The organism is Bradyrhizobium manausense (assembly GCF_001440035.1).
GTDB classification, from domain to species: domain Bacteria; phylum Pseudomonadota; class Alphaproteobacteria; order Rhizobiales; family Xanthobacteraceae; genus Bradyrhizobium; species Bradyrhizobium manausense.
Genome location: NZ_LJYG01000085.1, coordinates 197029 through 237435 on the forward strand (window position 1 = coordinate 197029; position 40407 = coordinate 237435).

General features: G+C 62.3%; 38 protein-coding genes. 22 read left to right on the top strand and 16 right to left on the bottom strand.

Features of this window, described 5'->3' with window-relative positions; genetic code table 11:
- Window positions 1-27: 27 nt before the first annotated feature.
- On the bottom strand, window positions 28-1266 hold the full coding sequence (locus tag AOQ71_RS19890) for a FecR family protein (RefSeq protein ID WP_057749674.1): 1239 nt from the start codon (window positions 1264-1266) through the stop codon (window positions 28-30).
- Between the two features lie 130 nt (window positions 1267-1396).
- On the opposite strand from AOQ71_RS19890, the gene AOQ71_RS19895 reads away from it, so the two are divergent.
- The 3 genes from AOQ71_RS19895 to AOQ71_RS19905 all read left to right on the top strand — a co-directional run bounded on the left by AOQ71_RS19895 (window position 1397) and on the right by AOQ71_RS19905 (window position 4771).
- Window positions 1397-3193, top strand: a complete 1797-nt coding sequence (locus AOQ71_RS19895) for a ShlB/FhaC/HecB family hemolysin secretion/activation protein (RefSeq protein WP_057749676.1) — start codon at window positions 1397-1399, stop codon at window positions 3191-3193.
- A 143-nt stretch (window positions 3194-3336) separates the two neighbouring features.
- Window positions 3337-4167, top strand: coding sequence for an alpha/beta fold hydrolase (locus AOQ71_RS19900; RefSeq protein ID WP_057749679.1), 831 nt, complete (start codon window positions 3337-3339; stop codon window positions 4165-4167).
- 283 nt (window positions 4168-4450) lie between these two features.
- Window positions 4451-4771 (top strand): c-type cytochrome, encoded by a 321-nt coding sequence (locus AOQ71_RS19905; RefSeq protein WP_057749683.1) that lies wholly within the window; start codon window positions 4451-4453, stop codon window positions 4769-4771.
- Window positions 4772-4965: 194 nt separating this feature from the next.
- Here the strand turns inward: AOQ71_RS19905 and AOQ71_RS19910 are convergent, their stop codons facing one another.
- The 3 genes from AOQ71_RS19910 to AOQ71_RS19920 form a co-directional block, all read right to left on the bottom strand.
- Window positions 4966-5307 (bottom strand): phasin, encoded by a 342-nt coding sequence (locus AOQ71_RS19910; RefSeq protein ID WP_057749686.1) that lies wholly within the window; start codon window positions 5305-5307, stop codon window positions 4966-4968.
- A gap of 147 nt (window positions 5308-5454) precedes the next feature.
- Window positions 5455-5640, bottom strand: coding sequence for a hypothetical protein (locus AOQ71_RS19915; RefSeq protein WP_057749689.1), 186 nt, complete (start codon window positions 5638-5640; stop codon window positions 5455-5457).
- Window positions 5641-6007: 367 nt separating this feature from the next.
- A complete protein-coding gene (locus AOQ71_RS19920) occupies window positions 6008-6472 on the bottom strand; it encodes a hypothetical protein (protein ID WP_057749692.1) in 465 nt (154 codons plus the stop codon).
- 192 nt (window positions 6473-6664) lie between these two features.
- On the opposite strand from AOQ71_RS19920, the gene AOQ71_RS19925 reads away from it, so the two are divergent.
- Window positions 6665-7021, top strand: coding sequence for a hypothetical protein (locus AOQ71_RS19925; protein WP_057749695.1), 357 nt, complete (start codon window positions 6665-6667; stop codon window positions 7019-7021).
- Between the two features lie 43 nt (window positions 7022-7064).
- On the opposite strand, the gene AOQ71_RS19930 is transcribed toward AOQ71_RS19925, so the two are convergent.
- Together AOQ71_RS19930 and AOQ71_RS19935 are read right to left on the bottom strand one after the other, a co-directional pair.
- Entirely contained in the window at window positions 7065-7628 is a 564-nt protein-coding gene (locus tag AOQ71_RS19930) for a hypothetical protein (protein WP_057749698.1), read from the bottom strand.
- A gap of 49 nt (window positions 7629-7677) precedes the next feature.
- Entirely contained in the window at window positions 7678-8211 is a 534-nt protein-coding gene (locus tag AOQ71_RS19935; RefSeq protein ID WP_057749700.1) for a GcrA family cell cycle regulator, read from the bottom strand.
- A 162-nt stretch (window positions 8212-8373) separates the two neighbouring features.
- Between AOQ71_RS19935 and AOQ71_RS19940 the strand changes: the two genes are divergently transcribed.
- Complete coding sequence (locus tag AOQ71_RS19940) at window positions 8374-8982, top strand: S24 family peptidase (protein WP_057749704.1); 609 nt, start codon at window positions 8374-8376, stop codon at window positions 8980-8982.
- Window positions 8983-9082: 100 nt separating this feature from the next.
- Window positions 9083-9358 carry a hypothetical protein gene (locus AOQ71_RS19945; RefSeq protein WP_057749808.1) on the top strand — a complete coding sequence of 92 codons (276 nt, stop codon included), beginning with the start codon at window positions 9083-9085 and terminating at the stop codon, window positions 9356-9358.
- A 39-nt stretch (window positions 9359-9397) separates the two neighbouring features.
- Here the strand turns inward: AOQ71_RS19945 and AOQ71_RS19950 are convergent, their stop codons facing one another.
- On the bottom strand, window positions 9398-10372 hold the full coding sequence (locus AOQ71_RS19950) for a quinone oxidoreductase family protein (protein WP_057749707.1): 975 nt from the start codon (window positions 10370-10372) through the stop codon (window positions 9398-9400).
- Window positions 10373-10600: 228 nt separating this feature from the next.
- On the opposite strand from AOQ71_RS19950, the gene AOQ71_RS19955 reads away from it, so the two are divergent.
- The 3 genes from AOQ71_RS19955 to AOQ71_RS19965 all read left to right on the top strand — a co-directional run bounded on the left by AOQ71_RS19955 (window position 10601) and on the right by AOQ71_RS19965 (window position 13279).
- Entirely contained in the window at window positions 10601-10801 is a 201-nt protein-coding gene (locus tag AOQ71_RS19955) for a hypothetical protein (RefSeq protein WP_057749711.1), read from the top strand.
- A 145-nt stretch (window positions 10802-10946) separates the two neighbouring features.
- A complete protein-coding gene (locus tag AOQ71_RS19960; RefSeq protein ID WP_057749714.1) occupies window positions 10947-11894 on the top strand; it encodes an AAA family ATPase in 948 nt (315 codons plus the stop codon).
- 5 nt (window positions 11895-11899) lie between these two features.
- A complete protein-coding gene (locus AOQ71_RS19965; RefSeq protein WP_057749811.1) occupies window positions 11900-13279 on the top strand; it encodes a vWA domain-containing protein in 1380 nt (459 codons plus the stop codon).
- Between the two features lie 47 nt (window positions 13280-13326).
- On the opposite strand, the gene AOQ71_RS43505 is transcribed toward AOQ71_RS19965, so the two are convergent.
- Complete coding sequence (locus tag AOQ71_RS43505) at window positions 13327-13509, bottom strand: hypothetical protein (protein WP_083514340.1); 183 nt, start codon at window positions 13507-13509, stop codon at window positions 13327-13329.
- Between the two features lie 351 nt (window positions 13510-13860).
- Between AOQ71_RS43505 and AOQ71_RS19975 the strand changes: the two genes are divergently transcribed.
- The gene (locus AOQ71_RS19975) at window positions 13861-14082 is read left to right on the top strand and encodes a hypothetical protein (protein WP_057749720.1); all 222 of its coding nucleotides are present in this window, start codon (window positions 13861-13863) and stop codon (window positions 14080-14082) included.
- Between the two features lie 8 nt (window positions 14083-14090).
- On the opposite strand, the gene AOQ71_RS19980 is transcribed toward AOQ71_RS19975, so the two are convergent.
- From AOQ71_RS19980 to AOQ71_RS19990, 3 genes are read right to left on the bottom strand one after another with little or no spacing between them, the layout of a single operon-like run.
- Window positions 14091-15482 carry an NCS2 family permease gene (locus AOQ71_RS19980; protein WP_057749722.1) on the bottom strand — a complete coding sequence of 464 codons (1392 nt, stop codon included), beginning with the start codon at window positions 15480-15482 and terminating at the stop codon, window positions 14091-14093.
- A gap of 10 nt (window positions 15483-15492) precedes the next feature.
- Complete coding sequence (locus AOQ71_RS19985) at window positions 15493-17358, bottom strand: adenine deaminase (RefSeq protein ID WP_057749814.1); 1866 nt, start codon at window positions 17356-17358, stop codon at window positions 15493-15495.
- A gap of 13 nt (window positions 17359-17371) precedes the next feature.
- A complete protein-coding gene (locus AOQ71_RS19990; RefSeq protein WP_057749724.1) occupies window positions 17372-18034 on the bottom strand; it encodes a TetR/AcrR family transcriptional regulator in 663 nt (220 codons plus the stop codon).
- Window positions 18035-18259: 225 nt separating this feature from the next.
- On the opposite strand from AOQ71_RS19990, the gene AOQ71_RS19995 reads away from it, so the two are divergent.
- Together AOQ71_RS19995 and AOQ71_RS20000 are read left to right on the top strand one after the other, a co-directional pair.
- The gene (locus AOQ71_RS19995; RefSeq protein WP_057749727.1) at window positions 18260-19273 is read left to right on the top strand and encodes a formamidase; all 1014 of its coding nucleotides are present in this window, start codon (window positions 18260-18262) and stop codon (window positions 19271-19273) included.
- Window positions 19274-19359: 86 nt separating this feature from the next.
- Entirely contained in the window at window positions 19360-20679 is a 1320-nt protein-coding gene (locus tag AOQ71_RS20000) for a dicarboxylate/amino acid:cation symporter (RefSeq protein ID WP_057749730.1), read from the top strand.
- Window positions 20680-20688: 9 nt separating this feature from the next.
- On the opposite strand, the gene AOQ71_RS20005 is transcribed toward AOQ71_RS20000, so the two are convergent.
- Window positions 20689-22062, bottom strand: a complete 1374-nt coding sequence (locus AOQ71_RS20005; RefSeq protein ID WP_057749733.1) for a hypothetical protein — start codon at window positions 22060-22062, stop codon at window positions 20689-20691.
- An 82-nt stretch (window positions 22063-22144) separates the two neighbouring features.
- Entirely contained in the window at window positions 22145-23404 is a 1260-nt protein-coding gene (locus AOQ71_RS20010; RefSeq protein ID WP_057749817.1) for an allantoate amidohydrolase, read from the bottom strand.
- Window positions 23405-23807: 403 nt separating this feature from the next.
- Between AOQ71_RS20010 and AOQ71_RS20015 the strand changes: the two genes are divergently transcribed.
- From AOQ71_RS20015 to AOQ71_RS20045, 7 genes are all read left to right on the top strand, one after another.
- Window positions 23808-24920 (top strand): BMP family ABC transporter substrate-binding protein, encoded by a 1113-nt coding sequence (locus AOQ71_RS20015; RefSeq protein ID WP_057749736.1) that lies wholly within the window; start codon window positions 23808-23810, stop codon window positions 24918-24920.
- Window positions 24917-26029 (top strand): ABC transporter permease, encoded by a 1113-nt coding sequence (locus AOQ71_RS20020; RefSeq protein WP_057749739.1) that lies wholly within the window; start codon window positions 24917-24919, stop codon window positions 26027-26029. Before AOQ71_RS20015 ends, AOQ71_RS20020 begins: the two co-directional genes overlap by 4 nt.
- A complete protein-coding gene (locus tag AOQ71_RS20025; RefSeq protein WP_057749742.1) occupies window positions 26029-26955 on the top strand; it encodes an ABC transporter permease in 927 nt (308 codons plus the stop codon). Before AOQ71_RS20020 ends, AOQ71_RS20025 begins: the two co-directional genes overlap by 1 nt.
- An 11-nt stretch (window positions 26956-26966) precedes the next feature.
- The gene (gene biuH / locus AOQ71_RS20030; RefSeq protein WP_057749745.1) at window positions 26967-27650 is read left to right on the top strand and encodes a biuret amidohydrolase; all 684 of its coding nucleotides are present in this window, start codon (window positions 26967-26969) and stop codon (window positions 27648-27650) included.
- Complete coding sequence (locus AOQ71_RS20035; RefSeq protein ID WP_057749748.1) at window positions 27647-29179, top strand: ABC transporter ATP-binding protein; 1533 nt, start codon at window positions 27647-27649, stop codon at window positions 29177-29179. Before biuH ends, AOQ71_RS20035 begins: the two co-directional genes overlap by 4 nt.
- A 13-nt stretch (window positions 29180-29192) precedes the next feature.
- The gene (locus tag AOQ71_RS20040; protein ID WP_057749751.1) at window positions 29193-29678 is read left to right on the top strand and encodes a nucleoside deaminase; all 486 of its coding nucleotides are present in this window, start codon (window positions 29193-29195) and stop codon (window positions 29676-29678) included.
- A gap of 226 nt (window positions 29679-29904) precedes the next feature.
- Window positions 29905-31140 carry a tyrosine-type recombinase/integrase gene (locus tag AOQ71_RS20045; RefSeq protein ID WP_057749755.1) on the top strand — a complete coding sequence of 412 codons (1236 nt, stop codon included), beginning with the start codon at window positions 29905-29907 and terminating at the stop codon, window positions 31138-31140.
- A 155-nt stretch (window positions 31141-31295) separates the two neighbouring features.
- On the opposite strand, the gene AOQ71_RS20050 is transcribed toward AOQ71_RS20045, so the two are convergent.
- Both AOQ71_RS20050 and AOQ71_RS43510 read right to left on the bottom strand, forming a co-directional pair.
- Complete coding sequence (locus tag AOQ71_RS20050) at window positions 31296-32528, bottom strand: hypothetical protein (RefSeq protein ID WP_057749758.1); 1233 nt, start codon at window positions 32526-32528, stop codon at window positions 31296-31298.
- A 661-nt stretch (window positions 32529-33189) separates the two neighbouring features.
- Window positions 33190-33651 carry a phage terminase small subunit P27 family gene (locus AOQ71_RS43510; RefSeq protein WP_083514343.1) on the bottom strand — a complete coding sequence of 154 codons (462 nt, stop codon included), beginning with the start codon at window positions 33649-33651 and terminating at the stop codon, window positions 33190-33192.
- A gap of 411 nt (window positions 33652-34062) precedes the next feature.
- On the opposite strand from AOQ71_RS43510, the gene AOQ71_RS20060 reads away from it, so the two are divergent.
- On the top strand, window positions 34063-37161 hold the full coding sequence (locus AOQ71_RS20060; RefSeq protein ID WP_162268384.1) for an ATP-binding protein: 3099 nt from the start codon (window positions 34063-34065) through the stop codon (window positions 37159-37161).
- 27 nt (window positions 37162-37188) lie between these two features.
- Window positions 37189-38583: a hypothetical protein gene (locus AOQ71_RS20065; protein WP_057749767.1), complete on the top strand. Its 1395-nt coding sequence runs from the start codon at window positions 37189-37191 to the stop codon at window positions 38581-38583.
- A gap of 230 nt (window positions 38584-38813) precedes the next feature.
- Here the strand turns inward: AOQ71_RS20065 and AOQ71_RS20070 are convergent, their stop codons facing one another.
- Window positions 38814-39269, bottom strand: a complete 456-nt coding sequence (locus tag AOQ71_RS20070) for a hypothetical protein (RefSeq protein WP_057749770.1) — start codon at window positions 39267-39269, stop codon at window positions 38814-38816.
- A gap of 31 nt (window positions 39270-39300) precedes the next feature.
- Here AOQ71_RS20070 and AOQ71_RS49965 point away from each other — a divergent pair, with 31 nt between their 5' ends.
- A complete protein-coding gene (locus AOQ71_RS49965; RefSeq protein ID WP_083514345.1) occupies window positions 39301-40260 on the top strand; it encodes a transposase in 960 nt (319 codons plus the stop codon).
- The last annotated feature ends 147 nt before the right edge of the window (window positions 40261-40407 follow it).

The following is a 40407-nucleotide window of genomic DNA, read 5'->3' on the forward strand; positions in this document are numbered from 1 at the left end:
CGCCCCCATCGCCCCTAGGAAATCGCCTTAGTGATGGTGACCATTCCCGTTGCCGTTGCCATTGCTGCCGTTACCACCACCGTTTCCGTTGCCGTTACCGTTGTTGCCCTTACCGTTGCCGGTGGCAGCATTGTTGTTGGCAGCACTGTTATCGTCGCCTTTGCCGGATTTGTTCTTGCCGTTGGACGATCCACTGTTGCCGGGCGCGTCGCTGGTCGACCCGGCACTGGTCGCAACATTGGTTGTCGCGCTTGACGACGTAGACGAGCCGCCGGCCGCGGATCCACTGCCGCTGACGGTGATCGCCGAGACGCTCGAGCTGTTGGAGGTCGTGGTCGTCGTGCTCGACTTGCCATCGCTCCACACCGTGTCCGTGCTGGCGTTCGCATTGCGCACCCGTCCCGGTGCGACGGCACTATGGGCGAGCCCGTGCGTGACCTTGTGGAAGTTCAGCTTGACCTCGCCGAGCGAGCTCGAGATCCGCACGACGCCAGGCTTGGGCGCGTGAGTTCCGCTTGCCTGATGCGAATGCATCGGCGCGCCTGCGACCTTGATCCCCTTCTCGATCTTGCCAAGCGCATGGATGGCATGGCCATTAGCCGCATCGCGGGGCGCCGACAGACCCGACTTCGGCACGGGGACCCGATCGATCGTCGAAGCACGCGGCTTGCCGTGCTCGATCGGATTGAGTGTGCCGGAGCCACTCAGGCTGAGCCCGGACTTGCCATGCGCGAAGGCGGTGGCCACCTGGCCGGGCATCACCTGGGCGATCTGGCCGGTCTTGAAATCAGACACTTCAACCTGCCCGCGGAGCACGCCGACCTTGGTGCTGCCTGCGCCCACCGTGACGCTGAAATGCGTTCCCTTGACCACGGCGGCGAGGTAGGGCGTCTCGACCTCGAAATGCTTGACGTTGCGCTTCTCGACCTCGAGCAGGATCGAGCCCGCCTGCTGGATGATGGTGGTCGAAAGACCCTCCTTCTTCTCGGCCGGCACGCCGACCACCGAGTTGGGAGAGATCAGGATCGTCTCCTCACCGCGAACGAGCAGGACGCGCCCGTTCCGGCCGGTGCGGATGGTATCCCCCGGCTTCAGTGTCTCTTCCTGGTTCAGCGAGACCTGCTGCGCGCCACTGGTCGCGAGCCAGACCTCGCCCGATGACTTGCTGACCGACCAGACGCCGTCATCCGCGGCGGATGCGACGGATGTGGCTCCCAGGACCAGCGCTACCATCACGGCGCACCGCATTCCAATTCGGACAAGCATAATGACCCTCAGCCGGAGTTACTGCCGAGCCTTCTGCGTATCCGAGATCACTCAAGATTAGCTTAGCGGTAATCCGGGAGTCCGGCGGCCGCATTAACGGATCATTGACCATAAAAAACTAAGAAAAATCATGCAGCTACTGAATCCTTACCGGAACCAGGCGACGTCTCCGTCAAACTACGCAGGACGATCCGCGCATAGCGCCGTGGGACGGTACCTCGCTGCCGCCTTGGTCCTCCTATGGTCGACATTTGCGGGAATCCCCCAATCACTCGCGCAGCAGGCGAACCAGCCGGGATTTAATCCGCTTCAGCCGGAGAAATACTTTGAAAACCAAACAAAGCAGGAATCCCTCGGCCGTCCGCCGGTGAAGCTGCCCTCGGTGGGCGGGCCCAATAGCGGCGGGGATACCAAGTCGCAGTTCGTGCTGCGCGACATCGACGTGACCGGCGCCCGGGCCATCCCCCATGATCGCATCGCCGCAGTCTACCAGACCTATCTTGGCAAGCGGATCTCGCAAGCTGACCTCGCGACGATCGCCGGCGCGATCAGCGATCTCTACCGGGTCCAAGGCTTCCATCTGAGCCGGGCGATCGTGCCGGCGCAGGACATTGCCGACGGCCGCGTCCGGATCCAAGTCATCGAAGGCTCGATCGTCGAGGCCGAGCTGAAAGGAGACGGTGCCGAGCAGTTCGGCGTGAGGCCAATGCTCGGGCCGATTCTAGCCGAACAACCGTCGCGCCTGGCAACGCTCGAACGCCAGCTCTACCTCGTCAACGGCCGGCCAGGCGTTCGCATCGCCGACACCTCGCTGGAGGAAATCGGCGGCACGACCGGCCGCTTCCGCCTCACCGTTTATCTGAAGACGTGGCATGTCTTCACCTCGTTCGGCCTGGACAATTTTGGCTCGTCGTCGGTCGGTCCGTGGCAGACCTACGCGACGGGCGCGTTCAACTCCTACCTCGCGCCCGGTGACACTCTCGCCGTCAACCTGTCGACCATTGCCAACGACCCGCGCGAACTCGGCTTCTCTCGGCTGTCCTATGACGCCCCGGTCGGCGTCGACGGCGTTCGGCTCGGTGGATCGGTGCTGTACAGCGCAGTCAGGCCTGGGGATGCGCGGCGCCTCGCCAGCGACATCACCACGACCGAGGCGTTCGAGTTGCATGCCAGCATTATCCCGCTCCAATCCCAATCGTCCACGCTGACCCTGACTGCGGCGACGACCTTCAGCAATGTGTCCGAGCACGATCTGTACGGTCCCTGGTACAGCGACCACATCAGAACCGCGAGCCTCACTGCCGACTACCGGCTGCAAGATGGCTTCGGCGGCACAAACTACGCGACGATGACGTTTCGCCAGGGCCTCGATGTCTTCGGCGCATCGCATGTCGACGACGATCTGTTGTCGCGCGATGGTGCCACCTCGAACTTCTCGGTGCTGAACTTCTGGTTTACACGCTACCAGACGCTCAACGACGCATGGTCGCTCAAGCTGTCTGCGGCGAGCCAGACCGCGTCACGCCCCCTGTTCACTTCGCAGCAATTCTATCTCGGCGGTGCAGCCTTCGGCCGCGGCTATGGCGCGGCCGAGATCAGCGGCGATAACGGTCTTGCCGGCTCGCTCGAAGTGCGTTTCGACCAGAAGCTCAATTTTCGCTACTTTAGCGGCTACCAGCTCTACGCTTTTGGCGACGCCGGCGCTGTCTGGAACGACGGCTACCGGCTGAGCGACGGCCTGTCGCTGACATCGGCCGGTGCAGGCGTACGGTTCTTCCTGGCGCAGGATCTCCAGGCGGATTTCGGCGTGGCGGTGCCTTTGAGCTACCGCGCGCCGGACAATGAACGGCGCAGCCCGCGCTTCCTGTTCACCCTGTCGAGTGCGTTCCGGCTCTGCCCCGAACGCGGCAGAAATGGCTGCCTTTAGCCGCGTGGCCCTTGGCTTGAGGCGGCCCTTTTGCGGTCGTCCTCACAGACTTGCCTAAATTTAATCCCGCAATCTGGTCACGATCGCTCGATCCGGCGGTTTTCAATAGCCATGTTCAGTCAAAAGTGATTGAGACGGAACTCATGAAAAGGGTGTTTGCAATTCTGGCTTTTCTCTGTGTCCTCGCGGCGGGCCAGTACGTTATCGTCAGCAAATTCGCGATCCGGCATGAGATGCTGTCCTTGTTTGACGCCGCGCGTCAGCGGCCGATCTCGGTCGAGATCGCGGTGCGGCGCGACTACGAGACCAAGGCCAATCTCGGTCTTTGGAAGCTTCCGGTCGCCATCATCAGCAACGGCAACACGGTCAAGGCCACCGAATATTCGTTCCTTGCCAACGTCCTTGCGGCGCGTGGCTATCTGGTCGCCAGCATCCAGCAGGATCTGCCGAGCGATCCGCCCCTGATGACCCATGTCGGCCAGAAATATGTCGGCCGGCGCGAGGTCTATATCCGCTGCGAGGCCAACATCCTCTTCGTGCTGAACACATTGAAGGGGCGACAGGAGAATGCCGACTACGACCACATCACGCTCGTCGGTCATTCCAACGGCGGCGACGTCTCCATGTATGTCGCACAGCAGCATCCTGAACTGGTGTCGAAGGTGATTACGCTCGACAATCTCAGGGTGCCGTTCGTCCTCAACGACCGCATGAAGATTCTGTCGTTCCGCTCCAAGGATCCGCATTTCCTGACCGACCCCGGCGTGCTGCCGACGCCGGAAGAGGCCAAGGCGCGGGGGATCGACATTATCCATACCGGGGCGCAACACACCGAGATGAGCGATCGTGGACCCGACTCGGTCAAGGAGAAGATCCAGACGACACTTGACCGCTTCCTGCGAGACAGTGCCAGCAGCGCGCTCGCGCCTGCCGATACCACCGCCCCGATGATCATGAACCCCGGCGACTATTAGTCGGGACGCTTTGCGGCAGATCAACGCAGCTCCATGCCGGCCGGGATAAATGGCCGTACAGCATCGGAGAGGCACGTGTTACACCATACCGAAAGGCTTGATGCGACCAGGCTCGACATGGAGAGCCTACCCCCGGCGAGGGCGCCCGCGCCCATGCGCCATTTCTATCGCTTGGCCCGCAGGCTGTTCCGCTCGATCATCGCACGTATCGACCTCTCACAATTTCCGGGATCATGCTGCGGCTGAGTAGACGGTCCGCAGGCGAATGTAGGCAGGTGACGAGATGCGCGCAGCAGCAAGACGAATTTGGCTCCTGCTAGCGACAGCCGCAAGTTTGGCTATATCGCCTGTTCTGGCCGCCGACGCCAATCACGGCGCCGATCTTGCCCAACGCTGGTGCGCAAGCTGCCACCTCGTGACGAACAGCCAGGCTCAGGCCAGCGTCGACGTGCCCTCCTTCGCATCGGTTGCGCGCAAGCCGGATTTCAGCCCGGAGAGGCTCGCGTTCTTCCTGCTTGACCCCCATCCGAAGATGCCGAACTTTCCCTTGAGCCGGACCGAAGCCGCCGACATCGCGGCCTATATCGGATCGCTGCGCCAGTAGCTGGCTCGCTCCAAACGCTCAAAAATGCAAATCCCTGCCGGAGGAGCCGACAGGGATCAGCAGACAGGACGATGGACGGCGGATGAGCTTCATCCGGTGGCCCATCGTGGACCTGCATGGGAATTGAAATGCGCATCAATCCGATGAGCAAGATCACTTTGTGAGCAGACTTTCCAAGATCAGGATTTGCCAGATCAGGATTTGCCCTTGCCCGGCTGCATGAAGTTGCCGGTCATCTGGCGCATGTGATCGCCGGCGTTAGTGAACTGGCTGCGCAGGAACTCGGACTGGATCCGCATCGCCTCCTGAAGATCGGTCGCGTGAACCAGCTTGCGAGCATGCTCGAATGCCGCCTTCATATTCTGCTCGGTGAAGGCGAGCGCCTGCTTGGAGACATCAGCGCCCGCGCCGGGAACCGACGACATTGATTTGGTGGCGGCATCGAAAAACATGCCGAATGCCTTCTCGGCCTGGTCAATCGTCTTCTCCGCCAGGTCGCGCAGTTCAGCCGGAACTTCGAGCTTCGGTTCGATCATGGTCGTACTCCTCCCTCTTTTTCCTGTCTGATTATCACATTTGCCGCGCCGCCTTCCAGCGGCCATGCTTCAGCAGGGGCCGTCACCTGGCGGTCCATCGCCGGCCGGGAGGACGGACAGAGCGTATTGCCGGCGCCCGGCCAAAGCTCAGGACAAGGGATGGTCGGGGAGCGTTTCGTCGGTGACAAGATCCTCGATGAGCTTGATGACCTCAAAGCGCTGGCGGGGGGCAAGCTTGAGAAAGGCGCGCAGCAGGCGGAGGCTCTCGACCGTGCCGGTCGCGGGTGCACCGAGCTTGAGATGCAGTTCAGCCGCGAAATTGAGGTTCTTCATCTCGCACCTATCACAGGATCGGTCCTTCGGTTCGCGCGTCGTAAGCCGGATCGAGGACCTGATGTCGTCACTGAACGCCACGGCGACGACAAACTCTAGGTCGGAGTACCCGGCAGGCTGGCGCGCTGAGCAGATCTCAACAAGGTTGCAATTATGTCAAGGAACAACCCGTCGGGCAAGCCAAACCGTGAGACTTAGCGATGCTTCGTCGACAGCGTGCCACGGCAATTCCGGATAACAGGAATACTCACCGCAGTCACCTACCTGCGTCAAGAAGCAGCATCATCACCACAAGGCTCCGACCGCTGTCAATTCGACCAACGTTTCGCATCGTTTCTGACATGCGCGGAAACTGGCAAAACCCGGACTAGCGCTTCTTCAGCGTATACACGTAATCGTTGAGCCCGATTTCGGCGGTTGTATCGTCGACGAAATGAAGGTCGATCTCGCAGCCGGTCTCCAGTGTCCTGATATGGGTCCCCATGAAGCCGAGCGAAACGGCAAGCGCCTTGGGATCGACCGTCTTGTCCGCGCTGTACATCTCGTCGAATGCGCCCTGGAAGAGCATGTCTGGACCATAATCCGTCACCTTGTAGTGCGGCTTGACGCAGGAAAATGGACGCGGACCGGAGATTTCCCCGGTCTTGAGAGCCACTGTCTTGCCCATCAGCCGCGCGCGCTCGGCATCGTCAGGCTTGCGATGCGGATCGGCCCAAGGCGCAAGCACGGCCGCCGTGAAGGCCCAGTTTCCGACAAAAAACGGATCGGCGGCCACGGCGGAGCCAGCCATGCCAAGCGATGCGAACAAACAGGCAATATGGGTGGGTTTCATGCGGCAAGCCCCCTTTACGTCTTGGACTCATCGCCCCGCATCAGGGTTCATCACGATCCGATATTTCTCGCTCCGTGAACCGTCGTTCAAGAACGTGCGACCAAGCGGTTGCGAAACGGCCACGCAGATCACGGGCGCCATGGCTGATGAACGATTTTGATTCGGGCGCACTCAGCACCAAAGGACGACGGCATGCTTTCTCGCTGCGATCTCATCAAGGGCGCCGCGGTTGCGCTTCTTATTCTCTCGACTCAGGGCGCGTGGGCGCAGGAGACCAAAATGAACCTGTTCAAGATCGTCACCGTCAAGGACGAGATCATCATCGGGCTGTCGCCTGACGAACTCCAGGCGCTTGGCGGCAGTGACGCAAGCGCGGTTGCGCACGCTCTGGCGCAGAAGGGCGACCTCACCGTCTGGCAGTACAACGTGCATCGCGGGCAGAACGGTGAAATGCAGCAAGCCCCCACGGCCAAAATCGGGCTTTTGGCCAACGCTTCGCTCCGCGTCGAGCCCTACACCACGCCCTACCAGATCATGCCGCATCCGTGACGCGAGATCGGGACGGCCGGCGGTAAAGCCGCCGGCCCATCCTTCAGCGGCGCCGCGCTGAGGCATCTGTCGCAAAACCGTAGACCAGGGCCAGCCGGTCGAGGCATTCGCGAAAACGCCGGGCGAAATAGTCGTTCCAGCGCTGGGTGCGGACAGCGCGCCGCTGCCCGATCTGATCCATGGTCAGGCCGAGCACGAGCACATCATGCACCAGCGCGGCGCCGTCGGTGCCAAGCTCGCGTTCGACCCGGTTCAGCCGTAGTACGGCCTGGCGCTGACGCTCGGTCAGGGGCTCGCGAGAGCGCGTGCCGTCGACAAATTCGCGGGTCGGATCCATGGCCTGCGGGCCCCGCTCTGCCCCCTCCCAGTCGTTCTGGTAAGCGCGACCACCTCGATATTGCGCCTCATCGATCTGGTGATGCGAGTGCAGTCGGCCGAGCGGATCATTGCGAATCGACCGCATCGCCACGATCTTCTCGTCGGAATCAAGCGCGAGCGGGTTGTCGACCTCTGCCTCCATCACCTCGGCATTGAACGGCAGGTCACGCGAGCGCCGGTCGTGAAGTTCGGTCAATCTGTAAGACTTGTTGCGTTTGGCACGAGCCACTTGGAAATTCCTTGCCAATTGACGTGAAAATGGAACGGTCGCGCGCGGGTCAGGCGGCGGAGACGAGCCTCAGCACGACGGCAGCAGCCGTACGGGCCGCGCCGGGACCGCGCGTCAGACGCGCATGCGGCGCGCAATAGCTCGAGCCGGGTTGACGTGCGTGACCGCAGAAGCTGATCTCCTCCCCCTCCTTGTCGCCGCTATAGGGGTAGCGGCAATCGCCTCGTTCGAGCTCGTGCAGCGTGATCAGGCGCGGCTCGATGCCGACGCAACGCAGTTTGACGGGTTGGGCAGGTTTCAAGGCCGATGGCGGCGGCAGGTTCAGGCCAGGTGGCACGGCACGAGGCGGTGTGCGCGGAGCGGGCTCACCCGGCAGGGAAGGCACGATCGACGGACTTATCATTCGTTCAGGCGTGGCGAGCCCAAGCCCGAGCCGCTTGGCGCGACCGATCACGGCGTTGCGGGTGTAAGCCGTTCCAAACCTTGCGTTAATCCGTCTTCCGATCTCCCCATATGACAGTCCCTTGAAGAAATAGTCGCAAAGCGCGTCGGAATGCTCCGACGACCAACGGCCCGGTTCCATGCTGCTGTCCTGTGATCCGCCCCGATCCCACGATCCGGAGGCGAAACACACCTTCCGTTATTCCGAAGGTGAAGTCAAGCCTTAATTTCTGATATTCATAATTGCATTAATTCCGAATTTCGGATTACAAGGGCTGAGGCGTGGGCAATCGAGGGAATCACCATGTTGGACGTTGCGATGATCGAGCGGGGCCTGGAAAAGACGGGCAAGAGCAAAGGCGGGCTGGCTGCGGCGATGGGCGTACGCCCGGGTGCCGTGTCGGAAATCCTCGGCGGCGAACGGCTGGTGAAAGCCTCTGAAATCATTCCGATCATGGAGTATCTTGAGCTGAACCTCGCGCCGATCATGGGTCGCGTCGGGGCCGGCGCCGTGATCGAGCCCGACGTCGAGCAGGTTCCGCCGGAAGGGCTCGGCGACATCGCGCTGCCCTTCCCGATCATGGAGGAGACCGTCGCGTTCGAGATCGTCGGCGATTCGATGCTGCCCAAATATGAAAGCGGCGACGTGATCGTGGTCTACAAGGACCAGCGTCACCCGCTGTCGAGCTTTTACGGCGAAGAGGCCGTGGTCCGGCTCAAGACCGGCGAGCGCTATCTAAAGACCATCGAGCGGGGCAAATCCCCATCCGTCGTCAACCTCACCAGCTTCAACGCCAAGCCGATCGTCGGCGTCAAGCTGGACTGGGTCGGCGAGATCTGCCTCTCGATGCCCAAAGGGCAGCTCGAGCGGTTGCGCGCCAAATCGGCCCGCCCGCGCAAGAAGGGTCGGTAAGCGAAGATTTCCGATTATCGGAAGTAGACCTTGACTGTCTTCTCATTTTCAGAAATACTCTGCCGTGCTCCCGGTCGTCGGGGCGCGGCAGGATCGCTTGATGCAGTATTTCGTGGTGATGATCGATTACGGGCGCCGCGGTCGCGAGGCGGTGGTCGATCCTGAAATCACCAGGCGCGAGGTCATCTCCCGCGTCAGCTCCGGCGAATATCAGAACATTTTATTCATCCACGAAGTCGCGTACAATTCCGTCGACGACGTGACCGAAGCCATTTTGGCCGAGGCCGCCCTCCCCGAAATCCTGCCTGAAGACGTTGACCTCCAGGCCAGCCGTCATGACCACGCTCGCGACCTGCGCAAGCACGAAAAAGCGTGATGCAGGCTGAAACAACCTGCGTCACGGCTCAACCCAAGCTCACACCGTCAGAACGGTCGATCCCGTGGTCTTGCGCGCGGCAAGGTCGGCATGCGCCTTGGCGGCATCCTTCAGCGCATAGGTCTGGTGCACCTCAATCTTGACCGCCCCAGACTTGACGACGTCGAACAGCTCGTTCGCCATGGCGACCAGGTTCTCGCGCTTGGCAGCGTAGGTGAACAATGTCGGCCGGGTAACGTAGAGCGAGCCCTTCTGCGCCAGCAGACCAAGATTGAGCGGCTCGACCGCGCCTGAGGACGCACCGAACAGCGCGGCGACGCCAAGCGGCGCGAGGCAGTCCAGCGACTTCAGGAACGTGTCCTTGCCGACGGAATCATAGACCACCGGCACCTTCTTGCCGCCGGTGATCTCGTCGACGCGCTTCACGAAATCCTCGCGCGTATAGATGATGACGTGGTCGCAGCCATGCGCCTTGGCGAGTTTCGCCTTCTCGTCGCTGCTGACGGTGCCGATCACGGTTGCGCCGAGATGCTTCGCCCATTGGCTCAGGATCAGACCAACGCCGCCGGCGGCGGCATGCAGCAGAATGGTATCGCCGGCCTTCACCCGGTAGGTCTGCCGGATCAGATATTGCGTGGTCAGCCCCTTCAGCATCATCGCCGCCGCGGTCTTGTCGTCGACGCCGTCTGGCAGCTTCAACAGCCGGTCGGCCGGGATCAGCCGCTCCTCGGAATAGGCGCCGAGCGGTGAGGCGCCGTAGGCCACGCGATCGCCCGGTTTCAGATCAGTAACGCCGGGGCCGACCTCCTCCACGACGCCAGCTGCCTCGCTGCCGAGCCCGCTCGGCAATTGCACCGGATACACACCCGAGCGGTTATAGATGTCGACGAAGTTGAGGCCCACGGCAGTGTGGCGGATGCGCGCCTCTCCCGGGCCAGGCTTGCCGACACTGACCTTCTCCCAAACCAGGACTTCCGGACCACCGGTCTTGTGAAAACGAATGGCGTGAGTCATGGGCGTTGCTCCCTTATCGTTGCGTTGATGGTCCGACAAAAAGCGGATCGGCCGGAGAAATAGCCATTTGGTCCGCCCGTTACAGTATAGAAGACGTAACAAGAATGTCACAGTGAACGACAAACCCTCGCCGTTCCGCCTCTGTTCGAGAAAGTTGATGAGGGTCTGGGAGCCACCGGCAGTAGCTTCTGCGCGGGGTTTGGTGGTCGCCTGCGAAGGAGAGCCGAGATGCCAGCTTATGTACAGCATCATCAGGACATCGAAATCGCGCCTGTGATTTGCCCGACATGCATGGGGTTCCTGCCGATGTATGTGCGCGAGGTCGAGCCGCACTGGAGCCTTGCCAAGATTGACTTCGTCTATGAATGCGCCGATTGCGGCGCCGAGGTCAGGCAGACCATCCGCAAGCCGGAGCTGCTGCGGCACTGATCGCACGATCAGCTGCCCCTAAGTATTTGCGCTGAACGGAAAAAGTGCCGCTCAGCGCGGGTCAGGCCGTCCCAAACGAGGCTTGTTCTTTGCCGGGAACGCAGGCAGAACAAGCTTCAAGCAAGACATTTGGGAGCGCCATTTCGTGGCTGATCAGAACGCTTCGACCTCGATCGAGGCAGTGGAGAGCGGCCTCGCCGCGCAAGGCTATATCGCGAGCCGGCAGATCGCGACCGCCGTCTACCTGTCGCAGCAGATCGAGAAGCCGATCCTGGTCGAAGGCCCCGCGGGCGTCGGCAAGACTGAGCTCGCCAAGGCAATCGCCGCCTGGCGCGGCAAGAAGATGATCCGCCTGCAATGCTACGAAGGCCTCGACGAGGCCAAGGCGCTCTACGAGTGGAAATACGCCAAGCAGCTGCTCTACACCCAGATCCTCAAGGACAAGCTCGGCGAGGTCCTCGGCGGCGCGCAAACGCTGCATGACGCGCTCGATCAGCTTCATGATTTCGGCGACGTGTTCTTCTCCAAGGAATTCGTCGAGCCGCGCCCCCTGCTCCAGGCGCTGGAACAGCCGGGCGGCTGCGTGCTGCTGATCGACGAGATCGACAAATCGGACGCCGAATTCGAATCGCTGCTGCTGGAGATCCTCTCCGACTTCCAGGTCACGATCCCCGAGCTCGGCACCGTCTCGGCGATCACACCGCCGACCGTGATCCTCACCTCCAACAGCGAGCGCGATCTCGGCGATGCCCTGAAGCGGCGCTGCCTGCATCTGCATATCGGCTTCCCCGAGCAGCGGCTGGAAGAGCGCATCGTCGAGAGCCGTGTGCCCGGCATCTCGCAGACGCTGCGCCGGCAAATGGTCGGCTTCATCCACGAGATCCGCTCGCTCGATCTGAAGAAACTGCCTTCGGTCAGCGAGACCATCGACTGGGCCCGGGTCCTGGTGCTGCTCCAGGCTTCCGAGCTCGACACCGAGATCGTCAAGGACACGCTCAACGTCCTGCTGAAATATGAGGCCGATATCGAGGCGGCATCGCCGCAAGTGACGACCTTCATCGCCAAGGCAGCCCGGTCCAACGTCTTCGGTTGACGCCGATGCGCGAGAACCTCCATCGTTTCTTTCGGGCGGCGCGGGGCGCCGGCGTCCACGTTTCGCCCGCCGAAAGCATCGATGCAATGCGTGCGGTCGCGCAGGTCGGCATCACCGACCGCACCATCCTGCGCGACGCCCTGCTGCTGACGCTGGCCAAATCTCAGGACGAGAAGCTCGCACTCGGCGACTGCTTTGATCTGTTCTTCAGCCAGCCCGAGCCGCCGCAGGATCAGCCCGAAGCCAACGACAATGACGAGGATTCGCAGGACGCGGATCAATCGCCCTCTGCAAATGCGGCCAGCAAAGCGGGCGATGGTCAGCCGCAGCAAGGATTGGGCCCGCTCGCCGAGATGCTGCTCTCGCAGGATCGCAACGCGATATCAGCTGCGATCGCCAGCGCCTCCGGCGCGGCCTCGCTCTCCGACATCCGCTACTCAACCCAGCGCGGCATCTTCTCAAGCCGCATCCTCGACGCCATGGGCCTTCAGCGCCTGCGCGACGATCTTGACGAGCTGACCGGGACCAATCCCGCGCTGGCTGAGCGCCTGCGCGCCGCGCTCGAGGCCTTGCGCGAGGCGGTGCGCGACACCGTCTCGCAGGGTCTTGCGCTCTATGCCCGCGAAGAGGCTGAAAACCTCCGCAACGAAATCCTGCGCAATGCGCCTCTTGCCCGCATCGAGCGGCGCCAGGTGGCGGAGATGCGTGCCCTCATCCGCCAGATCGCGCGCCGCCTGCGCGAGCGCTATTCGAAGCCGCGCAAGCGTCAGCGTCGCGGTCATCTCGACGTGCGCCGCACGCTCCGCCGCAACGCCGCCTGGGGTGGCGTGCCGTTCCTCACCGCATGGAAGCGCAAGCATCGCGACCGGCCGGAGATCGTAGCACTGTGTGACGTCTCCGGCTCCGTCGCACAGGTCTCCGATTTCTTCCTGCTCCTGATCCACTCACTGCACGAAGTTGTGGACGACGTCCGCTCCTTTGCATTCTCGTCACATCTGATCGAGGTCAGCGAGATCCTGGAGAAGAAGTCGCCGGAAGAGGCGATGGCCGAGATCATGTCCAAGGTCGGATTCGGCTCGTCCGACTACGGTTCGTCGCTGGTCGATTTCGAAAAAGACTTCATGAGCGCGCTGACGCCCCAGACCACCGTGATCGTGCTCGGCGATGCCCGCAGCAACAATCTCGACCCGCGCGCGGACATCCTGCGCCGCATCTCCGAACGCTCGAAACGGTTGGTCTGGCTCAACCCCGAAGGACGACTCGCCTGGGGCTTTGGCGATTCCGAGATGCCGCGTTATGCGACCTTTTGCAGCGTGGTGCGGCAATGCGCCACCGCGCAGCAGCTCGAGCGCGCAATCTCCGATATCGTTGCCACTTATCAGTAAGTCTCGTCAGTAAGTCTCGTAAGTAAGTCTTGGGCTCGCGGCGAACGTCAGTTTCGTGCAAGCTCTGCGTGAGCGACATTACACTCGCGAAAGTGAGAGGCAATTTCGTCGAGCGCACGCTGTTCCCATTCGTGAGCTTGCGCCAGCCAGAAAACCCGATGCTCAAAATCGAGCGCCGCGCGCTCCCGGCACAGGGATTCCTGACCGCGAATTTCGACCAGCCTGTTCATGCACTCGCACTCCCTCTGCGTGAAGCCATTCCCAGCGAATCAGCCTAACAGAGTCACGAACCCAGCGCCTCACCCTTTCTGGGCCTATCGCGACGCAGAATGAGACAGCAACGCTTCCCGTGCACTGCGCCCGTCGCAACGCAACATCAAATCAAGATCATCAATTAGTGATCGGCGATCGGGACGACCGTCGCATCCGGCCGATCTTAACTATTGTGGCGCAACAGACTGCGGCAATTCGTGAAGAAGAGTTCTAAACAGCTCACCGAATTCCCGACTCATTGTCGTCGCATCATCTTCATGCCGCGCCGCTAACAGGGGCGCGCGAACGTGACTATCGCTTGAGGCAACATGAGCAACGACGTCGACTTTGATCTTTCACCGGACCAGTGGGAGGCGCTGAGAGCGCTCCGTAACCCGGAGCCGAGCGGTCGCCTCGCGAAGGCTTATCTGCTCGAAGGTCTCGCCAAGCTTGGCCTCGTGGACGTCAATGACGGAGTGCCTGCGATGACGCCAGCCGGACGCAAGGTGCTGGTGCGCGGATCATGCCGATTGCTGGATCTGGCGGCGTAGCGCGCATATCAAAAAATCTGGGCTGTCACGATCGCGTAGGCGATGAACACAACGCCCAGTCCCCACACCATGGCCGGAATCTGTGACCGCCGGCCGACCGTTACTTCCAGTGCGATGTAGCTCAGAGTCCCCAAGGCCATTCCGTTGATGAGGTTGTTGGTCAGCACGGTGACAAGCAACGTCAGAACGATCGGAACCGCATTGCCGAGATCGGTCATGTCGATGCGGGCAAGGCCCTGCATCATCAGCACCCCAACCAGCACCAGCGCAGGTGCGGTTGCTTGCGATGGGATGATGACAAAGATCGGCCAGAAGAACAGCGCCAGGAAGAAGAACCCGGCGACGGTCAGCGACGTCAGGCCGGTGCGGCCGCCGGCCTGCACGCCGGTGATCGATTCGATGTAGGCCGTCACCACCGACGTGCCAAGCAGCGGGCCGACGATGGACGCCGTCGCATCGGTCGCAAAGGCCGCAGTGGCATTCGGGATCGAGCCGTCCGGCTTGCGCAAATTGGCAGCGCCGGTCACGCCGATCAGCGTGCCCAGCGTCGAAAAGAACTCGGCGCACAGGAAATAAAACAGCAGCGGCAGGGCCACGACGAAATGGCTGAAGAGATAGCCGACATCGAGCGCCATGAAGGTGCTGGTCGGCCAGCGCGGCCATGACATGATCGCTGATGGCATCGACGTCACCATCTTGCCGTTGGCGCCGGGAACGAAGAAGCCGATCACGGTGAGCAACACGATCGACAGGATCAGCGCCGCCGGAACCCGGCGGACCACCAGCACCGGCGTGAGCAGGAGGCCGAACAGCGTCAGCAGCACGGGCGGGCTGCGCAGCGATCCCATGGCGATATAGGTCGACGGATTCTGGACGACGAATCCGGCGCCTCGCAGCGCAATAAACACGATGAGAGTCCCGACAGCCGCCTGGATGCCGATCTTCAGCGCTTCCGGCACGTCCTTTGCGACCTTCTCGCGCAACTTCGACAGGCTGAGGATCAGGAACAGCACGCCGGTGAAAGCGACCATGGCGAGCGCGCCCTGCCAGGGCATGCCCATCTGCTTGACGATGACATAGGTGAAGATGACATTCGATCCCATCGCGGGCGCGACCGCGAGCGGCAGGTTGGCCCACAGTCCCATCATCACCGAACCGAAGATCGCGGCCAGCGCCGTGGCGCTGACGAGATCGGCGCGATCCATACCGGCGTTGGACATGATCGCGGGATTCACGGCGATGATATAAGCCATGGCCGCGAAGGTGGTCGCTCCGGCCATCGTCTCGCGCCCGACACTCGTGCCACGCTCGGTGAGGCGGAAGGCCCGATCGAGCAGCCCGGCAGCTGCCCCTGGCGCCGGCTCTGCAGAAGCAGCTTGCGGCTTCGTCATCTCGTCCATCCCAGTCCTCCTACCAGACCACCGGGTGCGCTTCGCCCGTCTGCACATTGATGAAACCGAGCGGCGCCTGCTCGCACGGCGCCACCAGGACCCAGCTCCATGGCGCACAAGTCAGCGTTGCAAACATGAGCCTTTCAGGAAATCCCGGATACCAGCGCGGCCGGAATGTTGGCTCGTACATCCAGTCGACCTTGCGGCCTTCCGCATAAAGCGCCTGCATCTCGGCATCGAGCGCCTGCGCCGAGCGGCAGCTCATCAGCCCGCCGACCTCGAAGAGTACGGTGGCGACGAGCTCGCCCTCGCGCACCAGCGCCCATCCGCCCTGAAGCGCGACCAGCGCGTTCGCTGCCTTTGCCATCGCCGCGTCGGACGAGCCGACCACCCAGATATTGTGCTTGTCGTGCGCCACCGAGCAGGCGAGCGCCGTTTCCGGCGTGCGCGGTCCGCAGCCGCGCCAAAACATCTTGGCGACACGACCGTCGCCGGAAAAGCGGTCGATGATGGCGAATTTGGTAATGGCTTCGCTCTCGTCGCGCTGCACGGCCCCGCCTCGCACCGGCAGGTCGAGCGTGTAGAACTCCGGATGCCAATGGAAGGGGCGGATCACCGCCGCCTTCATCGTGCTCCGGCCAGGCTCGGCCCGCAGCTCGAAATCCTCGGGCTTGATCGTGCGCTTGATGTTGACCGTCTTGGTCGCCCACTCCGGCCATTCGATCCTAGGCACCTCGCCGAGATAGCGCTTGCCTTCGGACACCTGCGCGCCGTCGGCCCACACTTCGGCGATCGTCAGCTTGGCAACATCCGACAGCAGCACGACGTCGCCGAAGCGCCCGGGCGCCAGACTGCCGACGAACGGCGTGAGGCGCATGTGCCGCGCCGGGTTGATGGTGAGACACTGGATTGCGATCTCAGGCGCAAGGCCGGCCTCGATCGCGACCCGCGCATTGTGATCGCTGGCGCCGAGCTCGAGCGTGTGACTGGCACTACGGTCGTCAGTGGTGAAGGCGACCTGCGACCAATCCTGCAAACCCTTCGCAAGCAGCCATTTGACGATCTCGTCCATGGCATAGACGCGCAGCTCGACAAACAGGCCCCGCGTGAGCTTGTCCCAGGTCTCCTCCGGCGTCTGCACCTCGTGATCAGATGAAAGCCCGGCCGCGGCAAAGGCGTTGATGGAGGGCAGATCCCGCAGGCCGGACGCGTGGCCTTCGACGACGCCGCGTGCCGCAAACGTCGCCTCGATCATGCCCCAGAGCCGCTTGTAGGACGGGTTGTCCGGATTCCACACAGCCGGCCAGTCCATGACTTCGTCGAGCCCTGTGACCATCAGGCTTTCGGCCATGAAGCGCGCCTGCTCATCGCGGCCATACCAGCCGCCGCCCCATTCGTATGCGGTCGGTGGCACCGCCGAACCGGGCTGCGGAAAGATCTTGAGCGGCGAGCCGCGGCGACGTGCCTCGAACCAGAATTCGAGATTGCGCGCGCCGTTGACGTTGGAGAATTCGTGGCTCGCCTCGCAGGTCCAGGTATTGCCATGGGGCAGCACCAGCGCCGCTTCCCATTCCGGCGTCAGATGCGAGCTTTCAATGTGCTTGTGCACCTCGCCAAAGCCGGGCACGGCCGCGAGATCCGGCCGATGCACACGCTCGCGAACCTCGCCGGGATAGCTTCCGGCCGGCCCGACCCAGGCGATGCGCCGGGCCTTGAAGACGATCTCCTGGTCCTCGCACCAGGTGCGGCTGTGCACGTCTAGTAACTTGCCAACCCGCAAGGCGCGATCGGCGGGACGGCGACCGAGCGCCGTCAGCACCAGATCCTGACGAATGCGAACCTCGTCGGGCGCGTTGATCATGAGATCGTCGGGTAACGCATTCATGGCCTGCCTCACTTTATGCCGGCACTTTCGCAGCTGCGGTCCGCTTGCGCGGCGATTTGCCGGACCTGCCACCGCGCGCGGCGGCGGCATCGCGCTGACGGACGTCCTTCAAAAGGGTCGTGAGCGCCCATTCGATCGCGTCGGCGATCTCGGCGCTCGTCATGCCGAAATCCTCGCGCATCGCGTTCCAGGCCAGAACGTTGTTGAGGTAGGACGCGAGCGCCTCGGCCTGGCGGACCTCCTTCGCGGGAAGATGCCGCACCAGCGGCGCCATCGCCTTGCGATGCTGGTCGATCAGGTGCCGCCGGAAGCCGGCGCGCACCCGGCGGCCCGCCCTCGTCATCGCAATGGCGCGCGCCAGATGCGGATGACGGTCGAACCGCTTGCACAGCTTGCGGAAGATCTCGGGCAGTTCGTCCGGCGAGGTGAAGGGAATGTAGCTGAAGACATTGTCCTCGATCCATTCGCCGGCCGCGGCAAACAGCTCCGCGCGGGTCTTGAAGTGCCGATAGATGGTTCGCTCGGCCACTTTGGCACGCTTGGCCACCGCGGCCATGGAAATGTCGTCGGCCTCTTCATCCTCCAAAGTCTCGACAAACGCCGCAACGATGCGCTGGCGCGTCATCTCGGCATATTCGTCGCGAAGGCTTGCGCCATGTCGTTCGACTGTACTCATGTCATAAGTCTGACACCTGTCGATTTGCAGGGTCAAGCCGAGACTTGAGGCACGCGGCGCCGTAACAATGGGCGCCGGCCTGCTCCCGGAGGCCAGCGGCCTGCGCGAGCACGACCACCGCCTGCCGCCTGAAAAATGGACTTTTGCCCGCCGCGAAAATCGGATTTGCTCCGCCGAGAAAACAGCGGGCAACGACGCCGCGCCAGACGCGCAAGGGAGCTGGTCATGAACGGGCTTGGCGGACTGAACAAATCTCCCGATGGCGTGGTCATTGGGCTCGTGCAATTGCAGCTGCCGAACGTCGTGACCCGCGCTGATCTTGCCCGGCAGACCGAGCGCATCGTCTGGATGGTCGGCAAGGCCCGCCGCAACCTGTCCACCATGGATCTGGTGGTGTTCCCCGAATACTCGCTGCACGGCCTCTCGATGGACACCAATCCCGAGATCATGTGCCGGCTGGACGGGCCGGAGGTCGCGGCGTTCAAGCAGGCCTGCATCGACAACAGGATCTGGGGCTGCTTCTCCATCATGGAGTTCAACCCGCACGGCAATCCCTACAATTCCGGACTGATCATCGACGACCACGGCGAGATCAAGCTCTATTACCGCAAGCTTCATCCGTGGATTCCGGTCGAGCCGTGGGAGCCCGGCGACATTGGCATTCCCGTGATCGAGGGGCCGAAAGGCGCCAAGATCGCGCTGATCATCTGCCATGACGGCATGTTCCCGGAGATGGCGCGGGAATGCGCCTACAAGGGCGCGGAGATCATGATCCGCACCGCCGGCTATACCGCGCCGATCCGCGACGCCTGGCGCTTCACCAACCAGGCCAATTCGTTCCAGAACCTGATGGTCACGGCAAACGTCTGCATGTGCGGCTCGGACGGCTCGTTCGATTCCATGGGCGAAGGCATGATCGTCAATTTCGACGGCAGCGTGCTGGCGCACGGTACCACCGGCCGCGCCGACGAGATCATCACCGCCGAGGTGCGACCCGATCTCGTGCGCGAGGCCCGCATCAATTGGGGCGTCGAGAACAACATCTACCAGCTCTGGCACCGCGGCTATGTCGCGGTGAAGGGCGGCGCGATGGACTGCCCCTACACCTTTATGCAAGACATGGTTGCAGGCAGCTATCGCCTGCCGTGGGAAGATCAGGTCAAGGTCACCGACGGCACCTCCTGTGGCTTCCCGGCGCCGACGCGGATGTTCGGCAGGACGGCCAAAGCCGCGGAATAAACGGTTTTCCGGCTGAAACCGCGACATTCTGGCACGGTTGTTGCTCCTTTTGACGCTCAAGTTGCGTCAAACCGGGGGAATCCACCATGTCGACCATTACCGCGGCACCCACCGCTGAGCCCAAGCCGCTCTATACGTCCCTGTTCGTCCAGGTCCTGGCCGCACTGGTCCTGGGCATCATCCTCGGCGTGGCCGCTCCGGACTTTGCCATCGGTCTGAAGATCCTCAGCGACGCCTTCCTGAAGCTGATCTCGATGATCGTGGCGCCGATCGTGTTCTGCGTGGTTGTGCATGGCATCGCCGGCGCCGGTGACCTCAAGAAGGTCGGCCGGGTCGGCGTCAAGGCGCTGCTGTATTTCGAGGTCATGACAACGGTCGCGCTCGTGGTCGGCCTGTTGCTCGCCTACATCTTCGGTCCCGGCCACGGCATGAACATCGATCCCTCGACGCTCGATGCCAAGGCGCTCAACACTTACGCCGACAACGCCCACAAGCTGGCGGGCGGTGGCATCGGTGCATTCCTCATGAACGTGATCCCGACCACCTCGTTCGACGCGCTGTCGCGCAACGACGTGCTCCAGGTGCTGTTCTTCGCCGTGCTGTTCGGTGTCGGCTTGGCGCTCGTCGGCGGCGAGAAGGGCGCGCTCGTCACCTCGGTGATCGACGCGGCCTCCACGGTGCTGTTCCGGGTCATGGGACTGATCGTTCGCGTTGCCCCGCTCGGCGTTCTCGGCGCGGTCGCCTACACCGTCGGCAAATATGGCGTCGGCTCGCTGAAGCAGCTGGTTTCGCTGGTGATGCTGTTCTACATCTCGGTCGGCATCTTCGTGCTCGGTGTGCTCGGCAGCGTGATGGCGCTCGCCGGCATCAATATCCTGAAGTTCCTGTCCTACCTGCGCGAGGAATTGACCATCGTGCTCGCGACCGCCTCTTCCGATGCGGTGCTGCCGCAGATCATGAAGAAGCTGGAGCGCATGGGCGTGAAGGATTCCGTGGTCGGCCTCGTCATCCCGACCGGCTACTCCTTCAACCTCGACGCCTTCTCGATCTATCTCACGCTCGCCGTCGTCTTTATCGCGCAGGCCACCAACACACCGCTGTCCTTCGGCGATCTCCTGCTGGTGCTGGGCGTCTCCCTGATCACGTCGAAGGGCGCGCACGGCGTCCCGGGCTCGGCGATCGTGATCCTTGCCGCGACGCTGAACGCGGTGCCGAGCATTCCGGCGATCGGTCTCGTGCTCGTGCTGTCGGTCGACTGGTTCATCGGCATGGCCCGCGCAGTCGGCAACCTGATCGGCAATTGCGTGGCGACGGTCGTCGTGGCCGCCTGGGAAGGCGACCTCGACCGCGCCAAGGCGGCCAAGGTGCTCGAGGGCGGCGAGCTGGTGGACGTGACGGCGGGATAGCGCGGCGGTTCAAGCGTTCCACTGGAGGAGCGGCGTTCCGTACGCCCTCCTCCACACCGACAGGAAGCGCGGAAACCAGGAATGGGCGACCGCGCCCTTATAGGCCCAGGTGCGATATTTTAGCCCCTGCTCCGAGATCAATTCCTGATACCCGCCGTGCACCTCGGTCGCGGTGCGGATGTCTTTCAATATCCCTTGCGCGCAGGAGCGATAAGTATTGCTCCCCGAGAACTCGTCAAAGTCCAGCATGCGGTCGGCGAACTCGACGTTGAACGTCGGCCACGACGAGCGACCCTGATAGGCCGGTGCCGCAATCTTGTGGATCATCTTGTTCCGCGGATTATCCGCCGACACCAGGAAGTGGAACGTGCTGGGGATGCGGAAGCGAGGCTCGCCGAGGATCAGATTCGTCGTGGCCGCGAACAGCGCACGCTCGCTCGGATCGTTCATATCCCAGAAGCCGCGATGCACGCTGACGAAATCCAGCGCGACCATGGAGGCCGGCGCGCCGGCCGGGCCATCCAGCGAATGCCTGATGTAGCCGTCCTTGCCGAACAGGCGGAGCAGACCCTTCTTGTACTCTGCGAGGTCGCGCCCGAGCAGCCGCTTCAGCTCATTTTCATCGACGATGCCGAGTTGCTCGCCCCACACGAACGTTGTGTAGACGCAGGCATTGGTGACAAAGCGCCGGCGCTCGGCGCGGGTGTCGGTTGCCGCCGAACGAGGGCAGCTGGCGTCGCAGAGCAAATATCTGGCGCCGTTAGCATCGAACGGGTCGAGCTCGCTTGCGAGCTTCAGGATCGCACGCTTGAGATCGGCGCCATATTCGGCCAGCAGCAAGCGACCGGCATGCGCGCATTGCGACATCGCCAGATAGGACGACGCCCGCCTCTCGGCCGAGAGCATCTGCTGCAGACCAGCCAGAATGCCGAGCAACGTATCCGAGGGACGCGAGAAATAGTTCACGCCGAGATATCGGCCGCGCCCCGCCGGAACGATTGTCGTCGTGACGACATCGGCGCGAACCGCCTGCAGCAACAGGCGGACGCTCTTTTCGAGCAGGCGGGCCCGACGCACCGCATCCTGCGCGTCCATGATGGTCTCGGGGTCGAGGATATCAGGATAAAACCAGGCAAAGTCGCGCGGATAATAGGCGGAGGCGTGCGGAGCACCTGTGACGAGGAACGCCTCGGTCACCGAAAAAGCGCTGTCCATCGAGTGGCGATAGAGGTCCTCGATCGCCGACAGTGAATGCTGCGACTTTCTCATGAAGCGGTCACCGAGAAAATTCACCGCCTGAAGCGCGTTGGCGACCAAGGTCGCAGCCGCGCCCTGGTAAAACCGGTTCTCTTGCTGGCTTGAGAAGGAGATGTCGCGGTTCATTTGTCCAAGTCGGCTGACGCCTGGTGAAGCTACACCATTTTACACTTCTCTGATTCGTGTCTCTACCCGGTGACTTCCGGGCCTACGCCGCTCGCGGCTTGAAATGCTCGATCACCCGAAGCAAGACCCGCGCGCCCGCATCGGCGTCGGCCAGCTCGACGTGCTCATCCGGATGATGGCTGATGCCGCCGCGGCAGCGAACGAAGATCATGCCGACATCGGCGATGTCGATCATTGCCATGCCGTCATGCCCCGCTCCGCTCGGCAGCTCGAAGGTGGAAAGACCTTCGGCTGCGATGGCCTGCGCGATCTGGTCCTTCAGCCAGGGCGCGCAAGGGACAGTGCGGTTCTCATGGGTGACATCGAGCTGAAGCGCCAGTTGCCGGCGCTTGGCGATCGCCTCGATCTGGCGGACCACGTCGGCGACCGCGCGCTTGCGATGCATGTCGGTCGGCGCGCGCATGTCGATGGTGAAGGATACCTCACCCGGAATGACATTGGTCGCGCCGGGCCTCGCCTGGATGTAGCCGACAGTGCCGACCAGCCCGTCCTCGTCGGTGCGGCAGAACTGCTCGATGGCGCCGATGCATTCGGCGGCGCCTGTAAGCGCGTCACGTCGCAGCGCCATGGGCACGGTGCCGGCGTGACCGGCCATGCCAGTCAACCGCGCCGCCAGCCGTGTCGCGCCCGCAATCGCGCTGACGACGCCGACAGGGAGATTCCGGGCTTCCAGCACCGGCCCCTGCTCGATGTGCAATTCGAGATAGGCCAGCAGCTCGCGCCGGGCGCGCGCGGCCGCGCCGATATGATCGGGGTCAAGGCCGAATTCGAGGAGCGCATCGCGCATCGACACACCGTCCCGGTCGCGCGTGTTCAAAACGCTCTCGTCGAACGTGCCGGCCATTGCACGACTGCCGAGCAGGGTCGAGGCGAAGCGAACGCCTTCCTCGTCGGCAAAGCCGACCACCTCGATCGCGAACGGCAGGCGCTTGCCCCGGCGGTTGAGGTCGGAAACACAGACAATTGCCGTGATCACACCGAGCGGCCCGTCCCATTTGCCGGCATCGCGCACCGTGTCGTAATGCGAGCCGAGCATCAGGCAGGGCGCTCCCGGCTGCTCGCCGTCATAGCGGCCGCAGACATTGCCGATCGCGTCGAGATGCGCGCTCATGCCGGCCTCGCGCATCCAGCCGAGAATGACGTCCGAGGCCGCGCGCAGCTCCTTCGTGAGAAAGATGCGGGTGAGCTTGTCGCCGTCTTCCGAGATCGCCGCGAGCTCGTTGACCCGACGCACGATCTCTTCGCCGAGCGATACATTCTGAACGGCGTTACCAGCACCCATCTCGGTCAAGCTTTCCATCCTGGGGACCGCGAGGGGCGGTCGCAGCGTCAATCGATACAAGTTCGGTGCCAGCGAATTCAGACCTGCGCCGTCGCGAGCCAGCCGGGTGGTTAGCATGAATGTGGACCATCAACCGGCCGCCTCCAGTCGTCCATCCGCGCGACAGACGGTTTAAGATTGCTTAACTCCATTGCATACAATCAGGAAATACTGCCCATGATTTAATCTGACACCATCCTGATCAAAATTTGCACATTTCATATATAGCTTTATTTTACAAGTAGTTACGTCGCTATGCATACCCCTTAACCTCTGGCACGAAGCTTGCGACATCCCTCCCGGGCTCCGCCAGACCGGCGCAGCCGCGAGATTGAGGCGGTCAATCCGCCAAGGGGAGCAAGCAATGGATTTTGGCAGGATTTCACGACGTCATTTGTTGCAGGGCGGTGCCGCCCTCACCCTCGGCGCAGCGGCAGGCGCCCGCCCGGCCTTCGCGGCCGAGACCACGATCGGCTTCATCTATGTCGGCTCGCGCGACGACTACGGCTACAACCAGGCCCACGCGCAGGGCGCGGCGGCGCTGAAGAAGATTCCGGGCCTCAAGGTCGTCGAGGAAGAGAAAGTGCCCGAGACCGACGCGGTCGAGAAGACGATCGAGTCGATGATCAACCTCGACGGCGCCACCCTGCTCTTCCCGACCTCGTTCGGTTACTACAATCCGCACATGATCAAGATGGCCACCAAGTACCCGAAGCTGCGCTTCGAGCACTGCGGTGGCCTCTGGACCGACAAGGACCCGAAGAACGCCGGCAGCTATTTCGGCTATATCGACGAAGCCCAGTACATCTCGGGCATCGTCGCCGGCCTGACGTCGAAGAGCGGCAAGCTCGGCTTCGTCGCGGCCAAGCCGATCCCGCAGGTGCTGCGCAACATCAATGCCTTCACGCTCGGTGCGAAGTCCGTCAATCCGAAGGCCACCACGCAAGTGATCTTCACCGGTGACTGGTCGATGCCGGTCAAGGAGGCTGAAGCCACCAACAGCCTGATCGACCAGGGTGTGGACGTGCTGACGTGTCACGTCGACGGCCCCAAAACAATGGTCGAGAACGCGGCGCGGCGCGGCGCCTTCGTCTGCGGCTATCACACCAACCAGTCGGCGCTGGCGCCCAAGGCCTATCTCACCGGCGCGGAGTGGAACTGGGAAGCGCTCTATCCGAAGTTCGTCAAGATGATCGCCGCCGGCGAGGGCATCCCGAACTTCTACCGCGGCGGCCTGAAGGAAGAGATCGTCAAGACCTCGCCCTATGGTGAAGCCGTCTCGGCCGAGGCGCGCAAGGCGGCAGACGAGGCCAAGGCCAAATTCCTGTCCGCGGAAGGCTTTGCCATCTTCAAGGGCGGGCTCGTCGACAACAAGGGCAAGACCGTCATTCCGGCCGGCACCGATCGCGGCCAGAAGGACCCTGAGCTTGAGAAGATGGACTATCTCGTCGAAGGCGTGATCGGAGCGACTTCGTGACATCAGAAACAGCGGATTCTGCCGAGGCGGTCGGGACAATTACCCCGACCGCCGACGCCGGCTTTCTGCAACGCCACGGCGGCACGATCGAGTATGTCCTGATCCCCGGCGCGGCGCTGGCCGGCGCGCTCGTGGTCTTCGGCATCTTCGTCATGATGTCCGGCAAGAATCCGCTGGATCTTTATTTCTATATGTATCAGGGCGCCTTCGGCACCTGGTTCTCCTGGCAGAATACGCTGACGCGCGCTGCGCCCCTCATTCTCACCGCGCTTTGCACCGCGCTGCCGGCGCAGCTTGGGATGGTCATCATCGGCGGCGAGGGCGCGCTGTTGATCGGCGCGCTGTCGGCGACCAGCGCAGCACTGCTGCTTCAGGGCATGCCGCCGCTCGTCGTGCAGATCGCAATGGTGATCGCCGGCGTGATCGGCGGCGGCTTGTGGATCATGCTCGCCGGCGCCTTGAGGCAATATCGCGGCGTCAACGAGACGATCTCGAGCTTGCTGCTCGTCTACATCGCGCTCGCGATCCTCAATCATCTGGTCGAAGGCATGATGCGGGATCCCGCAAGCCTCAACAAGCCGTCGACCCGCGAGATCGGCGCTGCCAACATGATCGGCTCCATCCCGGGCACCGACGTGCATTGGGGTCTCGTCTTCGGACTGATCGCCGCGGTAGCGGCCTATATCCTGATCTATCACACCGTGTTCGGCTTTGCCGCGCGCGTTGCCGGCGGCAACATCCGCGCCGCGAAAATCGTCGGCCTTGGCGTCAGCAAGCTGATCCTGACTATCTGCTTCCTCGCCGGCGGCGCCGCGGGTCTTGCCGGCATGGTCGAGGTGGCCGCCGTGCAGGGCCGCACCAACGCCAATCTCGCCGCCGGTTACGGCTTCACCGGCATCCTGGTCGCCTTCCTGGCGCGGCAGAACCCGCTCGCCATTATTCCCGTCGCGATCCTGCTCGGCGGCATCAGCGCCAGCGGCGGCCTGTTGCAGCGCCGTCTCGGATTGCCCGACGCGTCCGTGCTGGTGCTTCAGGGCATCATCTTCGTCTTCGTGCTGGCCAGTGATGCGCTTTACGGCCGCATTTCATTCCTGAAGGGCAAGTCCTGATGGCTGATGGATCGATCGGACTCTGGACCGTCCCACTCGCCGTGCTCGGCGGCGCAATTCGCGTCTCGACGCCCTTCCTGTTCGTGAGCTTGGGGGAATGCATCACCGAGCGTTCGGGCCGCATCAATCTCGGCCTCGAAGGCACGCTGGTGATGGGCGCGATGAGCGCCTACGGCATCTCTTACCTGACGGGATCGCCCTGGCTCGGCGTGCTCGCCGCTGGCATCACCGGCGCCTTGCTTGGCGCGCTGCATGCCGGCATCTGCTCATTGCCGCGCGTCAACGACGTCGCGGTCGGCATCGCCTTGATGCTGTTCGGCACCGGTCTTGCCTTCTATCTCGGCAAGCCGCTGATCGAGCCCACCGCGCCGCGCCTGCCTGCGATCGATTTCGGCTGGTGGAGCGACATCCCCCAAGTCCGCGCCGCGCTGCGCATCAACGTGCTGTTCCTGATCGGCGTGGTGCTGGCGCCGATCCTCTATTGGGCCTTCCGCATCACGCGCTGGGGCCTGCTCATCCGCACCGCCGGCGAAAGCTCGGACGCCGCGCGCGCGATGGGCCATTCCGTGCTGCTGATCCGTCTGCGCGCCACCATGGTCGGCGGCTTCCTCGCCGGCATCGGCGGCTCCTTTCTGTCATTGTTCTATCCCGGGAGCTGGAACGAGGGCCTCTCCTCAGGCCAGGGCATCACCGCGGTCGCGCTGGTGATATTCGCGCGCTGGGATCCCCTGCTCTGCCTCTGGGCCTCGCTCGCCTTCGGCGGCGCGGCGGCGCTCGGGCCGGCGCTGCAATCGGTCGGCGTCACCTCTGGCTATCACCTCTTCAACGCAGCGCCCTACATTCTGACGCTGGCGATCATGATCATCACCTGCTCGCCGAAACGCACGCTGACCGGAGCCCCGGCTGAATTGTCGATCACCCGCTAGAGAGCGAAATCATGCCCGAGCGCACCATCAAGTCCGAGCCCTACGCCTGGCCCTACAACGGGGATCTGCGCCCGCAAAACACCGCCCTCATCATCATCGACATGCAGACCGATTTCTGCGGCGTCGGCGGCTATGTCGACAAGATGGGTTATGACCTTTCGCTGACGCGGGCGCCGATCGAGCCGATCAAGAAGCTGCTCAGCGTCATGCGCGAGCAGGGCTTCCACATCATCCATACCCGCGAAGGCCACCGCCCCGACCTCTCCGACCTGCCCGCCAACAAGCGCTGGCGTTCGCGCCAGATCGGCGCCGGCATCGGCGATCCCGGCCCGTGCGGCCGCATCCTGGTGCGCGGCGAGCCCGGCTGGGACATCATCGAGGAGCTGGCGCCACTGCCTGGCGAGCCCATCATCGACAAGCCAGGCAAAGGCTCGTTCTGCGCCACCGATCTGGAGCTGATCCTGCGCGTGCGCGGCATTGAAAATATCGTGCTGACCGGAATCACCACCGACGTCTGCGTCCACACCACCATGCGCGAGGCCAACGACCGCGGCTTCGAATGCGTGCTGCTGCACGATTGCTGCGGCGCGACCGACAAGAGCAACCACGACCACGCGCTGAAGATGATCAAGATGCAGGGCGGCGTATTCGGTGCGGTCTCGACCTCGGACGCCTTCATCGGAGCGATTTCGTGATCATTGGCGAGCCGCCTCCGCCGTCAGGCGCCTTCGGCGTCGATGCCCTCGCCATGACCATGCGCTTCGGCGACTTCCTGGCCCTGGACAATGTCGAGCTGAAGGTACGGCCGGGCTCATTCCACGCGCTGCTCGGCGAGAACGGCGCCGGCAAGTCCACGCTCGTCAAATGCATTATGGGCTACTATCACGCGACGGAGGGCGACATCCTCGTCGGCGGCCGCGAGCAGGCGATTGCCAATCCGAAGGATGCTCACGCGCTCGGCCTCGGCATGGTCTACCAGCACTTCACGCTGGTGCCCGCGATGACGGTTGCCGAAAACCTCGTGCTGGCCCGCGATGATGTGCCGGCCGTGGTGAACTGGCCGAAGGAGATGAAGGAGCTCGAGGCGTTCCTGGCGCGCATGCCCTTCAAGGTGCCTCTCGCCGCAAAGGTCTCCGACATCTCGGCCGGCGAACGGCAGAAATGCGAGATCCTCAAGCAGCTGTATCTGAAGCGCCGTTTCCTGATCCTGGACGAGCCGACCTCGGTGCTGACGCCGGCGGAAGCCGACGAGGTGCTCGGCATGCTCCGCGACATGGTCGTCAAGGGCGAGCTGACGATCCTGATGATCACGCACAAGTTCCGAGAGGTCATGGCCTTCGCCGACGAGGTCACGATCCTGCGCCGCGGTAAACTCGCCGGCGCCGGCAAAGTATCCGAACTGACGCCGGATGCAATGGCCCGCACCATGATCGGCGCCGAGGAGCTGACCGTTCAGCCGCCACGCACCGGCGAAGCCGGCAAGGCGCGCCTGGAGCTGGAAAAGCTTCGCGCGCTCGACGATGCCGGCGCCATGGCCGTGCATGACGTCTCCCTCACTGTGCGTGCCGGCGAGATCGTCGGCATCGCCGGCGTCTCCGGCAACGGCCAGCGCCAGCTCGTCGAAGTTCTGGCCGGCCAGCGCGAGGCGGAGGGCGGCGAAATCCGCGTCGCCGGCGATCCCTATCACGCCAGCCGCGAGGAGATGCGGCGCCACAATATGTCGCTCCTGCCCGAGGAGCCGCTCAAGAACGCCTGTGTCGGCGGCATGAGCGTTGCCGACAACATCGCCTTCCGCGAGTTCGACCGTGCACCTTTTGCCAGCGGCGGCTGGTGGCTCAACCGCGGCGCTTTCCGCGACGATGCCAAGAAGAAGATCCGCAAGTACAAGATCAAGACGCGCACGCCGGAGACGCCGATCTCGGCGCTCTCAGGCGGCAATGTGCAGCGCGCCGTGCTCGCCCGCGAGCTTGCGAGCGATGTCGAGGTGCTGATTGCGGCCAATCCCTGCTTCGGCCTCGACTTCGCGGCCGTGGCGCAGATCCACGCCGAGATCATGGCCGCACGTAACCGTGGCGCGGCGGTATTGCTGGTGAGCGAAGACCTCGACGAATTGCTCGAACTCTCGGACCGGCTGGTGGTAATGTTCCACGGCGAATTCGTGTATGAAGCACGGACGAGCGAGGCCGATCTCACCGAGGTCGGCCGGCACATGGCGGGGCACTGACTGCGGAGGCGCGATGGACGGCACAAGCGAACGCGACGAGCAGTTCCTGCGCCTGTCCTTCGCGGTGGCGAGCCGGTCCCTCACCCATGGCAACCATCCCTTCGGCTGCATCGTCGTCGGCGCCGATGGCAAGGTGCTGATCGAGACCGAGAACGGCTACATGCCTGACCATGACGGCACTGCGCATGCCGAGCGCCTCGCAGCCACGCAAGCCTGCCGCACGCTCCCTCGCGAGGTGCTGGCAGCGGCGACGCTGTATTCCTCAGCCGAACCCTGCGCGATGTGTTCGGGCGCGATCTACTGGGCCGGCATCGGCCGCGTGGTCTACGGCCTTAGCGAGCACCGCTTGCGCGGCATCACTGGCAACCACCCGGAGAACCCGACGCTCGACCTGCCTTGCCGCGACGTCTTTGCGCGCGGCCAGCGGCCGACCGAGGTGATTGGCCCGCTCCTGGAAGACGAGGCCGCAGCACTGCACGACGGCGTTTGGACGAAGTAGATTAACTTCGTGGGGTGGATTAGCGAAGCTAAATAAATTTCGGTCTTGCGGTGAGACACCGTGAGACAGTTTGAAACGGGATGCAACAAGTAAGTGCCTGTGGCACAAGGCTAACTTGCATTTCGTGCCGTTTTTCCGCCGCCTCAAGTCGTCTCACTGCGAAGCAAGCTATTTCGCAGTTTTGTTAGCGCAGCTAACAGCCAACCCGAGAGACGACACCATGAGAATGAAGTTCACCGACGCGGCCATCCGCTCGTTCAAGCCGCGCGCCACCCCGTACCCGGTCGGCGACTCCACCTGTCCCGGCCTCTGCATCCGGATCACGCCGAAGGGCGTGAAGACCTTCGCCTTCGCGTACCGCAACAAGACTACCCGCAAGGTCGAGTGGCTCACTTTCGGCCGCTACCCGGACCTTTCCCTGACGCGGGCGCGCGAGCTGGCCAACGATGCGCGCAAGGTCGTCGCCAACGGCGGCTCGCCGCAGGCAGCCAAGGCCGAGCGCCTCGACACGGAAAGCAAGGCGAAGACCTACGGCGAGGTCGTCGCGCTCTATGACGCCGCCAAGCTGGTCTCGCTCCGCTCCGGGAAAAAGTCGCTCAAGACGCTCGAACGCATCGGGCGCGTCTACGACTGGAACGACCGGGCGCTGTCCTCGATCACCGACGACGACGCCGCCGAAATGCTGCAGGACATCGCTGACGAGCGCGGCAAGAAAGCAGCGGCGAACCAGACCAAGCACATCCTCCACGCCATGTTCAAATGGGCGAAGCAGCCCGGCCGCAAGTTCACGGCGATCAACCCTTTTGCAGACCTTCCGGCACCGGGCGGCCTCATCGTCCCGCGCGCCCGCTTCCTGAGTGCCGCCGAAATTCGGCAGGTCTGGAGCGCCCTTGACGAACCGGAACGGTTCAAGGTCTCGCGCGGGACGGCGATCGCGCTGCGGCTGATTCTCGTGACGGCGGCCCGGCCGGGCATGGTCGCGGGTATGGTCGGCGGCGAGCTACGCGACTTGACCGGGCCGAGCGAGCATGGTCCGCACTGGTCGCTTCCCGCCGAGCGCATGAAGGCCGGAAGCCCGTTCATCACGCCGTTGACCGGCTTGGCGCTTGAACTCCTCCAGCCCCACCTCCAGAGCGCGCCGGACGTGCGCCTGTTCAAACTTGCCGGACGGCAGCAACTGCACGAAGCAGCCAAGCGCATCGTTGCGGGGCTTGAGATGGAGCGATGGACGCCGCACGACCTGCGGCGGACCGCCGCGACGATCCTTGACCGGGCAGGCTACTCCCTCGAACAGATCGGCTCGATCCTCGCGCACACCCGCAAGGGCGTAACAGCGGTCTACGCGCGGTGGGACAAGTTCGACCTGCGGCGCGAGATGGCGACGGTGATCGAGCGGTCATTGCGCGAGACCCTGACCGAGACACCGGATGACACCCCGGAAGCGGCACAACTCGCGGCCTAAGCCGATGTCCGACACTGGTGAACGACATTGAAGAGGCGGCAGCGAGTCGCCTTTTTTCGTTACCAGAAGCTCCGCTGGCGCATGTCGTCCTTAACACGGGACAAGCAGTTCTAGCCGCATTGTCTCGTGCAGCATGACGACCTTGACTGAGATCTTCATCGATCGACAACGACTTCCCTGGCAGTCTTGCGTGCGATCTCCTTTATTTCGTCGTACGGGTCTCCCATTCGGTCTAGCTCCTCAGCAAACCTTTCGGCCGCTCTTACTTCTCCTTTCCTCCTCGCAGCAAATTCCGGCGCACGATCCTCTATCATAGGATCAGTCAGCTTTTTCGACAGGGACGCAACGTCGAAAATCGATCTGTTCGCGATTTCCGCAAGCTCCGACGGCGCGCCATTTGCTTGACGCGAACCTGGTCGAAACAGCGAGTCCGCGAGCGGATCAGTTATCTTCTTGGCTAGGTGAGACACCTCGGAGGTATAAAGCTCATGAAGAATAGCTTCAGGAAGCTCAGGCAGCCCCAAGGACGTTAGCGCCTCTGTGAAAGGGTGAACGCTGATATCTGCACCCTTATCGACAAAATGATCCAGAGTCTCTTTGAAGGCGTCCTTTTCTTCCTTGATCTGCTCCTTCGTAAATCGCCGGCTGATCGTATCGGCCAGTTGATCTTTGTTATAAGCAATCCGCTTAACGGCGGGCGTTTCTTTCATCGCCTGGAGAAGTTCATTTGCGTCCCGTTGCACCAATTGGCGCAGACGTTCTCGAACGTCGCCGCGCGCTCCAGAGAAAGCAGGCAGACGCATATCGATGCTGAGTTGCTTTCCGATGGCAGAAAGGAAAGCGGTGGCGTTTTTTGCTTCGGCCTTCGTATCCTGAGTTAGTCTTGCTCCCACCATTAGGCCCGCGTGTGCATTTGCTTGCTCCTTCAATCGCTCATACTTTTCCTTTGCGGTCGCTTTCCTAATTATGCTGCCGTTGTCGGCAGCAAAGAATGTAAAGCTCGTTAAGACGCTGAGGACAGAAATTGCCTTGGCACTCACCGCGATCGATTTTTTAAGTCGCTTTGACCATGGCTTCCATGTTGGATAGCGAATGTTGAGAAAGCACAGAATCAAAAGCAGACCCAGGCTCTGAATGAATGGGTAGGGAGAAAGCTTCTCTAAAAATACTTCGGCGTTGATAGCTTCGGTTTCGAGCCAAAAGATCGATGGCCAATCGGATCTCGGCAGCCATTCTTTGATGCCAAGGAAAATGGCCAGAACCATCGACATTCCGATCAGCCACGGCAGCAATGTCTTCGCGACGGCCTGTGTCAACCAATGCGAATGGAGGTAGCAAAAACCCCACGCTACGGCCACAAGAGCCACTTGGAGAGCAAGCCAATCCATGAGGCACCCCCAAGATCGAACCTAAGATAGTTAATATCATTAAGCACCACGGTTTGGTAGCGTACCGCGGTTTGACCAGCCGGCCTTCTACAGCCCACGATCGGCACCCTGCCCAACAAGCCATCGAACGTCCGGGGACCGGGCTTGGCGCCGTGCCGGCGGCAAGCCGGCTTCAAGCGACCGGGGTTGATGCAAACTCGCCGGCATTGCGGATCATAATCTCAGCGGCATCGGCCGCGCCACGGGCCTGGCGATCTCGCTTTCAATCTCGTCAACCCAGTGCTGAGAGGCGACGGAGCTTGGCGAGCTTGGCCGTTGCCGCACGTCAGTAGCACTTTTGCGCGGCCGGGTTCGCTGAGGAAGCCCCGTCGATGGCGGCGTGCGTGCAACGATCCGAAGTAGCGGCATGTCGGCGAGCAGAACTCGTTCGAGCAGAATCGCTTCGACAATCCACGGCGCCCCGTTCTGTCACGGCGCACTACAGCCGGGCGCTACGACAGCGGGTCGTCTAAATTCGCTCACTTTTCGCTACACCGTTTTAGATCGGCAGCGGAGGTCGCTGATGCACTCGGCAGGTCGGGCAATAATGTTCCCGGGCGGCCGGCTCGGATTGGCGCACGGGGGAGGCGCGCCCGGTCAGCGATCAAGTCAACGGCGGGCCTCAGCCGAGCAATCCATCGAACTTCGACGGCGGAGCTGGCGGGTTGATGCCGCTGAGCCGCAGCCGCCCGGATGGTGTCAAACCAAACGCCGCGCCATAGCGCAGCATGTCGTTCATCGCCCGCGAGCTGATACGAACTAGCGGATTGACACGCTGATGGCCCTCAGCGGTGGCGATCGTCAGGGTGCCCTCGCGTGCGAGAGCATCCTCCGCCTGTCGCCACGTGGCGTAGGCGGCGCAGTAGACGCTGAACGGGGCGACATCAAGAACGGTGAGCAAGTTGAGCCGATGCAGTTCGGGCGCCAGCTCCAGCCACGCTTCGCGCGCGTAGCCACGCAGATGACGCGGCGCCGGAGGGCATTCCTCGGCGCGAGCAGGCTCAGGCGGGACCCGGGCGCGGCGCTTGCCGGGGTTGCCCTTGGGCAGGTGGAGATGTGGATGTTCAGGCGGCGGACCGGGCATGATAGGCTCCTTTTCCAGTCTCGGACGCAGGAGTCTACCACAGGCTAAAGCTGCCGACTCGGGCGCGCTTTCCGAGCGCAGTTATGGGTCTGATCTGCCGGTCGGGCGGCAGTGTGTTGTCTAGTTCAGCCGTAGCGCTCTGTATCGTGCGGAAGCAAAAGTGGGAAAGTTGCGCGCCACGTAAGGGGCTGACACAAAAACGATTTTAGCGAAGCAAGACGTCGCGGCGTATCGCCTTGACTCGCAAGAGTACTCCGGGGACTATTCTGCCTCAGATTGAACTCCTCTCGGCGCGTGACTTTAGACCGGAGTGAGGGGGCAACGCCAGTGACACGCCGGCATGAAAGCGGGATTGCGGTACGGCAAGAACCTGGAGCACAGGCAAGGATCTACTCCGCGTCGCACTATGCTGTGAGGATCCAACCCGGCAAGGCGGAACGTCCTCGCCCCGGCAAGAATTGGGCACAGAATGCCGGCTCACCTAGCCGCAATAAGAGCTCAGCGCGAAGGCTTGCAACCGAACGAAAATACGTATCGATTCTTCGAGCAGACCTACACCGCTCCTCGGATTTGGTCACTGGTCTCGAGCTAGAAGAATCAGTCGCGCGCCTTGCGCCGGCGCTGGAGCAGATGCGAATAGCCGTTCATCAGTACGGCGGCATCATCCACCGTGAGATGGGCGATGGGCTTTTCGCTGTGTTCGGTGCGCCGGTGGCCGACGACCTACACGCTGTAATGGCTTGCTTCGCCGCGCTTGAGTTGCTGCGCCGAATTGACGCGCTGGGGGATGCTCGTATCCGCGTACGGGTCGGAGTGCATTCGGGCTTAGTGCTCGCTGGCCCGCGACAGTTAGACTACACCCGGATGTATGACTTCGACGGTCCGTCGCTAATTATGGCAGAACGCTTGCAGGCAGTTGCGGAAGCCGGCCAAGCGCTCGCGTCCGAAGCGTGCCGAGTGCTCGCTAAGGGCTACATTCAATTCGGGCCTGCGAAAAGGCATGCCTTGAAGGGGTTCGCCGAGCCTGTGCTCGTTCATCCCATAGAAGGCGTTGGTGAGTTGTCGAAATGGCGGGTTACCTTGGGTCGTGGTACCGCAGCGTTCGTTGGGCGAGAGGCAGAATTGTCGCACTTGCTCGCGCTTGGACAGACAGCTGAGTCGGGGGCCGGCCATATCGCAGTCGTTTCCGGTGAACCGGGCGTTGGAAAATCGCGCCTGGTCCATGAAGCAGTCCATGTGCTGGTTCATAGTGGCTGGCAGGCGATAGAGGCAGAGTGCAGCTCCATTGTCGGGCATTCGCCTTTTTTCCTTCTGAAGCACATTCTTGCCAGCGCAGTATCGTCGTTGAGTGAGGCAGACACAGCAGCGCTCAAAACGGAACTAGCACCTGCACAGTCAAACGCCTTGGCGGTCTTTCTCAACGGCGCGGCTGCGGAATCTTTCCCGGTCTGGGCCAAGTTAACCCCTCGCGCGCGTGGGCGTGCCATCGTCGACATGACCTGCGCTGTATTGACCCGGAGAATTGCACAGCAGGCTACCTTGATTCTGATTGAGGATGCTCAGTGGGCCGATGAGGCGAGTGCCCCTGCGCTTGAAGCAATTATGAACTTGGCGAAGCGCCTGCCGGTGCTCGTGCTTGTTACGGCTCGAACAGGGGACCTGCCCGCCTGGATCGAGCGTGAGTCGAGTACGCGAATGGAGCTGACACCATTAAAGCGTGATGCAGGACTTGCCATGCTCGACCATTTACTTGGTCCATCAGCTCGCCTTCAGTCGCTAAAGGCACGCATTCTCGAGCACACGGGTGCCCTGCCGCTCTTCGTAGAAGAAGTCTGCCGCGGACTTGTTGATGCCGGCAAGCTGACTGGGGCGTGGGGTGAATTTGAACCTGCGTTGAACGAGGCAGAACTCGGCGTCCCTTTGACGGTCCAAGGTGTGATCGCCAGCCGAATCGATCGACTGTCGCCACGCGAGAAGCGGGTCTTGCAAGTGGCCGCCGCCATCGGGCCGCAGGTGCCGAGCCGTTTGCTCCGGGCTATCTCGGCGATTGAGGAGTCGGTCTTTCGTCAGATCCTCACTGCCCTATTGGCAGCTGGTATGTTGACTTGGTCGCCCCAAGCGGGCGACGATGAGACCTCATTCCCGCACGAATGCGTGCGACAAGTGGCCTACGATGCCGCCCTAGAGTCCGACCGCGTCAAGCTGCATAAGCGTATTCTCGCTGAACTCGAGACTAATGCCGCCGCTGCTGAGAAGGGGCAAGAGCTCGCGGCCGTCATGGTGCACCACGCCGTTCAGGCGAAAGAGTGGGCGCGTGCAGCTGATCTAGCAGTAGCCATCGCGCGGCGGTGTTTTGGTCAATCCGCATTTTCAGATGCGAAGCGCCATTTCGAACTAGCAATAGCCTCGGTTGACAAAATGTCACCGTCACCTGCGCGTGAGGCAATCGCAATCGACCTCAGGATTGAAGCTCGTATGGCATACGGCAATACGGGCCAAGTCGGACGCTGGCTGAACTTGGCAAGAGAGGCTGAGGCCCGCGCGCTCGCGTCCGGCGACAAAATGCGGCGGATTCCCGCGTTGGCGATGCGCGCCGCGGCACTGAATTTTTGCGGCGCGCCGGCCGAAGCGATTGAGGCGGGAGAGGCCGCGGTGCGCGAATCGGCCCAAGGTGTCGATTTGGGGTGGCTGGCATATGCAGAATACGGATTGGGTCAGGCGCGCTTTGTGGCTGGACACTATGCTCAAGCCGTTGAAGTTCTGGAGCGCGCGTTTAGGCGGTTCCGCTTTGAAGGAGCATCGCCTCCTCCTGGCGGGGGCGCCCCACAGGCTGCGCTGCTTAGTAGTATGATGATCTGTGTTAGCAGAACCGCGCTCGGCGACGACGAAGGAGCAGCGGCGGCGCAGGCGATGGCAGAAGAAATTGCTGTGGAGAACGAAGGCCCCACGGCGAGAATTGCTGCGGGGTTCAGCCATGGAGTTCTTCTGCTGTCGCGAGATGAGATCGAAGCCGCCGAGATGTCATTGGCGCACTCGCTCAAGCTCGCGCGCCAGCACGACGTGCACCTGTTCATCCCTGTGCTGGCCAATCAGCATGGGCTCGCGCTTGTACAACTCGGGTACGTGAAAGAGGCCCGACAAGCCTTTCAGGCGGCGCGTGACGAAGCTGAACTCCTTGGACACCGCTCGGCAGCTCTACGCGCGGAATTGGGCTTCGTGCTTTGCGACGCTACTTCTCCATCAAAGCTTCATACTGCGCTGGAAGCGGTTAGCCGCTGTGAGCAGAGTGCGCGGCAAGGCGGGTATCAACCTATCGAGCTAGAGGCACTGCTAATCAGGAGTGCTTTGCTTGGCAAGTTGGGAGTCAATGCATCGGGCGTCAGAAGTGCAGCAGCTGAAATGGCCACGCGCCTTGGTGCAATCGGAACGAAACGCGACGTTTGTCGACTGCTCAAGCGCTTATTGCACGTCCCAACTGTGGATTGCGGCGATGATTCTATTCTGAGCTAGCGGTTTGATCCGCTGAAAGGAGGCGATATGGCCAGAGACGAGCATACCAAGATTGACCAACCCAGTGAGCTGGATCGGCGAACGGTGTTGACGGGCGGCGCAGCGGTTGCAGCAACAGCTGCCCTGCCGCGGGCGAGTCTCGGTCAGTCAAACCCGAACGCAGTACAACCATTCGGAGCGATTTATAAGGATTTTGGGTACCTGCAGCATTTCAACCACGACAAATACTCCGCAGGCAATATCCAGAATGTTCAAGATCTCATCAAGGGGAAAGGCAGCACTCCGGGATTGTTTCCGAACAGGAGCGCTCTGAAATGGGGCCTTTATCAACAAAGCGTGGAGCCGACCGCGGCAAACTGGGGCTCAACGCCGAAAAAAGGACAGGCCGCGTTCGACAAATGGCCTGACTTCTCTCAGGATGCTCGTGATGATCTGGAAAGGCAGCCTGCGACGTTTACTGATCCGAAGAACGCCATGAACCCGTTTGACACGACCCAGGTCGCGGCCAATCTCATGGAGCACCTCGACGAGGTCATTCGGATCGCACTTTGGGACCACGCCGTACCGATGAAAATCGTCGTCGGATCGAAGGAGGGACGCCATCATGGCCTGACTACCGAGTGGCAGCCCGCGCCGCAGCCGGGGACCAATCCCAATCTTCAATTAACTGGCCTGACAATAAACATGGATTGTCCGGACGGGGGGTGGGAAGGATACACGGTGTGGCGCAACCAATCGTCCACTGCGGAAATAACAAAGATTGTGGCGAGCTGGACAGTCCCACCAGCTCCAACAGGTCAAGACGGGCAAATCATATTCATCTTCATCGGTCTTGAAAGCGTTTCTGGCACAAACGCCACGGGAGGTATTTTGCAACCCGTTCTCCAGTGGACGGACTCTGGACCGAACGCTGGTTGGTACATCCGCAGCTGGTACGTTACCGCCGCGTTCGACCCTTTGCAGTACCCACTGCTGCCCGATCCGAGTATCGCAGCGGACCAAGCCCATCTTGCGAACGAAAACCGCTGCTACTCTCAAGCAGTTCCGGTGCAAGCAAAAGATACAATCACGGGCACCATACAGGGCGGGAGAAACTCGACGACCGGAAAATTCGACTACATGTGTTCGTTAGAGGTTAATGGCCAACATAAATCGGTTACCGATCTGTCGCTCACTGACATTCCGGAACCTGTTTATGCGGTCTGTGCCGTCGAAAGCTATGGGGCAGTGAATAAACCTCAGGACTACCCGGCCCCTCCGACCCCCGGGGCCGCTTCAATTACGCTGTCCTCGATCAACTTGCAGGTGCAAAATAACTCGGTGCACCCGATCCAGTGGGTCGACAACAAAAACAACTTGGGTCTCGACTTTAAGGCTACTCACAACATGGGCGGCGATAAGGTAGAGTTCAAACTGGCCTAACCACAAGAATCCAGGTTGCAATCGCCAAATGCTAGGGGCCGTCCACATCTGGCCCCGAGCGGCGGGCTTCCGCAATGACGACGATCCTGCAGTCTCGGAACTCGTGCTCCAGAAAAACTCTTCTAACCTGCGGCCGTCAACGTTGGAGCGCCGCCGCGCTCGGAATGCTGCAGCTCCTGTTTTTTTTCGATCCGCCCCGCCCCATTTGTGAACGCCTGCGACAACCATTTTCATTCACTTGTTTGGGGATTGGATAATCGCCGCCAAAACTCGTCTGCCATTTGGTCGTAAAAGCCGAGCCCCTCGTCATCGGCAGCACGTCCACGCTCCACGCGAGCATACCAAGCGCGAGCCAGCCGAAACAGACGACGAACTCGGTCTGATTCCGTGAGGTACTTCGCTGTATTCGCCGGATCGACGATCGGAAGATACAGCGTCAACAGCGTCACCGGCATGACGTTCGGGATGACGTCGTACGCGCACATTCCTAGCTGCAAGGCCTGTTCTGTTACCTTGCCGTTCGTTGGCTGCAACAGCTCTTCGAGTGCAGCCTCAATGTCGAGCTCTCGCAGCTCTTCCCGCCGACGCCCGCTTCCCCAATATTCCTGCCAAAAAGCAAGAGCGTCGCGAGCAAGTTCACGGTGCCGAGCGAGGGGCTCATAATTATCTTCTCCAGCGCGGCGCAAGCAACTCGACCGCTTCCGGGATCGCTTCACGGTGGCCGGTGCCAAGGATGATCGCCGCGACGCTCATGTGCTCGGAAGCTCATTGCGTACGGACTGTGCGGCCTTCCGCCAGCTTGCGGCCGACAATCCGGTGGTGATCGAGCTGCGCGAGTGGTCGCGCATGGCGGAGGAGCTGCAGCAGGAGCGCACGCGGCTTGCCAATCGCCTGCGTCAGCAGTTGTGGCGGTACTATCCCCAAGCGGCCAAGCTGACCGACGATGTCGCCGACGACTGGTTCCTGGCACTTTGGCAAAAGGTGCCGACGCCGGACAGCGCGGCCAAGGCCAGCGACAAGGCGATCGCGCGCATCCTCAGCGCCTATCGTATCCGCCGCCTCGATGCGGCGACGGTGCTCAAGACTTTGCGCGAGACACCCCTGCTCGTGGCACCGGGCACGACGGAGGCTGCGTGCGTGCATATCCGCAGCCTCGCGGCCCGTCTGCGCCTGGTCAATCAGCAAATCAAGGAAGCGCAGCACAGCCTGGACCGCCTGTGCGCCAAGCTCGAAGAACAGGAGAGCCCCGCGGGGCAGAATCCCGAGCAGTGTGACGTGGCGATCCTTCGCTCCTGGCCGGGAATCGGCAGGATCGTTCTTGCCACACTGCTCGTCGAGGCCACCGAGCCTCTGCGCAGACGAGACTACCACGCCTTGCGCGCCTTGGCAGGGGTCGCACCGGTGACGCGGCAAAGCGGCAAGCAACGCTTCGTGATCCGCCGCCTGGCCTGCAACAGGCGGCTGCAAAGCGCCGTTCATCACTGGTCGCGCGGCGCGCTTCAATACGACGCCGCAGCCCGGCGACGCTATGATGCTTTGCGGCAGCGCGGACACGGCCATGCGCGTGCGCTGCGTGGTGTGGGAGATCGCCTGCTCTTTGCCTTGTGCGCGACGCTCAAGCACCAGACGCCCTACGACGCAGACCACAACAGCGCGAAGATCTCGGCAGCAGGCTGAGCCGTTCCTTTGTTCGGCCGCATGCGACCGTTCCTTCGTCCCGACCTGCCGAACGCAAGAGCGCCGCGCGCAGACGCTGTCCAGGATGCCATAGGCACCGGCAAAGCCGGCGCGAAGCGTCCTGGATAGCGTCGAGCACGGTGCTAT

Excerpts from the sequence above, each read along its gene's own strand:
- AOQ71_RS19890 (WP_057749674.1), bottom strand. The coding sequence starts at position 1,266 with ATGCTTGTCCGAATTGGAATGCGGTGCGCCGTGATGGTAGCGCTGGTC.
- AOQ71_RS19895 (WP_057749676.1), top strand. The coding sequence starts at position 1,397 with ATGCAGCTACTGAATCCTTACCGGAACCAGGCGACGTCTCCGTCAAAC.
- AOQ71_RS19900 (WP_057749679.1), top strand. The coding sequence starts at position 3,337 with ATGAAAAGGGTGTTTGCAATTCTGGCTTTTCTCTGTGTCCTCGCGGCG.
- AOQ71_RS19905 (WP_057749683.1), top strand. The coding sequence starts at position 4,451 with ATGCGCGCAGCAGCAAGACGAATTTGGCTCCTGCTAGCGACAGCCGCA.
- AOQ71_RS19910 (WP_057749686.1), bottom strand. The coding sequence starts at position 5,307 with ATGATCGAACCGAAGCTCGAAGTTCCGGCTGAACTGCGCGACCTGGCG.
- AOQ71_RS19915 (WP_057749689.1), bottom strand. The coding sequence starts at position 5,640 with ATGAAGAACCTCAATTTCGCGGCTGAACTGCATCTCAAGCTCGGTGCA.
- AOQ71_RS19920 (WP_057749692.1), bottom strand. The coding sequence starts at position 6,472 with ATGAAACCCACCCATATTGCCTGTTTGTTCGCATCGCTTGGCATGGCT.
- AOQ71_RS19925 (WP_057749695.1), top strand. The coding sequence starts at position 6,665 with ATGCTTTCTCGCTGCGATCTCATCAAGGGCGCCGCGGTTGCGCTTCTT.
- AOQ71_RS19935 (WP_057749700.1), bottom strand. The coding sequence starts at position 8,211 with ATGGAACCGGGCCGTTGGTCGTCGGAGCATTCCGACGCGCTTTGCGAC.
- AOQ71_RS19940 (WP_057749704.1), top strand. The coding sequence starts at position 8,374 with ATGTTGGACGTTGCGATGATCGAGCGGGGCCTGGAAAAGACGGGCAAG.
- AOQ71_RS19945 (WP_057749808.1), top strand. The coding sequence starts at position 9,083 with ATGCAGTATTTCGTGGTGATGATCGATTACGGGCGCCGCGGTCGCGAG.
- AOQ71_RS19950 (WP_057749707.1), bottom strand. The coding sequence starts at position 10,372 with ATGACTCACGCCATTCGTTTTCACAAGACCGGTGGTCCGGAAGTCCTG.
- AOQ71_RS19955 (WP_057749711.1), top strand. The coding sequence starts at position 10,601 with ATGCCAGCTTATGTACAGCATCATCAGGACATCGAAATCGCGCCTGTG.
- AOQ71_RS19965 (WP_057749811.1), top strand. The coding sequence starts at position 11,900 with ATGCGCGAGAACCTCCATCGTTTCTTTCGGGCGGCGCGGGGCGCCGGC.
- AOQ71_RS43505 (WP_083514340.1), bottom strand. The coding sequence starts at position 13,509 with ATGAACAGGCTGGTCGAAATTCGCGGTCAGGAATCCCTGTGCCGGGAG.
- AOQ71_RS19975 (WP_057749720.1), top strand. The coding sequence starts at position 13,861 with ATGAGCAACGACGTCGACTTTGATCTTTCACCGGACCAGTGGGAGGCG.
- AOQ71_RS19980 (WP_057749722.1), bottom strand. The coding sequence starts at position 15,482 with ATGGACGAGATGACGAAGCCGCAAGCTGCTTCTGCAGAGCCGGCGCCA.
- AOQ71_RS19985 (WP_057749814.1), bottom strand. The coding sequence starts at position 17,358 with ATGAATGCGTTACCCGACGATCTCATGATCAACGCGCCCGACGAGGTT.
- AOQ71_RS19990 (WP_057749724.1), bottom strand. The coding sequence starts at position 18,034 with ATGAGTACAGTCGAACGACATGGCGCAAGCCTTCGCGACGAATATGCC.
- AOQ71_RS19995 (WP_057749727.1), top strand. The coding sequence starts at position 18,260 with ATGAACGGGCTTGGCGGACTGAACAAATCTCCCGATGGCGTGGTCATT.
- AOQ71_RS20000 (WP_057749730.1), top strand. The coding sequence starts at position 19,360 with ATGTCGACCATTACCGCGGCACCCACCGCTGAGCCCAAGCCGCTCTAT.
- AOQ71_RS20005 (WP_057749733.1), bottom strand. The coding sequence starts at position 22,062 with ATGAACCGCGACATCTCCTTCTCAAGCCAGCAAGAGAACCGGTTTTAC.
- AOQ71_RS20010 (WP_057749817.1), bottom strand. The coding sequence starts at position 23,404 with ATGGGTGCTGGTAACGCCGTTCAGAATGTATCGCTCGGCGAAGAGATC.
- AOQ71_RS20015 (WP_057749736.1), top strand. The coding sequence starts at position 23,808 with ATGGATTTTGGCAGGATTTCACGACGTCATTTGTTGCAGGGCGGTGCC.
- AOQ71_RS20025 (WP_057749742.1), top strand. The coding sequence starts at position 26,029 with ATGGCTGATGGATCGATCGGACTCTGGACCGTCCCACTCGCCGTGCTC.
- biuH (WP_057749745.1), top strand. The coding sequence starts at position 26,967 with ATGCCCGAGCGCACCATCAAGTCCGAGCCCTACGCCTGGCCCTACAAC.
- AOQ71_RS20040 (WP_057749751.1), top strand. The coding sequence starts at position 29,193 with ATGGACGGCACAAGCGAACGCGACGAGCAGTTCCTGCGCCTGTCCTTC.
- AOQ71_RS20045 (WP_057749755.1), top strand. The coding sequence starts at position 29,905 with ATGAAGTTCACCGACGCGGCCATCCGCTCGTTCAAGCCGCGCGCCACC.
- AOQ71_RS20050 (WP_057749758.1), bottom strand. The coding sequence starts at position 32,528 with ATGGATTGGCTTGCTCTCCAAGTGGCTCTTGTGGCCGTAGCGTGGGGT.
- AOQ71_RS43510 (WP_083514343.1), bottom strand. The coding sequence starts at position 33,651 with ATGCCCGGTCCGCCGCCTGAACATCCACATCTCCACCTGCCCAAGGGC.
- AOQ71_RS20065 (WP_057749767.1), top strand. The coding sequence starts at position 37,189 with ATGGCCAGAGACGAGCATACCAAGATTGACCAACCCAGTGAGCTGGAT.